Annotated in this window: 56 protein-coding genes and 4 pseudogenes; 33 read left to right on the top strand and 27 right to left on the bottom strand. The window is 61.6% G+C overall.

Translation table 11 applies throughout. From position 1 onward, the window contains the following. Nucleotides 1-645 precede the first annotated feature (645 nt). Together istB and istA are read right to left on the bottom strand one after the other, a co-directional pair. Nucleotides 646-1,430, bottom strand: a pseudogene (istB, locus tag RG2_RS30865) (IS21-like element helper ATPase IstB). Further along, nucleotides 1,430-2,665 carry an IS21 family transposase gene (gene istA, locus RG2_RS30860; RefSeq protein WP_072782884.1) on the bottom strand — a complete coding sequence of 412 codons (1,236 nt, stop codon included), beginning with the start codon at nt 2,663-2,665 and terminating at the stop codon, nt 1,430-1,432. The pseudogene istB and the gene istA overlap by 1 nt, the downstream one beginning before the upstream one ends. 92 nt (nt 2,666-2,757) lie before the next feature. Between istA and RG2_RS30855 the strand changes: the two genes are divergently transcribed. After that, nucleotides 2,758-3,603, top strand: coding sequence for an IS30 family transposase (locus RG2_RS30855; protein ID WP_167378165.1), 846 nt, complete (start codon nt 2,758-2,760; stop codon nt 3,601-3,603). Here RG2_RS30855 and RG2_RS30850 read toward each other — a convergent pair. Continuing rightward, nucleotides 3,561-4,766, bottom strand: coding sequence for an IS110 family RNA-guided transposase (locus RG2_RS30850; protein WP_033237115.1), 1,206 nt, complete (start codon nt 4,764-4,766; stop codon nt 3,561-3,563). The genes RG2_RS30855 and RG2_RS30850 overlap by 43 nt on opposite strands. A 153-nt stretch (nt 4,767-4,919) precedes the next feature. On the opposite strand from RG2_RS30850, the gene RG2_RS30845 reads away from it, so the two are divergent. Together RG2_RS30845 and RG2_RS32850 are read left to right on the top strand one after the other, a co-directional pair. Then, entirely contained in the window at nt 4,920-5,471 is a 552-nt protein-coding gene (locus tag RG2_RS30845; RefSeq protein WP_371851357.1) for an IS30 family transposase, read from the top strand. Further along, on the top strand, nt 5,464-6,024 hold the full coding sequence (locus RG2_RS32850; protein WP_503826457.1) for a DUF5677 domain-containing protein: 561 nt from the start codon (nt 5,464-5,466) through the stop codon (nt 6,022-6,024). The genes RG2_RS30845 and RG2_RS32850 overlap by 8 nt, the downstream gene beginning before the upstream one ends. Here the strand turns inward: RG2_RS32850 and RG2_RS30835 are convergent. Then, nucleotides 5,972-6,850: an IS3 family transposase gene (locus tag RG2_RS30835; protein ID WP_167378164.1), complete on the bottom strand. Its 879-nt coding sequence runs from the start codon at nt 6,848-6,850 to the stop codon at nt 5,972-5,974. The two genes, RG2_RS32850 and RG2_RS30835, sit on opposite strands and share 53 nt — an antisense overlap. A gap of 11 nt (nt 6,851-6,861) precedes the next feature. Then, nucleotides 6,862-7,167, bottom strand: coding sequence for a transposase (locus RG2_RS32575; protein WP_033237117.1), 306 nt, complete (start codon nt 7,165-7,167; stop codon nt 6,862-6,864). 146 nt (nt 7,168-7,313) lie between these two features. On the opposite strand from RG2_RS32575, the gene RG2_RS30825 reads away from it, so the two are divergent. Then, entirely contained in the window at nt 7,314-7,655 is a 342-nt protein-coding gene (locus RG2_RS30825; protein WP_033237118.1) for a hypothetical protein, read from the top strand. A 279-nt stretch (nt 7,656-7,934) separates the two neighbouring features. Here RG2_RS30825 and RG2_RS30820 read toward each other — a convergent pair whose 3' ends face one another. The 6 genes from RG2_RS30820 to RG2_RS30795 form a co-directional block, all read right to left on the bottom strand. Beyond that, on the bottom strand, nt 7,935-8,669 hold the full coding sequence (locus RG2_RS30820) for a hypothetical protein (RefSeq protein WP_033237119.1): 735 nt from the start codon (nt 8,667-8,669) through the stop codon (nt 7,935-7,937). A 681-nt stretch (nt 8,670-9,350) separates the two neighbouring features. Then, nucleotides 9,351-11,732, bottom strand: a complete 2,382-nt coding sequence (locus tag RG2_RS30815; RefSeq protein ID WP_033237120.1) for a hypothetical protein — start codon at nt 11,730-11,732, stop codon at nt 9,351-9,353. Nucleotides 11,733-11,911: 179 nt separating this feature from the next. Beyond that, complete coding sequence (locus tag RG2_RS30810; RefSeq protein WP_033237121.1) at nt 11,912-12,463, bottom strand: PIN domain-containing protein; 552 nt, start codon at nt 12,461-12,463, stop codon at nt 11,912-11,914. A 1-nt stretch (nt 12,464) separates the two neighbouring features. Next, nucleotides 12,465-12,902 (bottom strand): helix-turn-helix domain-containing protein, encoded by a 438-nt coding sequence (locus RG2_RS30805; RefSeq protein ID WP_033237122.1) that lies wholly within the window; start codon nt 12,900-12,902, stop codon nt 12,465-12,467. A 419-nt stretch (nt 12,903-13,321) separates the two neighbouring features. Beyond that, nucleotides 13,322-15,280, bottom strand: a complete 1,959-nt coding sequence (locus tag RG2_RS30800; protein ID WP_072782876.1) for a UvrD-helicase domain-containing protein — start codon at nt 15,278-15,280, stop codon at nt 13,322-13,324. Continuing rightward, nucleotides 15,277-16,620 carry an ATP-dependent nuclease gene (locus RG2_RS30795; protein WP_165826408.1) on the bottom strand — a complete coding sequence of 448 codons (1,344 nt, stop codon included), beginning with the start codon at nt 16,618-16,620 and terminating at the stop codon, nt 15,277-15,279. Before RG2_RS30795 ends, RG2_RS30800 begins: the two co-directional genes overlap by 4 nt. 635 nt (nt 16,621-17,255) lie before the next feature. Between RG2_RS30795 and RG2_RS30785 the strand changes: the two are divergent. The 3 pseudogenes from RG2_RS30785 (at nt 17,256) to RG2_RS30775 (ending at nt 20,935) form a co-directional block, all read left to right on the top strand. After that, nucleotides 17,256-18,459 (top strand): annotated as a pseudogene (locus RG2_RS30785) (IS110 family RNA-guided transposase). A gap of 284 nt (nt 18,460-18,743) precedes the next feature. Then, a pseudogene (locus tag RG2_RS30780) lies at nt 18,744-19,771 on the top strand (IS110 family transposase). 474 nt (nt 19,772-20,245) lie between these two features. After that, a pseudogene (locus RG2_RS30775) lies at nt 20,246-20,935 on the top strand (IS6 family transposase). A gap of 101 nt (nt 20,936-21,036) precedes the next feature. On the opposite strand, the gene RG2_RS30770 reads toward RG2_RS30775, so the two are convergent. The 4 genes from RG2_RS30770 to RG2_RS30755 form a co-directional block, all read right to left on the bottom strand. Beyond that, nucleotides 21,037-21,450 carry a molybdenum cofactor biosynthesis protein MoaE gene (locus RG2_RS30770; protein ID WP_033237149.1) on the bottom strand — a complete coding sequence of 138 codons (414 nt, stop codon included), beginning with the start codon at nt 21,448-21,450 and terminating at the stop codon, nt 21,037-21,039. A 73-nt stretch (nt 21,451-21,523) separates the two neighbouring features. Beyond that, the gene (locus RG2_RS30765) at nt 21,524-21,778 is read right to left on the bottom strand and encodes a MoaD/ThiS family protein (RefSeq protein WP_033237124.1); all 255 of its coding nucleotides are present in this window, start codon (nt 21,776-21,778) and stop codon (nt 21,524-21,526) included. After that, nucleotides 21,771-22,814, bottom strand: coding sequence for a GTP 3',8-cyclase MoaA (moaA, locus tag RG2_RS30760; RefSeq protein ID WP_033237150.1), 1,044 nt, complete (start codon nt 22,812-22,814; stop codon nt 21,771-21,773). The genes RG2_RS30765 and moaA overlap by 8 nt, the downstream gene beginning before the upstream one ends. A gap of 23 nt (nt 22,815-22,837) precedes the next feature. Continuing rightward, on the bottom strand, nt 22,838-23,764 hold the full coding sequence (locus RG2_RS30755) for a GntR family transcriptional regulator (RefSeq protein WP_051730787.1): 927 nt from the start codon (nt 23,762-23,764) through the stop codon (nt 22,838-22,840). Between the two features lie 355 nt (nt 23,765-24,119). On the opposite strand from RG2_RS30755, the gene RG2_RS30750 reads away from it, so the two are divergent. The 19 genes from RG2_RS30750 to RG2_RS30665 all read left to right on the top strand — a co-directional run bounded on the left by RG2_RS30750 (nt 24,120) and on the right by RG2_RS30665 (nt 40,664). Continuing rightward, nucleotides 24,120-24,656 carry a 3-phenylpropionate/cinnamic acid dioxygenase subunit beta gene (locus RG2_RS30750; protein WP_033237152.1) on the top strand — a complete coding sequence of 179 codons (537 nt, stop codon included), beginning with the start codon at nt 24,120-24,122 and terminating at the stop codon, nt 24,654-24,656. Nucleotides 24,657-24,735: 79 nt separating this feature from the next. Next, on the top strand, nt 24,736-26,166 hold the full coding sequence (locus tag RG2_RS30745) for an aromatic ring-hydroxylating oxygenase subunit alpha (protein WP_051730788.1): 1,431 nt from the start codon (nt 24,736-24,738) through the stop codon (nt 26,164-26,166). Nucleotides 26,167-26,183: 17 nt separating this feature from the next. Continuing rightward, nucleotides 26,184-26,816 carry an isochorismatase family protein gene (locus RG2_RS30740; protein ID WP_051730802.1) on the top strand — a complete coding sequence of 211 codons (633 nt, stop codon included), beginning with the start codon at nt 26,184-26,186 and terminating at the stop codon, nt 26,814-26,816. A 4-nt stretch (nt 26,817-26,820) separates the two neighbouring features. Then, a complete protein-coding gene (locus RG2_RS30735) occupies nt 26,821-28,110 on the top strand; it encodes an NADH-ubiquinone oxidoreductase-F iron-sulfur binding region domain-containing protein (protein WP_051730789.1) in 1,290 nt (429 codons plus the stop codon). Beyond that, entirely contained in the window at nt 28,094-28,288 is a 195-nt protein-coding gene (locus tag RG2_RS30730; RefSeq protein WP_033237125.1) for a ferredoxin, read from the top strand. Before RG2_RS30735 ends, RG2_RS30730 begins: the two co-directional genes overlap by 17 nt. A gap of 52 nt (nt 28,289-28,340) precedes the next feature. Beyond that, complete coding sequence (locus tag RG2_RS30725) at nt 28,341-29,114, top strand: SDR family oxidoreductase (RefSeq protein WP_033237126.1); 774 nt, start codon at nt 28,341-28,343, stop codon at nt 29,112-29,114. A 17-nt stretch (nt 29,115-29,131) separates the two neighbouring features. Continuing rightward, nucleotides 29,132-30,160 (top strand): 2,5-dihydroxypyridine 5,6-dioxygenase NicX family protein, encoded by a 1,029-nt coding sequence (locus tag RG2_RS30720; protein ID WP_033237127.1) that lies wholly within the window; start codon nt 29,132-29,134, stop codon nt 30,158-30,160. 1 nt (nt 30,161) lies between these two features. Continuing rightward, nucleotides 30,162-31,256, top strand: coding sequence for a DODA-type extradiol aromatic ring-opening family dioxygenase (locus RG2_RS30715; protein WP_051730790.1), 1,095 nt, complete (start codon nt 30,162-30,164; stop codon nt 31,254-31,256). 20 nt (nt 31,257-31,276) lie between these two features. After that, entirely contained in the window at nt 31,277-32,140 is an 864-nt protein-coding gene (locus RG2_RS30710; protein WP_033237128.1) for a nitrilase-related carbon-nitrogen hydrolase, read from the top strand. Nucleotides 32,141-32,159: 19 nt separating this feature from the next. Beyond that, nucleotides 32,160-32,459: a hypothetical protein gene (locus RG2_RS30705; protein WP_051730791.1), complete on the top strand. Its 300-nt coding sequence runs from the start codon at nt 32,160-32,162 to the stop codon at nt 32,457-32,459. Beyond that, the gene (locus RG2_RS30700; RefSeq protein ID WP_051730792.1) at nt 32,456-33,256 is read left to right on the top strand and encodes a GntR family transcriptional regulator; all 801 of its coding nucleotides are present in this window, start codon (nt 32,456-32,458) and stop codon (nt 33,254-33,256) included. The genes RG2_RS30705 and RG2_RS30700 overlap by 4 nt, the downstream gene beginning before the upstream one ends. A gap of 46 nt (nt 33,257-33,302) precedes the next feature. Next, nucleotides 33,303-34,052, top strand: a complete 750-nt coding sequence (locus tag RG2_RS30695; protein ID WP_033237129.1) for a maleate cis-trans isomerase family protein — start codon at nt 33,303-33,305, stop codon at nt 34,050-34,052. Between the two features lie 44 nt (nt 34,053-34,096). Continuing rightward, complete coding sequence (locus tag RG2_RS31995; RefSeq protein ID WP_155276704.1) at nt 34,097-34,258, top strand: hypothetical protein; 162 nt, start codon at nt 34,097-34,099, stop codon at nt 34,256-34,258. Between the two features lie 2 nt (nt 34,259-34,260). Continuing rightward, complete coding sequence (locus RG2_RS30690; protein ID WP_033237130.1) at nt 34,261-35,079, top strand: SDR family oxidoreductase; 819 nt, start codon at nt 34,261-34,263, stop codon at nt 35,077-35,079. 49 nt (nt 35,080-35,128) lie between these two features. Then, nucleotides 35,129-35,986 (top strand): FAD binding domain-containing protein, encoded by an 858-nt coding sequence (locus tag RG2_RS30685; protein ID WP_033237131.1) that lies wholly within the window; start codon nt 35,129-35,131, stop codon nt 35,984-35,986. Beyond that, nucleotides 35,983-36,459: a (2Fe-2S)-binding protein gene (locus tag RG2_RS30680; protein ID WP_033237132.1), complete on the top strand. Its 477-nt coding sequence runs from the start codon at nt 35,983-35,985 to the stop codon at nt 36,457-36,459. The genes RG2_RS30685 and RG2_RS30680 overlap by 4 nt, the downstream gene beginning before the upstream one ends. Further along, on the top strand, nt 36,456-38,816 hold the full coding sequence (locus RG2_RS30675) for a xanthine dehydrogenase family protein molybdopterin-binding subunit (RefSeq protein ID WP_072782894.1): 2,361 nt from the start codon (nt 36,456-36,458) through the stop codon (nt 38,814-38,816). The genes RG2_RS30680 and RG2_RS30675 overlap by 4 nt, the downstream gene beginning before the upstream one ends. A 37-nt stretch (nt 38,817-38,853) precedes the next feature. Then, nucleotides 38,854-39,507: an SRPBCC family protein gene (locus RG2_RS30670; RefSeq protein ID WP_033237133.1), complete on the top strand. Its 654-nt coding sequence runs from the start codon at nt 38,854-38,856 to the stop codon at nt 39,505-39,507. Between the two features lie 14 nt (nt 39,508-39,521). Beyond that, nucleotides 39,522-40,664 (top strand): XdhC family protein, encoded by a 1,143-nt coding sequence (locus tag RG2_RS30665; RefSeq protein ID WP_033237134.1) that lies wholly within the window; start codon nt 39,522-39,524, stop codon nt 40,662-40,664. A gap of 398 nt (nt 40,665-41,062) precedes the next feature. Here the strand turns inward: RG2_RS30665 and RG2_RS31655 are convergent, their stop codons facing one another. Beyond that, entirely contained in the window at nt 41,063-41,287 is a 225-nt protein-coding gene (locus tag RG2_RS31655) for a hypothetical protein (protein WP_116538822.1), read from the bottom strand. A 307-nt stretch (nt 41,288-41,594) separates the two neighbouring features. Here RG2_RS31655 and RG2_RS30655 point away from each other — a divergent pair, with 307 nt between their 5' ends. Further along, entirely contained in the window at nt 41,595-42,419 is an 825-nt protein-coding gene (locus RG2_RS30655; RefSeq protein WP_080711890.1) for a transposase family protein, read from the top strand. 37 nt (nt 42,420-42,456) lie between these two features. Beyond that, entirely contained in the window at nt 42,457-43,623 is a 1,167-nt protein-coding gene (locus tag RG2_RS30650; protein ID WP_116538823.1) for a hypothetical protein, read from the top strand. Nucleotides 43,624-43,797: 174 nt separating this feature from the next. Here the strand turns inward: RG2_RS30650 and RG2_RS30645 are convergent, their stop codons facing one another. From RG2_RS30645 to RG2_RS30630, 3 genes are all read right to left on the bottom strand, one after another. Beyond that, nucleotides 43,798-44,100, bottom strand: coding sequence for a helix-turn-helix domain-containing protein (locus RG2_RS30645; protein ID WP_033237135.1), 303 nt, complete (start codon nt 44,098-44,100; stop codon nt 43,798-43,800). Beyond that, the gene (locus RG2_RS30640) at nt 44,097-44,447 is read right to left on the bottom strand and encodes a type II toxin-antitoxin system RelE/ParE family toxin (protein ID WP_033237136.1); all 351 of its coding nucleotides are present in this window, start codon (nt 44,445-44,447) and stop codon (nt 44,097-44,099) included. The genes RG2_RS30645 and RG2_RS30640 overlap by 4 nt, the downstream gene beginning before the upstream one ends. A 664-nt stretch (nt 44,448-45,111) precedes the next feature. After that, nucleotides 45,112-46,623, bottom strand: coding sequence for a DUF6578 domain-containing protein (locus tag RG2_RS30630; protein ID WP_033237138.1), 1,512 nt, complete (start codon nt 46,621-46,623; stop codon nt 45,112-45,114). Between the two features lie 332 nt (nt 46,624-46,955). Here RG2_RS30630 and RG2_RS30625 point away from each other — a divergent pair, with 332 nt between their 5' ends. Then, a complete protein-coding gene (locus tag RG2_RS30625; RefSeq protein WP_072782865.1) occupies nt 46,956-48,275 on the top strand; it encodes a hypothetical protein in 1,320 nt (439 codons plus the stop codon). A 190-nt stretch (nt 48,276-48,465) separates the two neighbouring features. Here the strand turns inward: RG2_RS30625 and RG2_RS30620 are convergent, their stop codons facing one another. Both RG2_RS30620 and RG2_RS30615 read right to left on the bottom strand, forming a co-directional pair. Continuing rightward, nucleotides 48,466-49,626: a hypothetical protein gene (locus tag RG2_RS30620; RefSeq protein ID WP_230590451.1), complete on the bottom strand. Its 1,161-nt coding sequence runs from the start codon at nt 49,624-49,626 to the stop codon at nt 48,466-48,468. Further along, nucleotides 49,623-50,258, bottom strand: a complete 636-nt coding sequence (locus RG2_RS30615) for an SMI1/KNR4 family protein (RefSeq protein WP_051730798.1) — start codon at nt 50,256-50,258, stop codon at nt 49,623-49,625. The genes RG2_RS30620 and RG2_RS30615 overlap by 4 nt, the downstream gene beginning before the upstream one ends. A 111-nt stretch (nt 50,259-50,369) precedes the next feature. Here RG2_RS30615 and RG2_RS30610 point away from each other — a divergent pair, with 111 nt between their 5' ends. Further along, nucleotides 50,370-50,738 carry a hypothetical protein gene (locus RG2_RS30610; RefSeq protein ID WP_133637982.1) on the top strand — a complete coding sequence of 123 codons (369 nt, stop codon included), beginning with the start codon at nt 50,370-50,372 and terminating at the stop codon, nt 50,736-50,738. Continuing rightward, nucleotides 50,735-51,358, top strand: coding sequence for a DUF6461 domain-containing protein (locus RG2_RS30605; RefSeq protein WP_033237140.1), 624 nt, complete (start codon nt 50,735-50,737; stop codon nt 51,356-51,358). The genes RG2_RS30610 and RG2_RS30605 overlap by 4 nt, the downstream gene beginning before the upstream one ends. A 64-nt stretch (nt 51,359-51,422) precedes the next feature. On the opposite strand, the gene RG2_RS30600 is transcribed toward RG2_RS30605, so the two are convergent. Further along, a complete protein-coding gene (locus RG2_RS30600; protein WP_033237141.1) occupies nt 51,423-51,752 on the bottom strand; it encodes a hypothetical protein in 330 nt (109 codons plus the stop codon). A 236-nt stretch (nt 51,753-51,988) separates the two neighbouring features. Beyond that, nucleotides 51,989-52,555 carry an IS110 family transposase gene (locus RG2_RS30595; protein WP_080711891.1) on the bottom strand — a complete coding sequence of 189 codons (567 nt, stop codon included), beginning with the start codon at nt 52,553-52,555 and terminating at the stop codon, nt 51,989-51,991. A gap of 371 nt (nt 52,556-52,926) precedes the next feature. Between RG2_RS30595 and RG2_RS31990 the strand changes: the two genes are divergently transcribed. After that, nucleotides 52,927-53,067, top strand: a complete 141-nt coding sequence (locus RG2_RS31990; protein WP_155276705.1) for a hypothetical protein — start codon at nt 52,927-52,929, stop codon at nt 53,065-53,067. A gap of 134 nt (nt 53,068-53,201) precedes the next feature. Here RG2_RS31990 and RG2_RS30590 read toward each other — a convergent pair whose 3' ends face one another. Continuing rightward, nucleotides 53,202-53,798 (bottom strand): TetR/AcrR family transcriptional regulator, encoded by a 597-nt coding sequence (locus RG2_RS30590; RefSeq protein WP_033237164.1) that lies wholly within the window; start codon nt 53,796-53,798, stop codon nt 53,202-53,204. A gap of 71 nt (nt 53,799-53,869) precedes the next feature. Between RG2_RS30590 and RG2_RS30585 the strand changes: the two genes are divergently transcribed. Beyond that, nucleotides 53,870-54,286, top strand: coding sequence for a DUF1707 SHOCT-like domain-containing protein (locus tag RG2_RS30585; protein WP_033237143.1), 417 nt, complete (start codon nt 53,870-53,872; stop codon nt 54,284-54,286). 142 nt (nt 54,287-54,428) lie between these two features. On the opposite strand, the gene RG2_RS30580 is transcribed toward RG2_RS30585, so the two are convergent. The 3 genes from RG2_RS30580 to RG2_RS30570 all read right to left on the bottom strand — a co-directional run. Further along, complete coding sequence (locus RG2_RS30580) at nt 54,429-55,580, bottom strand: ISL3 family transposase (RefSeq protein ID WP_303741005.1); 1,152 nt, start codon at nt 55,578-55,580, stop codon at nt 54,429-54,431. A gap of 186 nt (nt 55,581-55,766) precedes the next feature. Next, a complete protein-coding gene (locus tag RG2_RS32120) occupies nt 55,767-56,012 on the bottom strand; it encodes a transposase family protein (RefSeq protein WP_072782860.1) in 246 nt (81 codons plus the stop codon). Nucleotides 56,013-56,126: 114 nt separating this feature from the next. Then, nucleotides 56,127-56,449 (bottom strand): integrase core domain-containing protein (locus RG2_RS30570; RefSeq protein WP_139278902.1); only part of this gene is annotated, 323 nt, incomplete at its 5' end.

The raw sequence follows: 56,449 nt of genomic DNA, 5'->3' as shown, positions 1-56,449 counted from the left end.
CCAGCCAGGCTGCCGTCCATCGACTCGCTTCGCTCCTCTAAATTCCTGAATTGCCTTTGTCACCAGAGAATTTGATCGGAACTAAAAAACCGGTACCCAAAGTACCAAACGAAGCTGGGGAGGAGCGGGGGTCGCTCGAAGCTATCCCGTCTCGCGTCTGCCAGCTCATCGTCACCATGCTTCCCACCCTACAGGACCCCACCCCAAACCGCAAAACAATACAAAATCACGAAACGTCGAAATTGTAACCACCACAACATAATTCAAGCCTCACTAAAACACATCCATGTGTAACTACCGAAACCGATTACCCGCCAACCGATAACCCAAAGTTACTGAAACAGTACAACATTCAAAAACGCCCGAAAATCGACCTTTCCACGCCCGCCGAGCACACCGCTGCACCTTTGTCTACGAACCCGCCAGCTCCCACACCACACCCACCAAGCAGGGGGCCGACACCACCCCAATGACGACGTGAGGGGCCCGCCACTCTCGGGCCGGCCCCTCATCCATCAACTACCCAACAACTCCTCAGCCCGCAGAATCACGCGCATCCAAAAACCGCACCTAGATCCCCTCTGTGAACGACGGTCGAAACCTAGTCCATTCGCGACGGACGGAAACTAGACCACGCCGATGTATTCATTGTGCCGCGTTATCCGCTCTCACGGACGGCAACGTATCGATCCCGGTGTTTCTGAGTCGGTAACTCGCCCCTTTCAAGGTCAAAACCTCTGCGTGATGGACGATTCGGTCGATCATCGCGGCAGCGACTGCCTGATCGCCGAATACGTCACCCACCGGCCGAACGGCAGATTCGATGTCAGAATCAGTGAGGCATGCTCGTAACGAGACGACACCAACTGGAAAAACAGGTTCGCAGCGTCCTGTTCGAACGGGATGTAGCCGACTTCGTCGACGAGAATCAACCCGATCTGTCGTAGTCGCGCCAACTCTGCAGGTAGCTTTCCTCCGGCGTGCGCGGCCTTGAGTCTGGCCACCCAATCGACGGCGGTAGCGAATGCAACCCGATGTCCGGACTGAGCGGCCTTGATCCCCAACCCGATCGCCAGATGCGTTTTGCCGGTGCCCGGAGGCCCCAACAGCACCACATTGCGTGCCTGCGTCAAGAAGACTCCAGTTCCCAGATATGCCACCATTTCTCGACTGAGTGACGGTTGATAGTCGAAGTTGAACTCCTCCAACGATTTTCGTGTCGGAAATCCGGCCAATCGGATCCGGTTCTGAGTGCCGGACGATTCCCTCGCCGTGACTTCTCTCGACAGCACGGCGGCAAGGTAATCCTCGTGGCTCCATCCGTCGCTGCGGGCCTGCTCGGCTAGCCGTGCTGCCGATTCCCGTATGCGCGGCGCCTTCATTACCTGGGCGTAGTGCTCGATGTCCTTGAGTGGATCCACAGCGCCCATCACTGCACCCAATCATCATTACATGATGCAGTACAAGGGAATTCGACTCCGAATGCTCGGTCGTAGTCGCCCAGGTCCCGCATCAACCGGTCCTCGCCGGCAGCAGCCGGCATCGGCTGTTGGAATTGTTCTCGCAGCCTGGCGGCTGATTTCACGTGTAGTGGATCGGTGACGGTCAGCCCCCGAGACCATCGCCGTTCGTGCTCGGCCAGTACTCGTCCTTCACGAGTGACCGCTACCTGGCACAGATCCGCAGCGACCTCGACCAGGTGTCCGATCGCCCAGGGGTCTACCGAGTAGTCGTTTCCGTGGACCCGAACGTAGTAGTCGCGAGGCAGACGGATCTGCGAGTATGCGGCGGTCTGCGGTGGAACCGGCGGCAGTGACAACATCGCCGCGGTGTCGACGGACACCAAATCTATTGGGCGACCCCCGATCCGGCGGACAACCCGAGAATTCGCGATCGGAAGCCAGTCGGCCAGTTGGGTGTTGAAGTCGTCGGGTGAACGAAATGTTCGACCGGGTATGAACGAGGTTTCCAGAAATTGGTTGGCGCGCTCGACGATTCCTTTGGACTCGGGGTCGTACGGTTTGAGCTGGATCAGTGTCGTGGCAACCGTTCCGACGAATGCGGTCACCGGCTCCGTCAGCCTGCCGCGGCGACCGATACCGGACTCGTTGTCCCACCAGAGACAGTGTGGGATCGCACCGAGATCCTGTGAGAGCAGCTGCCACATGCCCGCGACCAGGTCCGTGGTGACCCGACTGGGCAGCATCGTCGCGGTGATGAACCGGGAGAACGCGGCAACCATGACGAGCACCGGCGGGGCGCCGGACTGGTCTCCGCCGAGCGGAATCGACGCCGGCGGAAACCAGAGATCGCACTGCACAACCTGGCCCGGATCGTGCTGGAGGCGGTCTGCTGGGTCGGCGGGGGCGTATTCGGGTCGGATTGCCCGGACTCGTTCGCGTAGCCAGCTGATCGATCCGCCCCATCCGATGCGTTCGGCGATCACTGTGGCCGGCATCGTCGGGTGCTGCGTGAGCAGCGCCCTGATCTTCGGTTCCACGGCACTTATCGCGGAGTCGACTGATGGTCGCTGATATTTCGGTGGACCCTCGCTGGTCAGGGCGTTGGTGACAGTGTCACGCGCAATGCCGAGTTTGGTAGCGATGGCACGTTTCGACAGCTTTTCGCTGTGATAGAGGTGCCTGATCAATGCCCAGTCTTCCATGGAGATCACCCATTCAATCTTGGTTGGGTGGCCTAGTTTTGGACCGGGTGGTCTCAATCGATCGTTGCAACAGGCCTGAGATTCTGGGGGTTATGTTGTCATCGTCTCGTCGTGTCAAGAAGGGGCCGGGCCGGCGCCCACTCTCCGACAAGCGTCGCCGCTTCATGGAGTTGCGAGGCCGTGGATGGAGCATCCGCGCAGCCGCCCGCGAAGTCGGAGTATCCCGCTCGTCCGGAACCAACTGGGCCCGCGGCTATTCGGTCTATCGCGCCGGACAACTGGTGCGGACCGTCGCTCCGTTGGACCGACTCGCAGTCCGCGCCATCAGTCCGCGGTTCCTGTCGGAAGACGAACGTATTCAGGTAGCCGATCTACGACGTGAACGGCTGAGTATCCGGCAGATCGCTGCACAGTTGAACCGATCGCCGTCGACGATCTCGCGCGAACTTCGACGCAACGCCTCTACCTCCGGGACGTATCGCCCCCACGAAGCCCAGCGACGGGCCGTCTCTCGGCGAGCACGCCATCGTCAGCGGCGAATCGAATCCTCTGCCGAATTGTTCGGCGCCGTGTCACAGTTGCTGGGACAACGGTGGAGTCCGCAGCAGATCAGCCGCCATCTGACGACTCGATTTCCCACCGAACCAGCAATGCGACTGTGCCACGAGAGCATCTACCAGGCCCTTTACCAGCCAGGATCCGAGCTGATGCGACCCTCACCACTAGCGCCGCAGCGGCAATCACCCTTACGCACCGGCCGCCGGAATCGTCGTGCTCACGTTGCCGGCGACCGCCGCCGTCCACGATTTGAACAGCCCATGCTCACTATCCATCAGCGCCCCGAGAGCGTCGCAGATCGGAGTGAAGCCGGCCATTGGGAATCTCAATGCTGTTGTCAAGCAACGAGAGGCCGGGCGGTGGGTGCAGGTTCCTGGTAGGTGGTGTGGTCGCGGAGCATGGCCCAGATGACGTTGATGCGGCGGCGAGCGAGCGCAATGAGAGCCTGTTTGTGCGATTTCCCTTCGCGACGTTTCCGGTCGTAGAACACCCTGGACGCCGGACTGTTCTTCAGACTCGACAGTGCAGCGAGGTAGCAGGTACGGAGCAGTCTGCGATTGAAGCGGTGGGGCCGATGAAGGTTGCCGCTGATCCGTCCGGAATCACGTGGGACCGGTGCCAGGCCGGCAACGGCAGCGAGTCGGTCGACGGTGTCGAAGCCGTCCAGGTTGCCGCCGATGTTCGCGAGAAACGTCGCGGCGAGCACGACTCCGAACCCGGGCAGGCTCAGCAGCACGTCGGCACTTTCGTGGCGGGTGAATCGTTCGGTGATCTGGGCGTCGAGTTCGACCAGTTCGTGGTCGAACGCCGTGATCTCGGCGGCTAACTTGGTCACCAAAACCGATCCTGTCGCCTGGGTTGCGAGCATCGTGTTCTGCGAGTTGGCCGCGTCGATGGCTTTCTGAGCGACGGCGGCGCTGTTGCGGCAGCCACGCTTCTTGAGCCAGGTGGTGAGCCTGGAAGTTCCGATGCGGCGCAACCCATCCGGCGTCTGATAGCCCGAAAGCAGTGTCAGCGCCGCCTTGCTCTTGGAGTAGTCGAAGGCCCGCTCGAGGGCCGGGAAGTACTCCAACAAGGTGGCTCGGAGTCGGTTGATCGCGCGGACCCGGTCGCAGATCAGGTCGGTGCGGCGGGCGGTGAGCAGTCGTAGGTCGACGCTGATCTGGTCTGCTCCGCGGACGGGCTGCAGGTCGGTGCGCATGCGTGCTTGATCGGCGATGATCCGGGCGTCTTTTGCGTCGGTCTTGCCGTCGCCGCGGTACGTGGCTGCGGCGTGGTGCACGATCCGTCCGGGGATGTAGAGCAACTGCTGGCCGTGAGCCGCCAGAAGTGTGATGAGCAGTGCCGCGCCGCCGGAGTTGAGATCCGTTGCCCAGCAGACGTTGTCGCCACCTGCAATCCCTGCAACTGTTTCGATGAGATCGAGCAGCACGGTTTCGTCGTTCTCGACGCGTTTGGAGAGCAGTACTGTCCCCGTCTGGTCGATGACGACGCAATGATGCGTCCACTTGCCCGAGTCGATTCCTGCCCACACAGCCTGCATGAGTGGCCTCTCCTTCTTTCGTTGGCCCTGTCGATAACCACGCCAGCACGTCCTTACCCAACGATCGATGTCGTAAGTCTCAATCAGCGGTCGAGTTATCGGCGGGTAGCGGGCGGCCATTCCCAGTGAGCCGTCCACGCGGCAGGGCGATCTGTGCCATACCCGCTGCCCGAGGGTGATCGCGACATTACGACACACACTCTCCGAAATCACCCACCACAACAACGTAAGGAAGGCGATCTCATCGTCGGTAAAGATGCTGGCTCAGCGATCGGCACCCTCGTCGAACGAAAAACCCGCATGATTCGACTACTCCATTTGACCCGTCGTGATGGCCAGACCCTTCGGCAGGCACTGATCGAGCGAATGGGCGATCTTCCACCGGATCTGCTGCGATCGATCACCTGGGACCAGGGCACCGAGATGGCTCAGCACCGGGCGATCACCGCCGCGCTCGGCGTGCCGGTGTACTTCTGCGATTCGCGATCACCGTGGCAACGCGGGTCGAACGAGAACTCCAATGGTCTGCTGCGGGACTACTTCCCCAAGGGCACTAACCTGAGCGTGCATTCGCCGCAGCATCTCCTGACGGTCGAGAACGAACTCAATCGCCGACCCCGTCAAGTAATTCAAGACTGCACTCCCACAGAACTATTCGAGTCACTGCTAACCTCAAGCCACGTCAACTGTTGCAACGATGACTAGAACCCGCCCCGTCGTTTCTGGACTAGTTTTCAACCGTCGTCAACACCCCTCTCTCACGACACCGAGAAAACCATCATCCACACCAGTCCACCGAGCGCGGTGCAATCCTGTCGACAGCGCTTTGTACGCTCCGATGATGACAAGACCGGACGATGCCGCACTAGAGGCCTGGATCGAGCAGTGCGTCGCACACCTGCGAGATGCGGAAAACTTCGATGTCTACAGACCCCACAAAGACGAGTTCCTCCTGCTCTATGGTCTCGCAGTTCGCGTCATGCGCTATAGCGACGCCTATCTCCGCCTAATTGGGTCTGGGTTCGTCGGTGAGGCCGTAGTGCTGGCGCGCACAGCGCTCGAACACGCCGTGACTCTCCAATGGGTCTTCATCGTGGATGGTGGCATCAACCGTTTCCAGGTCGATGTCCGCCACGATCGTCGCGACCATTACCGCAACCTTGCCGAATGGCTCAATGAGGTTCACCCCGAAAAGTGGACAGTGGTCACGCGACCATCAAGGTCGCGGTCAGTGACTTTTCGTAGTTCGTGGGGCTGAGCATTCCGATCGTGGAGTGCCTACGGCGAGTGTTGTAGATGTGCATCCAGTTGTCAACTACAGCAATCAATTCAGAGGCGTATGCGAAAGTGTGTCGGTAGTAGTACTCGTGCTTGAACGTGGACCACAGACTCTCCGCGCCGGCGTTGTCCCAGCATATTCCGGTAGCTCCCATCGAACGGCGCAGCCCGTACCGTTCGCACGCCTGCTTCATGATGTCGCCCGTATATTGACTTCCTCTGTCCGAGTGCATGATTGTGCCGGCGACATCCCCGCCGCGAGCTGCTACCGCCATGTCCAGGGCTTCGATGACCAGTTCGGTCCGCATGTGATCGGCCACCGACCATCCCAGAACCTTCTTCGAGTGCTCGTCCTTGATTGCGCACAGGTAGATGTCGCCTTCACCGCAGGTCAGGTACGTGATGTCGGAAGTCCACACGGCGTCGACGCGGCCCTGATCGAACCGTCGTTGCACCAGGTCGTCCGGAAAGGAAGCAAACGGGTCGACGACGGTGGTACGGATTTTGAACGTGCGCGGGCTGATTCCGACGATGCCGAGTGACCGCATGATCTTCGCGACGGTCTTCTCGGTGATGATCTCCCCGCCGTCGTGAAGTTCGGCGGTGATCCGCGGGGACCCGTACACACCTTTCGATTCTCTGTGGATGTCGAGGATCTTCACTTCCAGGTCCGCGCGCCGTTGTTGCCGTTCACCCAATCGTGTTCGGACACTGCGTTCTTGGTGTTTGTAGAAGCCGGAGGTCGAGACATTGAGGAGTCGCACCATCCGGTGGATCGCGAAGTTCGCGCACTCCGCAGCGATCAACGTGTAGCGCTCTACTTTTGTTGATGCGCCGCGAAGTACGCGGACGCTTTTTTCAGGAACGCTATGTCTTTCTCCTGCTCGGAGACCTGCTTGCGCAGCCTGGCCAGTTCGGTACGTTCCGCGGAGGTCAACGGTTGATCTCCGGACGTTGCGGCAGCGTCGATGCGTCGTCGTTCGTCGGCGACCCACCGCCCGAGCAGGTTCTCGCTCAATCCAAGGTCGCGGGCGACCTCGGCGATGGTGCTGCCGGAATCGATCACCCGGCGGGCGGCTTCGACCTTGTACTCGGTCGTGAACGACCTGCGCTTGCGGGACATGAGGACATCCTCCCAGCGGAACGATGAGTCCCGCTATCTCGGTGTCCACCATCCGGGTTGAACCTCACAACCATCAGGAACTTTCAGAAGCGGCGGCCTCGCTCGACTCCCCACCAGGAGGCAAACGGCTACCACCATTCATGAATATGCTCCGGGAACTCGACCACGGGAAGTTTCTTGAAACGAGCTACCACATCCTCTCTCAACACGTCCACGTCACCCACGCCGCCGTAGCTCAATTCCTCGAACAGGGCACCGACGAACTGCACATCAAATACGAGCCGAAGTACAGCTACCAACACCAAGCGACCTACGTCGTGGCGATCTCGTGCATGCTCGCTCGGTGGGTAGTAGCAAAGCTCACCGACGACCCCCAACTACTCGAACTGCTCGACAAAACCTCAGACAACCTCACCCTCCCCATGACTCTCATCGACAACGTCGAGCAGAAGAAACGGCGCAAGGGACTTTCCGAGGCAGCGCAGTGAAAGGTAATCCTGCTGAGGCCGGCGATCGCGTTCTCGGTGCTATGGGAATCGGCGGTGAAAGAAAGGAAAATTCTTGCAGACCAACCACAATCGGTCGGCACGTGTGTCCGCGCCGTCTTGAGTCGCTCGATAAACCTGTGTCGCATCGTCGACGCCAAACGCCGTTACGGACTAAGGCCGCAGTCCTGAAACCCAAATATCGAAGTTGCCTCAGGCCTCGGGCTTGCTGAACTCTACGGAGCCACCCCGAGCATGTCCTCGGGTGCACCTAACGAGCTTTCAGATGCTGTCCGGGAGTTGCGTGCATTCCACTATTTCAGTGATTTCGGCCTCCGCACCGGCGTGCAGCTCGATCCACCGGTTTCGCAGTAGCTCGTTGTGGCTGGGATGCGAGACATAAGGGAGTGTGGGCACGGTTGAGCGTAGGTTTTCACGTTCGCCCGGCCTTGCTCGTAGCCACTTCGTCCCGTCGCCCCACCCCATCCGATCGAGCAACGGTTGCCGATCGTCGGTGACCATCCATGCCAACGGCGGAAAGAAGACTTCAGCGAATGGCATCACGCTCTCCGGAGTTCCGTCAGGATCACGATGCGACCACGGTCCCCATCCGAAGAACCCACTGGTCATGCCACCGATGCGGGCCGCCGTTCCCCGGGCGAGCCCGAGGCGCAGCCGCAGTTCACTCGGCACGGTGAGAATATCTTGTTGGTCAACGATCTCTGCCGCGAGGTCGGGGTACCGGTCTCGCAACGTCGGCGCTATGCCGAACGCGCCGATGATGATGGCCCGAGCAGTCGATCCAGGGTCGAACGATGAAGCCGGGAGGTTGATCTGTGTTGCGGCGTAGTCGATCCCCAGCCCTTTCTTGCGGAGTGGCCTCAATATCTCGGTCAGTTCTTTGTAGGCGTCCTCGTAGCGAGACCCGAGGTTGTTGCACGACTCGCAGAGGCCGTAGACGTACAGGCCCCCTTCGACTGCGCGTCCCATCCGGGCTTTGCTGTTGTGGGTTCGCATGTAAGACCGTCCAACTAGGTGGTCGTTCCCCACGCACTGCGGTGGGACGTGAGCCTTGGTCATCTTGCTATGGATCCCGCACAATCCGCAGGCCCGCATTTGCCCCCTCCGCCGTTGCATCGTGAGATTCCTGGGGCCACGCGCTTCGTTGGCTGTCGGGGCGATCTCGGGCTTCTCGTCCACAATGAACCGCGCTTTCTAATCAGGGAGCATTCACCGACAGGATCGGAACCAGATGACACCTCAAAAGCGTCTTCCCGGTCCCGATCCCTGCCGCTTTGACTCGACATACTTTATTCGGTACGTGCAACATCTATCTTGATCGTCGTGTCGATTTAGTCCCTACGCTGGACCTGATTCTTGTGCGCTTTGCGCAGGCGACCAGCGCCTCGACGCTGAACTCAGCGCCCATTTGCATCAACCCGGATGTGGTGCGTAGGACAAAGCAAGATCGGATTGTCGTAACCGTCGGAGACGAACCACACCCGGTGAGCCAACCCGATCCGGTACCCGTGGACTCGAACGGACAACCTCTGAAGGTAGTGCGATTAGGTCGCCACCCAGACAACGATAAACTTGCTGCATTACAACAACTTTCACTGATCCGAAGATATACAGCAGGATCGGTGCGCACCCAAGAAATGGTCACGTCCCGGTTCCAAATGGCGGGATACCCCGATTCTAGTCGGAACTAGCTGTCCATGGCGCCCGCCGCCATCGATGGGGATCGCCTCCAATTCGGAGGAGGTACTCGGCAAATTGACTCCGAACAGAGTCCTCAGTACCAGCGTTTTCCACCCACTGCGGAACGGAGTACTTATCGCGCCAGGCAAACCATTCCTCGCCCAGAGCCGGACCCGAGGGAAACAGTTCGTAGAGATGCTCAGCCGTTAACGCGAAATGAGGCCGGCCCTTGGCATCTTCGGTAATTTTCCAAACGTCACCGCACTCCGTGGCCGGCTGCATGGTTGCAGCAAAAGTTGCAGTGGCACCAACTCGATCCGCAGCTTCCCAGAGCTTAGCCAGTTCACCATCAGTGAGCCCGCGCGCATTCACCTTGCACTCCCCGAAAATGAAATTGCCGTTGCTTAGTACTACTACGACATCTATCTCGGCGAAAACGGTGGCATCACCGAGTTCCCTGAGTTCAATTCCCGGATAGATTCCGAAGACGTGACCCCGGTCCGGACCGAAGACACTGCTGATATGGCGTGCCGAGAGAATACATGGCAGCACATCGTCATTTACCGCCCGAAGAAGGGTCTCTGCAGCGCGATATTTGTACTCAATAGCTCTGTTGCCATGCGGGTTTGGGATCTCTTGCCCGCAACCGTGACACACAAGGGCTGGGACCGTATCGGCGAACGGGCGCCATTGTTTGTGCGTGCATTGCGAGCAACTTGCCTCAACACCCCGAAGCAACAGCCCTTGACGGACTGCCCACTCGACCCACCTCTGTGTTTCAAGACCTTTCAACTTCATCAGTTGCTGAAGCTGAGTCAGTGATTTGTATCCGATCTCCCCGCTGTCAGGAGTACCGAGAGCAGCGTCGAGGCGGTCGGCCAAGATCTGGTACCGATCGCCTTTCTGTTCCTCTTTGTCAGCCTGCAGGAACTGGCCGAGTCGCCGTTTGATCACCGAACTGCTGCGCCCTCGGGTGAGCTGCTGGAAGGCGTCGGTTACCGCGGGTGAGGCGATCATATCGAGGTCACCGCCGACGGCACGCATAAGCTGCTCTGCCGCGCGCCCAGGCACACTCGGGCGCGCATCGAGTCCGTGATCCAGAAAGAGCGCTTGGAGAACTTCTAGTCCGGAGGGATGGAAAACTGTGGCGAACTCGCCACGCCGACCCCCTCCGGTCAGATAGCCGCCGAGGTAGCCTCCGTTAGCGAATCGATCTCGACGCATCGTCCTACTAAAGGGCAACCGCCGATCGGTCACCGTCACAGACAATTTCGTCCATGAATGAGTAACACCGAGAATGTGCTGGCCCAGCGCATCGATCTCGGTCGAGGAAACTGAAGGAACCGTCGACTTCCCTCCGATGAAGTGAACCATCTCCGTAGACGGCACTGAGCATCCCGGAATAGGCCGCAGCACATCCTCGGGAGAAACAACACTGAATCCCCTCCCCGTGGCAAGTTCGTTGAGCGCATCTGTATCAACCGAGATAGATGTCAGTCCGACATTGTGGTCCATTCCGAAGTAGTGGGCCGCATGTTCGTCGGTCCAATGGTCGAGCGCGGCGCCTGCAGAGTCGATGTAGGGGACGGCGAGCGGAAATCCATCTGGATGGCCGAATCGTGCACGCAGGGTCCACAACAGTGCCAAGTCGTCGACACTGCCGGGTCGATACACCACGACAAGGTTGGGACCGAACTTGCCTGCGGCGACCAGGTCACCCCATTTGAATCGTGAGGTGCTGGGGAACCCCTTGTTGAAGCTGGCTTGGGACTGTGCCAGTTTGACGAACGTGAGCTCTACTGCTGTCACGCTTTTCATATCGCGCAGAGCTGTCAAAATGCTTTCGGCACCAGGCTCACCCTCGGCCTCCTTGACGGTCAGCACCTCATCGTAGGTGAGCGTATCGACGAGTCTGTGACGGCGATTGGCATCAGAATCCGCGTGGGCTGGAAGATCCCCGAAAACTCCGAGATAGGCCACGTACCACGGGTCATCCGGTGAGATACCCCGTGAGGTGACGACGGAGTTGAGATCATTGATCCCCGTGAGGATCGGCAAGAGGCCCTGACGGTACCCGCCGTGAGTGTCTGAGTATTTGTCGATTTCAGTCTGGGGCAAGGGGCCACTGATGCCGTTGATCGGACTTTCCAAAAGGATCCGCGCCCAGGACGGCGCTATCACGGCATCGCCGGCAGTCACAGGAATAATCGGCATGCTCCCACCACCCCAAGAGCTGCACAGCTTCACGACAGCAGCGGTTGCCGCCGAAAGGTCGGACCTATCGACTGCCAGAGCTGCCGACGGCGGATGCAGCTGACGTTCAACTGCCTTCACACCTTCCAGCTGATCCTCTACCAACAGCGGCCACAGGTCATCCACGTTTCTTTCCCTTCCATTCCCTGAATACAGAGCCTTATCACTGAAAGATTGATCAGCTCAATCCATTACACGTAGATCACGGGATCTACTTCAGTAGCTTCGCGGAACGCAGCAGGACATCTCCGGTGTTGTTTTCTGGCCATATTCAGATCGACTGGAAAAGCAAGAAGAGGCACTGTTCAGCGGCGAAGCGCTGCCGCTGAAATCGGAAGCCCCGCCGCCACCAGACGGTCGCACACATCCGCCGGTGTCCGCGGAGGATTACGCCACCCCGCTGCGGTTGCACTGACCGCCTGATGAACCCGCACCCCGTCGAGGTTGAACAGATCCATCACGAACTCGTCCGGATGCTTCGCCTCGACACCGAATTGCGCGAGCTCGGAATCGGGGAAGTCCCGCAGATTCGCAGTCACGATGACCTGGGCTCCGGACCGGATCGCGGCGGCAAGCACATGCCGATCATCCACATCAGGCAATGTCAGTGAGGGGATGAGTTTCTCGTAACCGGTGATCAGACAATCCGGAACCGCGGCGTTCATCAACTTCCGCAACTTGTCCAGCTTCACGGTCGGGATGTCCGGGCGGTCCTGCGCCAAGTTTCGGAAGGTCTCGTCGAGGATGCGGTCCGTCCATCGTGCGTGGACAAGGCCGGTCTGCGCGAGCCGGATCAACACATCTCGTAGGACATTGGGGTACAGCACATTTGCGTCGTACAGCACAGTGAAGGTCACGTCAGTACAGCCCGAGATCTTCCGTCAGAGCAGCTAATTCGTCGGCGGCACTACGCGCGCCGCCGAGCTGAGACCGTTGATAGGCAATCAGCGACGATGCGAGGATCCGGCGATGTCGGCCGACCAACCGATACTCGATATGTCCTTCGTCGAGCAGTTTGATGACATGTGGGCGAGAGACATTGAGCATCTGCGCGGCCTGCTGCGTGGTCAACTCCGCATGCGCCGGGACGACGGTGACACCTTGCCCGGCAGCCATGTTCGCCAACACATCGCGGATCAACTCGAATGCCGCACTGGGTAGATGCACCGACTCTGCAGTCCCGGCGACCGTAACGTCCAGGGTCTGCCCGACTTCGGGTTCGACACCGCGCAGCACCTGCAACGCCTGACGTGCCTGTTCCTGCTCGATGACACTGGGCTGTTCGCCAGCAGACATGGCATTACCTCCTACACACACAAGTATCTTATAACCGAAATATACGCAACAGTCGAAATAAACGCAACAGGTTGGATCGGCGATCGATTGGCGTCACCTCCTGCCAGACACAGGCACTACGATCAGTCCGCACCGCCGAACCCCCAACTAGCCGCGCGAGAGTAGCCCCTGGCCGCGCCTTACAACGCCGACGCATCCGTCGTCGGTCAAACCCGATGCCTCACCGATATCGACCTTGCCGAGCAGGGCCACCCTCACGCGTTGACGAACGCAGCGCTAGGCCTGCTTTACCTCGACACAACCGAGATCGGCGAGCCACCGATTCTGCACGTCTACTTTGCCGATTCAGATACGCACAGCCCACCGGAGTGACACTCACACCCAAGCCGGTAGGCAACCCCTCATGTTCTGGGCGTCAGCTATGCATCCGACTGTGGATGCACTCGGCCTTCATTCATACTCGGGGACTTGATAATTGAACATGAGGTCAAGTCACGGACGATCCATCCGCGCACGGACACAGCGTCGATGTAGGTTTCAGCTCTCGTTTTGTGGACCGCGAAGGCAAGCAGGTGAGTGGGGCGAGATGCACCCACAAAAATCAATTCAGCCATGCGTTGACGTGTTTTGTCGGTGGCAGGAAAGCCTCCACCATCGAGGAAGCATCTCAACACCTCGTGGACATCGTGTCTATTACCCGATCGATCGAGGCATTCGAGGATCAGCGTCGCTGCGTGTGTCTCACCTTTGGCGCCCTGAATAGTTCCCACTACGCCGGTGACAGCACCGTCGTCCGGAACGACAGAGGAAACTCGTTGCTGTAGTGAACCGATCGCTGGCGGTACGTACGCGAACGCCTCCTTGTTCAGTCCGATCTTCTGATCATCTGTGAGCTCAACCAACAACAGGAAAAGCTGATTGATTATTGCTTCCCAACGCTTCTCGTCATCGAGCGGGTCAGTCAAGATGTCCAACAGCAGTGTCCGTGCACGGCCACCGGGCAAGTCATGATCGCGCGCTAAACGCCGCAAGCTCGGCAATGGTGTTGCCGACCGAACTCCACCGCGAATCGTGTTCCACAACTGCTCTACCGCAAAGTTGGCTTCGCCGGACAACCACCGGACACGAGCCGAACGAGCAACCCTGACCAGGGATCCCTCCCCCGTAATCGTTTTCACTGCAGCATATTCCGGAACATAGCAGCTGATAGATTTTGGGAATTTCTTCGAGGTTCCAGGATCTTTGCGTGAACCGAGTACTCGTGGAGGGCTGTTCAGGAGCAGCCCACGTGGCACGATTTCTGAGGCCATCTGTTCAAACGCACGAACTACTTCAGTGATGCAGTCGTCGTCGTAGAGCAAGACGGCGATCGTTCCCGGCGGCCCGACCCCTTCGATCGCTTGCGCCCGGTGAACTGTCAATCCACTGACCATCTCCGCGATGGCTGGACCGAATCTGGGGCTGACACGAAGTTCTAACGCGTCGCGCTGTGGAAAAGCAGACGGCCGATTGACCGACTTTCCTGTTTTCTCGGTAAAGATGCCCTGGTTGACGTCACCCACTCGTTGCACCACCGCCTCAGTGCCGGTGAAGACCTGATCGAGCAGCTGTTGTTGAGCGTCGTCGGTGTCCTGCATTTCGTCGAGCAGAACGAACGGAAAACGGTGTGCTGCCGCTGTCGCCAAACCTGTGTTCCGGGTGAGGTTGCGTTCGGCAATTGCGAACATGTCCGCGTAACGAAAGACCCCTTGCCAGGCGAGACGTCGTTTGAGTTTCGCAAATAATGCGCCACTCTCTGTGGTCGAACCGAAGGGGAGATCGCGAGACGTTCTGACCGCTAGTTCTCCTGCTTCCCAGACAAAATGCGCGCCTTCGACAAGATCTTCACCCTCCCGGAACTTGTTTTTCAGCGCCAAACGCAAGGTTCGAAACTCTGGGCTTCTGAACAGGCGTATCGCCGCGTCTGCGTACGCTGCATCGTCGATCGCCTGCACCTCTATCCCGAGAGAACGGAGTGCCGGCAGAGCAAAGAACATGTTCGTGAAGGACTGGATCGTGCCGATGAAATGGGGGTAGCGCAACAGTTTCGCACCGGCCGGAGATGCCATGAGTCGCGCGGTGATCTCGTCCTTGGCTGTGTTGGTGTGAGAGAGCACGCATACGCCGCGGGTCGTGCTGGTCCAGACCTGAGCGAGGAGAGCAAGTTTGAGGCCGATCAGGCTGGTCTTGCCGGATCCGGGCACTGCCTGCACGTCCAGGGAGCTGACACTCTGGATGAAGTCCCACTGTTCCTGTTGAGACAGGTCGATACCGAGGATTGCGGCTGCCGCGTCGACACGATCTTTGCTGAAGGCGTCGGGACTATACGGTGCGCTCATCGTGCGCTCGTGTCGCATAAATGGGCGAACGCGTCTTTAAGATAGTCGGGAAGATCGGCCTCCGCGATGGGCGTGGTTTCGAGTAGTCGTGCAGCGTGCTGGGCTGCAATCGCCTTGCTGGCGGTATTCATGCGGAGCGGCTTGTAAATGTCCAGCGCTGCGGCCGACAAGGTTTTTTCCGCTTTCTTCCAGTCGTCAATCTCTTGTTGGGCCGCAGACTCTATTTTTGCAAGCTTGGCTGTGTCGGGCCAGCTTTTTTTGGAAGCAACTGCTGAACGTGCTGCCTTGTGCATGAGAGCGGCCATTTTCCAGGAGGCCGCCGCCAGGTCGTATTCCAACGTCCAGTCGTCGGAGACGAAGGTTTTCACGTGCTCGCTGTCTCTGGCCGTCAGCTTGTCCACGTGGGCTGTAACCTGTGCCTGAGCCATCCCAGCAGAGCACTCGAGTTCCCCACGCATAGCGTCCGAGGTGCCCTCGGGAACCAGATCACGGTCACGGATGCAGGCGACTGCTACAGGTATCTGCTCACCGTCCCGCTGGAAAATTCTGCTGTAGCGGAACAGGCCGACTCCACCGACATTCACGACACTGACACCGGCTGCGTTGAAGGACTTTCCGACCGCGGCAGCAAGCGCGGGCACCAGGATGACCTCGGCGTCACCCTCGACGATCGCCACGGCGCGGGCGAAGAACAAGTTCGCCTTGGTGACGTCGAGGAAACGGGTCAAGAACGCATAATCGCCCGCTTCCAAGCGCGTCAGCCCTTGCGCGAGCCGGAACGTGCGCCCCCTTGCAACCAAGGTCAGATGTTCCACGGGCATCGATGACGCCACGTTCGGGCTGTGCGTGGTCACAATGACCTGCACCGGCGGTTTCGTACTCTCTCCGCCACGGCTTGCCCGCTCCTGAAGCAGATCCATCACACGAGTCTGGAGTTGAGGATGAAGATGCGCTTCAGGCTCCTCGATGAGCAGCAGAGGTGCGATGTCGCTGCCGCCGAGCAGGAGAAGTTCAGCGGCCATGAACAGAGCGTTGTTGTAGCCGAGTCCTCGCCGGGTCCGTCCTCCATCACCTGAGGTGAGCGTCAACTCCAAACGCTCCAGCGCACGTATCAGCGTTGCATCCCCTGACACTGATATCTCACCGTGCAGACTGTCCGAACCAATTGCGAACTTGTTCAGATAGTTGGCGTTGATGTCGTTTCGCGCAGCGGCCACGGCAGGGTTCTGGGCAAGGCGATGCTCAGCGCGACGCAAAATCCCGACCAACGTCTCGGCAGTATCGGACATTTCGTCGAAGTCGTCCTCACCCTGCTCCTTGATCGCCGGGTAGCCGACCATGATCTGCGACAGGCGCGATCCTCGCCCAGAGCGGAGTTCCGCCTCAGCATCACGGAGCGGGCGCAAGTACGTTGCCTTCAGCAATTCTCGCGCTGCCCCGTCCAATGCCGGACCACTGCCGTCAGGCCCGGTACGCGTTGTCACTGAAACACGTTGAGGGAGAAGTGGGTCCATGATCTGCGCCCTTACGGTGATGTGCAATGTCGCCGTACCAGAATCAGTGGTCAACAATTCCAGGAATGTTCTGGGAGGCACATGATTTGGTTACGGATGACGTCGATCACGGTGGCCGAGTCGCGGACGCCGGGTAGGCGTTCTACCAACGCGAAGCGCGTGTTCCGCTCGACGAGCGTGACGATCCCGGGGCTTGCGGGACCGACAACGAGATCGCCTTCCTTACGTTGTTGTATTGTCTGATTTCGGACCGTCTTAACGTTCGAATCACCCTTGGGCAGCGGGTATGGCACAGGCCTCCTTGCCGCGTTGGACGACTCATTGGGAATGGCCGCCCGCTACCCGCAGATAACTCGACCGCTGATTGAGACTTACGACATCATCGTTGGGTAAGGACGTGCCGGCGTGGTAACGACAGGGCCAACGAAAGAAGGAACGGGAGCGAAGGGACGGAGACACTCATGCCGGAAGTGTGGGCGGGAATCGACTCGGGCAAGTGGTCGCATCATTGCGTCGTCATCGACCGGACGGGGACAGTGCTGCCCTCCAAACGCGTGGAGAACGACGAAACCGTGCTGCTCGATCTCATCGAAACAGTTGTAGGGATCGCAGACGGCGACAACATCTGCTGGGCAACGGATCTTGGGCTCCGGTGGTGCGGCGCTACTGATCGCCTTGCTCGCCGCCCACTCTCAGCAACTGCTCTATATCCCGGGACGGATCGTGCACCACGCTGCAGCCACCTACCGCGGCGACGGCAAAACCGACGCGAAAGATGCTCGGATCATCGCCGATCAAGCACGGATGCGTACCGATCTGCAGCCCATCCGCGGGGCGGACCAGATCAGTGTCGGCCTCCGACTGCTCACCGCCCGCCGCACCGACGTGATCTGTGATCGGATCCGCGCGATCAACCGACTCCGTGCAACGCTGTTGGAGCACTTCCCGGCGCTCGAGCAGCCCTTCGACTACTCCAAGAGCAAGGCAGCCCTGACGTTGCTCTCCGGCTATCCGACGCCGGATGGGTTGCGCCGCATCGGAACTTCCCGGCTCACCGTTTGGCTGAAGAAACGAGGCTGCCGCAACAGTGCCGCCGTCGCGCAGACGCCCGTCGATGCTGCAGGCGCGCAGCGCACGGTGCTGGCGACCCAGGCGACGGGATCCGTGTTGGTCACGAAACTAGCGGCTGAGATCACGGTGATCGACCACGAACTGGCCGACCTCAATGCTCAGATCACCGAACGATTCACCAGCCACGAGAGCGCCGAGGTGCTGTTGAGCCTGCCGGGGTTCGGGGTCGTTCTTGCCGCGACGTTTCTCGCGAACATCGGCGGCAACCTGGACGGATTCGACACCGTCGATCGGCTCGCTGCCGTCGCCGGATTGGCACCGGTCCCAAGGGATTCCGGTCGGATCAGCGGCAACCTTCATCGGCCCCGCCGCTTCAATCGCAGACTGCTCCGCACCTGCTATCTCGCTGCGTTCTCCAGCCTGAAGAACAGTCCGGCATCCAGAGCGTTCTACGACCGGAAACGACACGAAGAGAAGTCTCATAAACAGGCTCTCGTTGCGCTCGCTCGCCGCCGCATCAATGTCATCTGGGCCATGCTCGATCACACCACCTACCAGGAACCCGGCCCCGCCAAACTGCCTCTCGTTGCTTGACTTGCTTGACAACAGCATTGAGATTCCGACTTCAATGATCGTCAGCGGGACGTCTGTTCGGGTTCGCTACCCGTAACGTTCCGTAGCAGGTCACATGGACTGACTCCTGAGATTCTTGTCGCCCAGGCAACGAGGTTGACTCAGATTGGGCGTGTTACCCGTGCGGTCTGTGTTCGCGGCGTGACTGAAGAGAGGCATGAACCCCGAATCGTCTTGTGCGGTACTGGAAGTCGGAGTGTCCGCCGCGGATCCCCACATCTCGTCGATCGGAAGTGACCCGTTCAGTGATCATTATCGGCATCGACCCACGCAAGTCCACCCACACGGCAACCGCCCTCGAACCCGCCACCAACACCGACCTCGGGTCACTACGCATCGAAGCGACACTCGCGGAGTACACACGCCGCTGACATGGTCGAAAACGTGGCCGCAGCAGACGTGGGCGATCGAAAACGCAGAAGGTCTCGGCCACCACCTAGCGCAATGGCTTCTGGCGGCGGGGGAATCGGTCCTCGACATTCCCACCACCGCAACAGCCCGTGTCCGGCAACTCTCGAAAAGTTCCCGACGCAAGAACGACCGCATCGGCGCAGCTGCAGCGGCATCCGTCGCGGCCATGCAAGGCGATGCCCGGCCGGTGCACCCTGAATCCATTACCGACATGCTCGCCCTGCTGGACGAACGTCGAAACAACCTGACCGCTGCCCGGACACGGACGGCGAATCAACTTCATGCCCTGCTGCGGCAACTCCTCGCGGGCGGCGTTCCCACCCAGCTCACCGCGAGCCGAGCTACAACCGCAATCCGCCGGATGAAACCACGAACAACGATCGATAGCATGCGAATGCGGTTGTGCCGCGACCTGATCGCCGATCTCAAACGCTACGACATCCAACTCGCCGATAACCACCGCGAGCTCGCATCATTGCTCGACCAACTCGGCACTACGCTCCGAGACGTACCAGGAGTCGGGACAATCCTGGCCGGCCGGCTGATCGGACGAACCGGCATAGCTCACCGATTCCCCACCGCAGCCGCATTCGCAACCTACACCGTCCAGATCGCCAGCGCTCAAAGCAATCGTCACCGGCTATCTCACTACGGTGATCGTCAACTCAACTCGGCGATCCATACCGTTGCGATGGTCCAGATACGGATGCCGGGTAGTGCCGGCCGCGCCTACTACGACAAGAAAAGAGCTGCTATGCGCTGCCTCAAACGTCATTTATCGAATCACCTGTGGCGCATCATGATCGCGGACGGACAGTGCCAGCACACCCACCGTACGTCACCCAACACAATGGCCGCCTGACCTCCGGAAACTCCTCGTTTCCCCAAGGGGTTGACATATAAAGAGGCGCCCAATTCCCAGGGACAGCACGATCGGCTGCGGAAGCGGTCCGGTCCGTGATCCGGCCCCCACTAACCACGGTCGGACATCGCGGGATGGCAATCGTGAGGCAGGTGTTCTGCGAGAACGACCTGAACGCAACGCCTTTGCGACGGTCAATTCGTGCCGTAACGATCCCGGCCTTGGACATAGAGTCTTGGTAGATTGTTTCGTGGGACACCCACAACTGCGGCTGGTTGGGGAACATCATCCGTTGTCTCCCTGCGATCTGCTGCGGAGAGTGCTTCTCGTTCAAGACTGTGACGACGAGTGGCCGCAGCTAATGGCAATCAAGTTTGCTTGCCCTTGTTCTCACGCGCGAGCGGCATCGTGTTGTGATGGGCACCTTCAAGTTGTTGAGATCGCCTGATTTGGGATGATGTGTTGGTGTCGTCGATGTACAAGGGGCGCCGGTTTCCACGGGACATAATCTCTCACTGCGTATGGCTGTATCACCGGTTCACCCTCTCGTTCCGAGAAATCGAGTTACTCATGGCCGCGTGGAATAGCGGTGTCGTACGAGACGATCCGCGCCTGGTGTGCCCAGTTCGGGCCCGAATTCGCCCGCCGGCTGCGCCGCCGTCAGCTGCAGGCCGAAGACAAGGGGCATCTCGACGAAGTCTTCGTCAAGGTCGGCGAAGTCCGCACATACCTGTGGCGGGCAGTCGATCAGCACGGCAACGTCCTCGACATATTGATCCAGGACAAGCGGGACGGCAAGGCTGCGACCAGGTTCTTCAGGAAACTACTGAAGAAACACGGCCACCCACTGCGGGTACTGATCACCGACAAAATCCCCAGCTACCAGGTCGCGCACCGGAAGACGATGTCGACAACTGAGCACCGGCAGAACAAGTACTTGAATAATCGGTGCGAGAACTCCCATCAACCGACCCGGCAACGCGAACGCGCCATGAAAGGGTTCCGCTCCGTCGGCTCAGCGCACAGGTTTCTGGCCTCGTTCAGTTGCATCTCCCGCACTTCCGCCCACCGAGGCACCGTATGACTGCCACCGATCATCGCACCGAAATTGCCGCTCGATTTCAGGTGTGGGATCAGGTCACGAAACAGGCCCTCGCTGCCTGAACACCGATCGGTGTGATGACGTGCTGCGCCCAAAAACAGTTGCACACCAAACAACTTGACAAGACCTCCCCGAGGCTGCGCGGGTTCGCCGTGGCCTCGCATTAGATGCCCACCCACTCCGCAACACCGTCGGCGAAATGCTGCCGCTTCCAGATCGGCACCTCCGCCTTGATGCTCTCGACGAGCGCTGCACACGCGGCAAAGGCCTCCAAGCGATGTGGTGCAGCTACCGCGGCGACGAGCGCCAGGTCGCCGATCACCAGCGCGCCAACCCGGTGGACTGCGGCCACCGGCAGCCCTGTCGCGGCGGACACCCGTTCACAGCAGCGCCTGAGGAACTGTTCCGCGTCCGGGTGGGCCTGATACTCCAGCGCTGAAACCGACTGCCCGCCATCGTGGTTGCGGACGACACCACTGAACAGCACGACGGCCCCGTGTTCGGGTGCGGCCACGGCGGAGTCCACCACGGCCGGGTCGAGGGGTTCTGAGGAGATCAGCGCGAGCAGTCCAGACAACGGAGTCTGGACGTCGTTCGGTGCCAGCGGCGCGGCAAGGTGTGGTGGTCTGCTCATGGTTTCCTTCGCTTCCTCAGCCGCCGGCGAACGGGGGCAGCACGTCTACGCGCGGCGCCGCCGCCCGCCCGGGGTCGCGGGTCAGCTCGTCGTCCTGCAGAAATGCCGCGACCGTCAGCACCCGCTCCATCTTCGGGCCGTGCCGCTCGACGAGCACCGACCTGAGCGCCCCGAGGTCGGCGCCGACGCCGATCTCGACGGATTCCTCTGTACACCCGGCCGCTTCCGCTGCCGCCGCGAAATACCGCACCCGAATCGCCTGGTCAGCCACCGATCGCCCCCATGCTCCGTCGCGGCGGTTCGAAGCCGTCCGCGTTGATCCCGTGACCGGCCCACTTGTTCCACATCGCGCCGCGCCACAGTCCCGCAAGTTCCTCGTCACTGGCACCCGAGCGCAGTCCCGCCCGCAGGTCGATCTCGTCGTCGCTGAACAGGCAGGACCGGACGGTGCCCTCCGCAGTGAGCCGGGTCCGGTCGCAGTCGCCGCAGAAGTTCCTGGTCACCGACGCGATGACCCCGACCGTCGCCGGTCCGCCATCCACCAGCCATTCCTCGGCCGGGGCGGAGGGGTCCTCGCGTCCGGTTTCGGTCAGCTCGAAGCGTTCGCCCAGCACCGCGAGCAGCCGCTGCGCAGAGACCATCGAGGACCGGTCCCAGGCGCGGTCCGCGTCGAGTGGCATCTCCTCGATGAACCGCAGATTCACCCCCTCTTCGAGGCACCATTCGAGTAGATTGCTTGCGCCGCTGAGCGTTTCGGGCATCAGTACCGCATTCACCTTCAGCGGCCTCAGCCCGGCACACGCTGCCGCACGGATTCCGGCCAGCACCGACGGCAGCCGGTCGCGGCGGGTGAGTTCGGCGAAGTGTGCGCGGTCGATCGAGTCGAGGGAGACATTCACCCGGGTCAGGCCGGCGGCGGCCAGCGCCTCGGCACGGTGCTCGAGCCCGACCGCGTTGGTGGTCATCGACAGTGGGGTGCCCGGCACCGCCGCGGCACAGCCGGCGATCATCTCCTCGAGGTCGGGGCGCATCAGCGGCTCGCCACCGGTGAACCGGACCTCCCGGACGCCGAGCTCCTCGACCGCGATCCGAGCCAGCCGGACGATCTCGGCCGCGGTCAACAACCGCCCACGCGGGATCTCCGGAAGGCCTTCGGCGGGCATGCAGTAGGTACAGCGCAGCGAGCACTTCTCGGTGATCGACACCCGCAGATCCCTGGCCACCCGGCCGAACCGGTCGACCAACTCGGGGGCGTCGGGACGATCGGCGATCGGCGGGTGATTGCTGCGGACGCGCGGCAGACCCATCACGACCGAGCCGGAAATCGACGTCACTGTGTTCCGCATTCGGACTCAACTGCTGCGCGCTGAGATTGCCCATGTGACCGTTCCCGGCCGCGCCCGGCGATGGTCATTGACGGGCCGCGGCGGTCATCGAAGGGGCCGGTGGTGGCGGATGAAGCGGCGCGCAGATTTGTGGTTGCCATCCCATCGAGAACCCGCGAGTGCGCCGAGGAGGCTGTTATGTGAAGCTGTCCGGTGCAGCGTGCGCCGTCCATGCCGGAGACGGCGAATCCCGCTCCCTCCGTTGCGACGATGAGAGGACCGAACTGATGCTCCGGATCGCCCGCACATACCACACCGAGCGCTGCGTCAATCAAATGAAACTGCAGCAGCGCGCGCGCACCGACGCTGTCGCGACGGCGGACCGCGTCCAGGAAAAGGCGGTCGACCTCGGTGAAGTCCTCGAGCACGAGCGGTCGAGAGAAGTACACACGCTGATACCTGTCGATGTGGGTGATCACCGACTTGGTCAGCTCCGTGAATACGGGAGAATACTTCTCGAGGAGCACGTCGTGGTACTTGCGATGCCAGTACTGAAAGTCCTTGGTGCTCGGACTCTCTCGCGTCATCTTCCATAACGCATTCTCCATCTGACCGAGTTCGTCCTCGCTGACATCGGGGACTATTGCCGCCAGTGCGTGCGGCTCTACGAGCAATCTGATGGCATAGGAGTTCTCCACGTCGGCCAGATTCGCGGGGGCTACGATGAAACCACGGTTGGCAGTAGAACAGACCAGGCGTTCACGTTCCAGTCGCTGTAATGCCTCACGCAGTGGCGTGCGGGACACACGAAGGTCACCGGCGATCTCGAGTTGCGACAGCCGAACACCCGGCCCGTATGTACCATCCACGATCCTTTCCCTGAGACTCTGGTAGACGAATTCCACTGTCTGACCGCTGCGCTGTCCCGCCATGTGTTCTACCCCTTCGACTGCACGGATGCCGCTGTGTACATAGGTCCGCCCTCAGCTCTGACATCGAAGACCGCGAGTTCGCGCTTGCGCTGCTTCCCGTGCCTTCAAGAGCGCCGTAAGTCGAACGACTAGTTCTGGATTCAGTACTGCATACACTTCAACTGTCGCAGGCCGTGAAGATTTTCTCAAGACCCACGCCGCGATTTCCCGGACATAACGCTGACCAACACTGAACCCGGACAATGCATTCCACCGCTTGCGGCTCGAAATTATTTTCCACTCCCCCTTGCGCTTCCTTATGCGATGGGTCACACTCAAACTGTATTCAGTTGTGAATCCAGAAAAGGAGACGCCTGTGACGGCACCCGAGAAGACCCGGCTCTCGATCGCAGACTCGCGATACGTCGAGGTCGCTGACTTCCTGTACAAGGAGGCGGATCTACTCGACGACCTGCAAGAACGGGAATGGCTCGACGAGATGGTGAGCGATGAAATTGTGTACCAGGTGCCCATCCGACAGACCGTCGAGCGAGCCCGCGGGTCCGGATTCGAGACATCCACCTTCCACCTCAATGAAGACCACGTGTCGTTGAACGCCCGCGTCGCCCGCGGCGCGACCAAGTACGCCTGGGCCGAGGATCCGCCGTCCCGAGTACGTCACTTCATCACCAACATTCAAGTGTTCGCGGACATCGAAGAATCCGACGAGTTCGCCGCAAAGAGCAACATCCTGCTGTTCCGCACCCGCCAGGACCAAACCACGCCCCAACTGCTCTCCGGCCTGCGGAAAGACATCGTTGCCCGCGAGAACGGGGAACTGAGACTCCGCAGACGGATCGTCCTGCTCGATCACACGGTAATCGCGACGCACAACCTCTCGATGTTCTTCTAGCCCCACAGCGCTTCTCACACCGCGTGGTACACCGCGAGCCCGCACCCCGCATCACGACCATTCATGCAAGGAGTGGACCATGGCCGATCCGGCCGGCAACACATCACAGGAAGACACCGTCGAGCGCCTGATGCGCGAACTCGGCGAAGGACTGCCCTCGGGTCAGATCCCGGCGCCGATCTTCGGCAACAAGGAGGTCTACGATACCGAACTGCGCAAGATCTTCGCCCGTAGCTGGGTCTTCCTCGCCCACGAGTCCGAGATCGAGGCCAACGGGGACTACGTCGTCCGCAAGATCGGCGAAGACAACTTCATCGTTGCGCGCGACGAGTCCGGAGCGATCAACGTCATGTTCGATGCGTGTCGACACCGGGGAGTCGCCGTCTGTCGCTCCGACTCCGGAAACACCTCACACTTCCGGTGCCCGTACCACGGGTGGACGTATTCGACCGACGGCAAACTCGTCGGCGCCCCGCTGTGGAAAAACGCGTTCGGCGGCATGAACAAGGAGGACAACGGACTCATCAAAGCCGCAAAGTCGGATAGTTACCACGGGTTCATTTTCGCAACCCTGGACCAGTCCGCACCCGAACTTCGCGAGTATCTCGGCGGTATGGCCTACTACCTCGACCTCCTTTTCGGACTCGACGACGAGGGAGTGGAAGTCCTCGGCCCGCCGCAGCGATTCGTCGTCGACGCCAACTGGAAGTCCGGCATGGAGAACTTTTCCGGCGACGACTATCACCTCGGAACCCTGCACCGTTCTGTCTGGGAGATCGGCGCATTTCCCGTCCCCTTCCGCGAGAACATGATGGGCTACCACATTCAGGCTTCCCCAGGTCACTCGCTGTCATTCTCTATGGCTGAGGATGCGGACGAGCCAGGACCCAAGTTCTTCGGATTCCCCGAGGATCTGGCCGCGAAGTTCGACACCTCGCGGATCGACGCGGACCAACTGGAGGTAGCTCGCCGCTCACGCGTGATGGTCGGCAACGTCTTTCCGAACTTCTCACTTCTCGCGCTCCCGATGAGCGAGGACGGCACCAAACATGAGCCGACCGGAATCATCACGGTCCGCACCTGGCAGCCCAAGGGCCCCAACCAGATCGAGATCTGGAACTGGTTCGTCGGCTACAAGCAGATGACGGCCGCACAAAAGGAACGCTCCTACCGCGCGGGTCTGGCCACGTTCTCCGTCGGCGGGTCCTTCGAGATGGACGACACCGAACCGTGGATCACAATCGCCCGGACCGGCAAGTCCGTGGCGGCCGAGGCACTCGGCTTCAATCTCAACTACCAGATGGGTATGCCCGGCACCGGGATCGCACATGAGGTCGACGACTGGCCCGGACCCGGCATCGTCTACTGGTCCCGCTACGAAGAAGGCGTGCAGCGCAACGCCTATGACTTCTATCAGAAGTTGATGGAGGCCGAGAGCGGACAGTGGCCGGAGACGAAATTCGCCCCCGGGGTCGAATCCCGCTCGCGGCGCGAGCCGACGGCCGGCTGACCCGAGATGGAGCACTGATGAGCGAGATGCACGCTGTGCGGGCGCGATACGCAGCCGGAGGTTTGATGGGCCAGCTGTCTCGAGGTACGAGGTTCGGCCTGCTGGTGGTCGACTTCCAGACCGGGTTCACCGATTCAACGTGTGGGCCCGGGTTCGATCTCGACGCCGAGGTCCACGTGAGTGCGGAGTTGCTCCGGATCGCTCGAAGCAACGGGATTCCGGTGTATTTCACCGTCATCGGGTTCTCACCCGCCGAGCTCGAGCGTGGCAGCGTGTGGCTGGACAAGATGCCCGCCCTGCGCGAGCTGGAACTCGACTCGACCTGGGTTGACGTAGACCGGCGGCTGGCCCCGCGCAACGGCGACCGGATCTACGTCAAGACCACCGCCTCGGCGTTCAACGGCACGCAACTGCAGCGGGACCTGACTGCTGGTGGCGTCGATGCGCTGATCGTCGTCGGCGCCACTACCTCGGGCTGTGTGCGGGCCTCCGCAGTGGACGCCTGCGCGGCAAATATCGCTGCCTACGTTGTCCGCGAAGCCGTCGGCGACAGGGAAGCCGCACCCGCAGAGGCAGCTTTCCTCGACATTGATGCGAAGTATGGCCAGGTCATCAACCGCTCATTCGCAGTTGCCCTGATGGAGGAATGAGCTCATGACTCAGAAATACCTGGACACACTGACGGATGTACTTCCACCTACCAACCTTCCCGCGGTCGACGCGACGCCCGGTGGCGGAAGGCTGATTACGGCCGAATCGATGATCGGCCCGGTCTGCCTCGCGGACGAGATCTCGTCCGGATTCTTCAGCGACGCGGCGGACGGGGTGGATCTGCTCACCGAACTGGAGTCCGCCGGGCTCCGCGGACGCGGCGGCGCAGGATTCCCCGCCTACATCAAGTGGCGTGCGGTCGCTGCCGCGGCTGGCCAGAAGGTCGTCGTCGCCAACGGGCACGAGGGCGAGCCGGCATCGGAGAAGGACAAGTGGCTGCTCCTGCATCGCCCCTTCCTGGTACTCGCCGGGCTTATACGGGCGGCGGCAACGATCGGCGCCGCCCGGGCAATCGTCTATGTGTCCGACGCGCAAGCACTGCGCACCGTACGGGCATCGATCGACGCGGTCTACGCCTATGGCCTTGTCCCCCCGCAGCTTTCGCTCACCTACCATCAGGCCGAGCACACATACGTCGCGGGAGACGAGACAGCGGTCTGCCGATCCATCAACGGCGGCCTCGCCTTGCCGACCGCACGGCCACCGAGGCCGTGCGAGGCCGGCGTCGACGGTTTGCCGACACTGATCTCCAACGTCGAGACCCTCGCGGACGCCGAGTGGATCGCGGTCCACGGGAGCGGTGCTTTCCGCGCAACGGGCAGCGAGTCCTCCCCCGGAACCGCGTTGTTCACATTGCTCGGCGACATCGACCGACCAGGGATCTACGAAGCACCCCTTGGCATCTCACTACGGGACCTCATCGAGGCGGCCGGTGGTTCCACCGGCAATATCGGAACTCTCGTGATGGGCGGCTGGTTCGGCGGAATCATGATTGCCGAGCCAACCCTGAACTGCGACTACGACCGGGTCCGGGCCGCTGGAAGCGGGCTCGGATGTGCGTCGATCACGGTACTGAACGTCGAACGCAACACGATCGATATCGCGGCCAGGATCTCGCAGTGGTTCGAGGGGCAGTCCGCGCTGCAGTGCGGTGTCTGCAAGAACGGAACCAAGTCGATAGCCAAGACCCTCGCCGAGATCGCGGGGGGAAATCAATCACCCGAACTCACCGACAACCTCGAGCGGTGGGGCACGACCCTAATAGGTCGGGGCGCCTGCGCCTTCCTTGACGGCGCAGCCAGATTAGGCCGCACCGCAGCCCGACTCTCCCACACCACGCTGGACCTACCGACTCAGTCTGATTGGAGTACCGCAAATGAAGATGCAGGTTGATGCAACCAAATGTGAGGCGTTCGGCGCCTGCGCGGATCTGTGCCCGAGCCTGTTCATCCTCGACGAGTGGGGTTACGCGAGCGTGATTGGCGACGGCACCGTCCCCGACGGGGACGAGCAGGCCGCCGAGAACGCCCTCGCTGCCTGCCCAGAGATGGCGATCACCAAGGTCCACTGAATTCAGCGGCACGCAAAACCGACCATCACTAATCGAAACATAAGGGTATGCAATGGATTTGGGTCTGACAGGAAAGACCGCACTGGTGACGGCCGCATCGAGAGGCATTGGTCGGGCCGTCGCCGAGCGGCTCGCCGCCGAGGGCATGACAGTAGTCGCCACTTCGCGATCAGGGGACGGCACGGTCGAAACGGTCGCCGACGGCCGGATCGTCGCACAGTCGGTCGACCTCGGCGACCCGGACCGGACCGGCGCCCTGATCGACGATGTGGTGGCACAGTTTGGCGCCCTCGACACGCTGGTGATGAATACGCCGGGTCCGCCCATCAAGCCGGTGCTCGCAACTACCTGGGAGGACTGGGAAACCGCCCATGACACTTTGCTCCGCCCCGTGGTTCAGCTCGTCACCCGGGCAGCCGATGTCATGGCGGCGGGCAACGGCGGCACGATCATCCTGCTCACCTCGACCTGGGTCAAACAACCCAAGGAGGGAGGCGCACTGTCCGCAGCCTATCGCGCCGCGGCGGGCGCGATGCTCAAGACCCTTTCAAATGAGCTGGCGGCCAAGGGTGTTCGCATGCTGCAGGTGATGCCCGGCGCGACCGGAACCGACCGGATGACCAAAATCGTCGAAGCCAAGGCCAGTGCCAACGGCTCCACCGTTGCCGACGAGATCTCCAAGGTCGTCGCCGAGATCCCGCTCGGGCGCTGGGCCGAAGCCGACGAGATTGCGGACGTCGTCGCGTTTGCGGCCTCCGCGCGGTCCTCCTTCATGACCGGCTCCGCCATCACCGTCGACGGCGGCGCCGTCCGCACTGTCTTCTGAGAAAAGGAACCATACACATGAGCAAATCACTGATTGAAAACTTCGTCGACCAGTACCGACTGTGCGCGGTCAAGGAGAACGAGCTCGTCGGAGTCATCGCCGAACTGGGCCAGAAGGACGAATACGTCGAGGCCGCAGTGGCCGCGGCCCGTCAGCTGGGCGCAAGCGCCCTCGTGCTACACGCGTCCAGCCTGTCCAGCCCGATGTTGCCGCCGTACGCTCCGGACGGCCGTGAGGTGTCCGCACTTCTCGCCGCTGCGGGCGAATGCGATTTCGTAGTCGACGTCACCGTCGGCGGACTGATCCACTCCGACGTCCGCACCAGGATCACCGGCAACGGCAAACGAATGCTATTCGTCGCCGAGCCGGCCGATGTCCTCGAGCGCCTGATCGGCGACGGTGAACTTCGGGCCAGGGTAGAGGCCGGCGGACAATCCTTGCGCAAGGGCTCGACGCTGCGGGTGATCAGTTCCGCTGGAACAGATCTGACGGCCGACATCTCCGGCGAGGACCTGCCGATCACCCATCAATGGGGATATGTCGACGAACCTGGCCGCTGGGATCACTGGCCGAGCGGATTCGTAGCCTGCTTCCCTCGCGACCGAACCGCCGAGGGCACCATCGTGCTGCAGCCCGGCGACGCATTGATCCCGTGGCAACGTTACGTCCGCGACGAGGTCCGCATCGAGGTCGAGGCCGGGTATATCGTCAGCATCAAGGGTGGCGCGGATGCGGCCCTGCTCAATGACTACTTCCGGAGCTGGCAAGACCCCGAAGTATGGGCACTGAGCCACATGGGTTGGGGTCTGCTCGACCGTGCACGCTGGTCCGCGTTCGACGTCTACGATCCGCGCACCCTGTACGGCCAGGAGTTGCGATCCACAGCCGGAAACTTCATGTGGTCGACCGGCTCGAACCGCTTCGCGGACCGCGAGACACCCGCTCACCTCGACATTCCGATGCGCGGATGCACTGTCACCGTCGACGGCATCGAAGTCGTCTCCCACGGAACCCTCGTCTCCCACGGAACCCTCAAGGACAACTGACATGGACGGAACCACTCTCGAAACGGCGATCCTCACGCTCGCTCGCGACGACGCCCTGATGACCGAGGCCAAGCAAACTCCCGCGTCGGCCGCCGACAAACTCGGTCTGACCCCCGAATGGCTCAACATCATCCTCACCGGCCAGCGCGACCGGCTGCGATCGGCGGGAGTCAACGACGGTGTCACCATTCTGGTGAGCCGCTGGTTCAACGACAACGTCAACGATTCCGAGAGCAGCGGCGCGCTCCGGATCGACGAATCCGTCCCGCTGCCGGATCCCTCGATTCCGACCGGGCTCGTTTTTGCAGGCGGCTGCTCGCACGTGCCGGATCTCCTCGCCCGTCCGGAGATCGACCCGGTAGACGGCATCGGCCGCCTGTTGTCCGGGTACAGCGATCTCAAGGAGATCCTCACTGCCGCAAATCCCGACATCATCCTCGTCACCACCGACTGTCATTTCCAGAGCTTCGACACCTCGCACTTCGTGGTCGGCACCGCAGCCCAGCACGTCGGCTCCATGGAGTTCTTCAAGCGACCAGAACTGGACCTGGATCTGAAGGGTGCCCCGGAGTTCGCGGCCCTGATGGTCGAAGAGGTCCGAGCCGCCGGACTCGAAGTCGAACCGTCGCCGCGGGTGGATCTCGATCACGGTCTCGTCGTCCCCCTGCGACTGACCCTCCCGCACGGCGGGGTGCCGGTGATCCCGATCGTGACCCAGCCGCACCGCGCCTTCTCCCCGTATTCCGCACTACGATTCGGCCAGGCGTTGCGCGGCGCCATCGAGAAGTCCGGCAAGAGGATCGCGGTTCTCGCGACCGGCGGACTGTCGCATTGGTTAGATCCCGGCAAGTTCGGCGGCGTCGACGTCGAATTCGACACCTACATCCTCGATCTGCTCAAGGCGGGCCGAGGCCAGGATCTGGCGAACCTCGAGCCCTATCCACTGCTCGATCACGGCCAGTACGAGATCCAGAACTGGATAATCATGCTCGGTGTAGTAGGTCCGGCTGTACCCGCGGACGTCCTCGCATACGAGCCCATGGAGGCCTCCGGGGGCGGCTGGACCGTTGTGAATCTTCCCCTCACTCCACACTGAGAACAAGGAGCCGAATCGTTATGGCTGGAAACCGGGTACTGCGCATCGGGCTGACCCAATGGGATGCCTCGACACACATCGAACGCAACGTCAAATATGCCTGCAGTGCGATCACGTCGTGCGCCGAGGACGGTGCGGACGTTGTCCTGTTGCCCGAGAACGGATTGATGCTGGGCACCAACGCCGAGATGCGCGAGGCCGCGTTCACCCCCGACAGTGAATTGCTGCACAAGCTCGAGGAACACATCGCGAAATGTGGAGTTGTCACTGTGGTCGGCGGGTTGAAGTACCGGATCGGCGAGCACACCACCAACAGTGCGCTCGTGTATGGCGCGGACGGCACGCTGCGTGGCCGATACGACAAACTTCATCTGTTCGATGCGAACATCGGCGGCCAGTCGTTCGAGGCATCGACGGTTGAGGCACCCGGGGAACGCCTCACGATCCTCGAAGTCGCGGGGATCAAAATCGGCCTGCTCATCTGCTACGACATCCGCTTCCCCGAAGCATCGCGCAAACTTGCGGCAGCCGGTGCCGAGGTCCTGCTCTACCCAGCCGCCTTCCTGGAAAAGACCGGTTCTGCACACTGGCAGACCCTTCTGCAGTCACGCGCCATCGAGAACCTTGCATACGTGGTCGCGTCCACAACAGTTGCCTCGGACGACCCCTCCGTCGACCGCGGTTTCCGGACGTGGGGGCACGCGATGGCGGTAGGCCCGTGGGGTGAGGTCCTCGCGGACCTCGGCAGCGCACCGTATGCGACGCGGGTACTCGAACTGGACATGGCCGAAGTGGAGCGCACCCGAACGATCCTTCCCGTTCTCCACGGTGTCCGGCCCGCTCGCATCTACGACGCGACTCCCCTCTCGATCGCGGTCAGCTGAAAAGGAAAGGCGCACACTCATGCAATCCACACCTCCCCTTAACCGCGAAGAGGCCGACCACGTCCACGACGTCGATCCGGGCATCATCGAGACAGACCAATGGATCGGCATCGGCAACGAATTCGCCGGCGTGACGGTCCGCAAGGTCTGGACCCGCAACGGCGAGCGGCTCGAAGTCCGCATTCCCTTAAACGGGAAGCACATCCTCCTCGATCCGATGCAGCTCGAGGTAATCGCTGAGCAGAAGCCGCAGCTGTTCACCGACCTGATCAGGATCCGACTTGGATCCGAAGACGATGAGAGAACCGAGCCGCAATGACCAGCACGCGCAACGGGCAAACCGTCGATGTCGTCTATCAGATACTCAAGGACCGCATCGCGGACGGCACCTACGGACCGGGTATCCGGCTGCCGCAGATCCAGGTGGCGACGGACCTCAACGTCTCCCGCACGCCGCTTCGGGAAGCATTCCAACGGCTCGAACGGGAAGGGTTCGTCGTCTCGGAGGCCAATCGGAGTGTCGTGGTTGCGCCGTTGAGCGTCTCCGACGTCGAGGATTCCTACGCGGTGCGAATCCTCGTCGAACCCCACGCGTTGGCCTCGACGATCCCGCTGGTCACCGATGACGACATCGCCCGGATGGAGCGGGCGTTGTGGGAGATGAGCCGGGACAGTTTGAGCACCAAGGACTTCCAGTTCTGGCACAAGAAGTATCACAACGTGCTGCTCGAGAAGTATCCGCAGCCGTTCGGCGACCTCACGCGATCCCTGATCACGCACATCGACCGGCATCAGGCGGTGTATTTCACCCGGCCGCTGGCGTTGGAGGACGTGACCGAGGTCGACCGTATGTTCCTCGACGCCGTTCGACGTCACGACGTGGATTCTGCGCGGGCCCTGCTGCAGTTCCACCTGATCGACGCGGCACTCGGCATAGTGCGCACCTCCGCTCCTGAGCACACGTTCGTGCCCCTGCTCGCCGCGATCGAGGGCACCGGTTTCGAGTTCGCCGGCATCACGGACGGTCGTTGCCTGGACCGTCTGCATCTGCCCGTGTCGGATTCGCTTCCGCCCCTGCTCCATGGGCTGAGCACCACCAATGTCTTCGCCGGGTAGCCCTCGGCCTCCAGCAGATTCACCACCTCAAATGAAAGGCCCTCACATGAACGCAATTCGAGTCGGACTGGTCGTACCGAGTTCCAACACGACGATGGAGACCGAGATCCCGGCCATGCTGCACGCCCGGGAATCTGTGCTGCCGGAAAGGTTCACCTTCCATTCCTCCCGGATGCGGATGAAGCACGTCACTCCGGAAGAGCTCAAGGCGATGGACGACGACTCGTTGCGGTGTGCGGCCGAGCTCGCCGATGCACGGGTGAAAGTCCTCGCCTACGCCTGCCTGGTGGCGATCATGGCGCAGGGCAATGGATACCACTGCGTGTCGCAGGAGCGTTTGTCGAAGACCGTCGCGGCCGAGGGCGGTGGCGACGCCCCCGTGGTCACCTCGGCCGGCGCCCTGGTCAGCGCCCTTCATCACGTGGGCGCGAAGAAGATCGTGCTCGTCGCCCCGTATATGCGGGAACTGACCGACACCGTGATCTCGTACATCGAGAACGAAGGCATCAAAGTCATCGACTCAGTGGCGCTGGAGGAGCCCGACAACCTTAAGGTCGGCCTCCTCGACCCCGCAAACCTGCCCGGATACGTCAAGAACCTCAACACCGACGACGCGGACGCGATTGTCCTGAGCGCATGCGTGCAGATGCCCTCGCTGCCTGCCCTCGCCGAGGTGCAGCAGCAGTACGACATCCCGGTCCTGACGGCGGCGTCGGCCACGGTGTGGGAGATTCTCCGCAATCTGGGGCTCGACACCGTCGTCCCCGGCGCCGGAAAGCTCCTCAGCGGGGAGTAGTTGCCGTAAGCAGCCAGTCCAGCCCCGACACTGAAAGGACCCGTGTGTATTCCCATCTTGGTAGGCCAGGCCGCATCGCGCGCCGGCTCACCCGCAACCGGATCGTCAAGTCCCCTCAGATCAACTCCCCAGCCAACGCTGACGGCACGGTCACCGAGCGCACGGCCAACCACTACCGACGCCTCGGCGAAGCCAGGGTGATGTAGCGATGGGATCACTGGATGGACAGACCTGCATCATTGTCGGCGCTGCCGGCGGCATCGGTTCCGCGGTCGTCGCAAGGTTCCTGGCTGACGGCGCATCGGTGTTCGCCGTCGACATCGACCAGTGCCGCCTGGACCGTCTCGAGACCGCGTGCGGATCGGACAACCTGCAGGTCCACCGGTCCGACTGCCGCGACTGGCGGGCAGCGGTGGATACCGTATCGGTGGCCGCCGATCGCTTCGGACCTGTCGACGTGGTGGTGTCCTGCGCCGGCGTCTTCGACCAGGCCGTACCCATGATCGACATTCCCGGCGAGCTCCTCCATCAGGCTCTCACCGAGAGCGTTCGATCAAACGTCCTCGCCGAACTGCACCTGATCCGTGCGGCGCTACCGATGCTGGCCACCCGCGGCGGCCGAGTGGTCCTGACCGCATCGTTCGCGTCGAGCTCGCCCAGCGGCGGCGGGATCTTCTACACATGCGCCAAACATGCGCTGGCCGGCCTGGTCAAGCAGTTGGCGTACGAATTGGCGCCGCAGGTGCGGGTCAACGCCGTGGCTCCGGGAGTCGCCAACACCGTGATGACCGGCCTGTCCACCCTGGAACAGGGCCAGAAGGCAGCCGTCCTCGACGGAACGGAGACCGCGCTGCCTCTGGCAGTGATGCCGGATGCAGCGGATTACGGAGCCGTGTACTCGCTGCTGGCCAGCCCATCCGACTCCGCCGCCATCACCGGCTCGACCTTCGTCGTCGACTCCGGTCTTTCCATTCGTGGGCTCGGTCAGCCCGCAGGGAACACATTGTTCGAGAGATACCCAGAGTGACAACGATATTCGCCCGATCCGATCCCCAACACTGAGCTAGGGGCCCACAATGAAACCACCCGCGTTCGACTACGAAGCGCCCAGTTCGCTCGACCAAGTTCTCGATCTCCTCGCCGAAGCGCAGGACGGCGCCACACTGCTGGCCGGCGGCCAGAGCCTGATACCTCTGCTCAACATGCGGTTCGCACGGCCCGAACTGGTGATCGACATCAATCGGGTCGAGGGCCTCGACACCATCGCGATCTCGGATTCGGCGGTGTCCGTGGGCGCCACCGTCCGTCTGGCAACTCTCGAACACGATGACGGTGTCCGGGCGGCGCTCCCGGTGCTCGGTTCCGCGGCTTCGTATGTGGCGCATCCCCAAATTCGGGCTCGCACGACCGTGGGTGGCACCGTGAGCCACGCGGACCCCTCCGCCGAAATTCCCACCGTTGCGGTCGCGCTCGGCGCGACGATCCACCTGCGTTCGAAGGCTGGTTCGCGCGCCGTGCCGGCCGAGGACTTCTTCGAGTCTGTTTTCACCACCTCGAAGGAACCCGATGAAATCGTTGTGTCCGTCGACTTCCCCCTGCACCCCGGACTGACCTTCGTCTACGACGAGATCTCCCGCCGCCAGGGGGATTTCCCCTTCGCGGGTCTTTGCCTCGGCATCTCGGTCAAGGACGGCGTCGTTACCGCCGCGAGGGCTGCTGCCGCGGGCGTCTCGGAAGTGCCCCAACGTCTGTTCGGGTTGGAGAATGCCCTGACCGGGAGGGCGATTGCGGATGCAGTAGAACACGCCGCCGACGCGGCGTCGGCGGAGGTGAATCCGCCCACCGACATCCACGGAACCGCCGGCTTCCGCCGGGGACTCCTACGTTCACTCGTGCGACGAGTGCTGATCAAGCTCAACGAGGAGCAGTCATGACTGGACAAACGAAATCGATCACGTTGACGCTCAACGGCTCCGAATGCAGCGAGACCGTCCCGGTGCGGACGCTGCTCAGCGATTTCCTCCGGCACGATCAGGAGCTGACCGGCACCCACGTCGGGTGTGAGCAGGGTGTCTGCGGCGCCTGCACCATCCTGGTCGACGGCACTCCGGTGCGGTCGTGCCTGATGCTCGCCGTCCAGGCCGACGGTGCGACCGTCGAAACGGTCGAATCCCTCGCCACCGGTGACGAGCTGTCCTGTTTCCAAAAGGCGATGAAGTCAGAGCACGGCCTGCAGTGCGGGTTCTGCACGCCCGGGGTCCTGATGAGCGTCACCGCAGCGCAACGAGATGGCCGCACGGTCGAAGACACCGAGACCGAGGTCCTCGGCGGTCACATTTGCCGGTGCACCGGCTACGCGAGCATCCGCGCCGCGATCCGCAAGACATGGACGGAGGCCTCCGAATGACCACCACCGAAGCCGACAACAGCGCGGCCCTGATCGGCTCCCCCGTTCCCCGCGTCCAGGACGACCGCATGCTTCGCGGCCACGGCTGGTATGTCGACGACATCAAGGACGCCGGCACGTTGCATGCCGCGGTCCTCCGCAGCCCCATCGCAGCGGGGCGCCTGACGGAGTTCGACGCCGCCGAGGCTCAGAAGGATCCCGCAGTGATGCTGGTGCTCGGGCCGGACGATTTTGAGGCCGGCCTGCAGACGATTCCGGCGCCCTGGCTGATTCCCGGCCAGCAAGAGATCGACTTCGCCCTGTTCAGCCGCGTCATCCGGTACGTCGGCCAGCCGATCGCGGTGGTCGTCGCGCAGAGTCGGGCGGCGGCGGAAGATGCGATCGAATTGATCGACGTCACCTTCGACGAGTCGCTTGCGGTGGTCTCTATCGCTAACTCACGCGCGGAGGGCGCGCCCCTCGTCCACCCGGAACTCGGCTCCAACAGAGTCGGCCAGATCCATTTCGGCGACACCCTCGAAACGCTCGAAGGTGTGTTCGCTTCGGCGCACACCGTCATCGACCGCGAGTACACGGTGCCGCGGATCAGCCACAACTCGATGGAACCCCGCGGCATCGTCGCCGAGTGGACCCCGGCGGTCGGCCAGCTGACCGTCCACTCGAGCACCCAGGTCCCGCACCTGGTGCGCCAGGAAGTCGCGCGGGCGCTCAGCCTGCGCGCCGACCAGGTTCGCGTCGTCGCACCCGACGTCGGCGGCGCCTTCGGCCTCAAGACGCTCCTGTTCCCGGATGAGGCGATGGTCTGCCTGGCAGCCAAGACCATCGGCGCCCGCGTCAAGTGGATCGAAGACCGTGCCGAGGCGCTGGTGTCGAGCTACCAGGGCCGTGGCCAACTCGACCGTGCCCGCCTCGCGCTCGACGCCGACGGCACCTTCCTCGCGCTGCACGTTGATCTCCATGGTGACGTCGGCGCCTATTCCTGCACCGGCACCGGCGGCACCGGACCGTTCCAGGTATCCGGTCTGATGGTCGAGGGCCCGTACCGATACACCTCCGCCGCGGCTGCCACCGTCACCGCCTGGTACACCAATGCAGTGCCCACCGGCGCGTTCCGCGGCTACGGTATGCAGGAAGCCACCTACGTGCGCGAGCGGCTGATCGACGAGGCGGCCCGCGTGCTGGCCGTCGACCCCGTCGAACTGCGCCAGCGGAACATGATCACCTCGGCCGAACTGCCGGTCGTGACCCGGCTGCAGATGCCCTACGACACCGGCGACTACCCGCAGGCACTCCAGCGGGCGGCGGACATGTCCGCCGGCAAGAACCGCACCTCGACCGAACGCGTGCGCCGCGGCATCGGGTACTCCTCGATGACCGAGATCACCGGGTTCGCACCGACCGCCCTGTCCGAGATGTACGGAATCCATTGGAGCACCTGGGACTCGACCCGAGTCCGCGTCAACGAAGACGGTTCGGTCACCGTGTTCTCCGGCGTCACCTCGGTGGGGCAGGGCATCGAGACCGCTCTCGCCCAGATCGCGGCCGACACGCTTGGCGTCCCCATGCCTCTGATCTCCGTCCAGCTCGGCGACACGGCGGTCTCGCCGTACTCGAACATGGCATCTCAGGCGAGTCGGGCCGTCGCGGTCGGTGGCGCGGCGCTCCTCGGTGCGGCCGAACGCCTGAGCTGTCGCATGCAGACTCTCGCGGCGGCGGCGCTGAAGACCGAACCCGACCAGGTCACCTTCGACGGTCTGGTTTACACCACCGCCGATGGCGCACAGTCGATCTCGTGGGCGCAGGTCGCCCACCGCGGATGGATGGGCTGGGGACGAGGACCGACCGATCCGATCGCCCTCGAGGAAATTGGCGAATACGACCCCGCGAGCATCACCTACGGCTACGCCACCCATGCCGCGCAGGTCGCTGTCCACCTGGACACCGGAAAGGTCACCGTCGAGGCGTACTGGCTCGTTCACGATGCCGGAGTGCTGGTGAACCCCTTGATCGTCGAGGGCCAGATCGTCGGCGGGGTCGCGATGGGGTTTGGCGGCGCACTCCTCGAGGAGGTCGTCTACTCCGATACCGGCCAGCCTCTGACCACCACGTATCTCGACTACATTCTCCCTATGTCCGAGGACGTTCCGGACATCGAGATGGACCACATGGTTCACCCGAGTTCGTTCACACCGGGCGGGTTCAAGGGGGCAGGCGAGAGCGGCACCATTCCGACTCCCGCGGCCATCGCCAACGCGGTCGCTGCCGCGGTCCCAGAGATCGCCGAGGACCTCGTATTCCTGCCCATGTCCCCCACCCGGATCTGGACGCTCCTCGACAAGGCCGGACTCACCCGATGACCGGTTGCCCCATCCCGAAGCAACAAGGCGGAAAGCAATGATTTTCGAAAACAACTTCAATGTCCCCACCGAGATCGACGAGGCGTGGGCACTGCTGCTCGACGTCGAGCGCGTCGCGCCCTGCATGCCGGGGGCAACGCTCGATACCGTCGAGGGTGACGAGTTCACCGGCCGGATCCGCGTCAAGGTCGGTGCCATCCAGATGACCTACAAGATGAAGGGCCGCTTCGTCGAGCGCGACGAGGACAAGCGGCGGGTCGTCATCGAAGGCTCCGGCAAGGAAAACCGCGGGGCCGGGACCGTCAGCGCCACCATCACCCTGACCTTGACGCCGAACGGCGCGACCACGGACGCCCATGTAGCGACGGACCTCGCGATCACCGGGCGCCCCGCGCAGTTCGGTCGCGGTGTCATGGAGGACATCGGTACCAAGATCATCGGTCAGTTCGCCAAGAACCTGGCAGCTGAATTGGACAACACTCGGACCGAGCCGACCGCAGCCGAGGCCACAGCAACCACAACCACCTCTGCTGCCCCGACCACCGCCACCAAACTGGTCGAGAACGAGCCGCTGGACCTGGTGGGCGTCCTTGCCCCCAGCAAAGGCCGGATCATCGCGGTCGCTGCCGCGGCGGGGCTTTTGGCGGTGTTTGCAGCCATCTGGCTTCGCCGAGAGTCCAAGCGCAGCTAGGAAAGGACAGGCGGATGCGTGAGATTCTGCAGAAGGTCGCCGCATGGCACACGGCCGGAATGGACTGTGCCATCGCGACGATCATCAGCTCGACCGGGTCCATCCCGCGGCCCGTTGGCACCGTGATGGCGATCGCACGCGGCGGTGCGGTCGCCGGGAGCATCTCGGGCGGCTGCGTCGAAAGCGACATCGTCCACATCGCAGCGGAGGTGATGGATACCGGGGGAGCAACAATCCGCCGGTACTCCATCAGCGACGACGAAGCCGGGTCGATCGGGCTGATGTGCGGCGGGTCCATGGAGGTCCTCGTGCAACCGGCAGGTCCAGAGCATCTCCCCGGCATCGCCATGGTGCCGGGCGCGGTCGCGGCCGACCAGCCGTTGGCGACTGCGACGATCATCACCGATGGCGCCCATTTCAGCCGTTCGATGGTGGTGACCGGCAACTCGTGGGCCGGGTCCTGCGGTAATCCGCTCCTGGACGCGGCGGTCGTCGCGCAGGCCAGGCTTCACCTCGACGCTGGTGCCGTCACAACCGTGCGCATGGGCGAGACCGGCGATTGCGCGGAAGCCGATCTGTCGGTGATGATCTCCTCGATCGCCCGACCGCCGCGGATGCTCGTGTTCGGCGCGATCGACTTCGCACATGCACTCATCCGCGCCGCGAAGGTGCTCGGGTACTCGGTGACCCTGTGCGACGCGCGACCGGTGTTCACGACCAAGGAACGGTTCCCCGAGGCGGATGACGTGGTAGTGATGTGGCCGCACGACTATCTGAAGCAGACAACGATCACCGAATCCACCATGATCTGCGTGCTGACGCACGATCCCAAGTTCGACGTTCCCGTGCTCGAGGTCGCACTCCGATCGGATGCGGGCTACGTCGGGGCGATGGGCAGCAGACGCACCCACCTCGATCGACTGGAACGGCTCCGCTCCGCGGGCGTCACCGATTCCGAACTGGCCGGTCTGTCCTCACCTATCGGTCTGGATCTGGGGGCGGAAACCCCGCAAGAGACCGCGATTTCCATCCTTGCGGAGATCATCGCCCTGCGACGCAACGGCACGGGACGACGACTCGCCGAACTGGAGGGACCGATCCACCGGTCGGCGCCGGCGCCGTCTGATGATCACTCCCGGTTTCAGCGCGCCAGTTGAGCGATCCTGAGTCTGCCGTCCTCCGACAATGCAGGGTGGGTACCGCCTGGTCGCGAATTGAATCAATTGCATCGGTACGTTGCCGAGGTTGCTATACCGACACTGTTGACCGGACTCGCGCTACCCGGCCTGCTACCCCAACGCGACCTCAATGCTGTGCCACACGGGAGTCAACGGGGCATAGGCCGTGAGTATGCATTCGATCGGACGATGCCCGCTATCGAAGCGCGACTTGCCGAAGTTGCTCATGAAGTCAGCTTTGCAAGTCAACCTGCAGCGAATGAAACTGCTCCGGAATGACGTGATCAGTTACCTCAGTTGTGTATGACTACTGGCTGGCTGGCCAGTACAACCAACGCTGTTGCTCGCCAGACGAAATCGCCAACGGTGAACACCTTCTACTGCCTGGTCTGTGCTCGCTCGGCCGCAGCTTTCATTCGACGGAATCGATCTGCCAGAAGATAGTCGCCGACCAACTGTCCCGCCGCCGCAGGATGCAGCAGTCGATCACTGCGGAAGATGTCCGAGTGATTGAGATCAGAAAGGTCACGCTGCCACAGGTGGATCTTCGACTCATGAGTGAATGCGCCCCTGACCGACGGCAGTGCGTTGTCCCTCGTCACCCGCTGGTAGGGAGATTCCTTGATGATCTGGTACTCGAATCGCTCTTGTTACGCATGCGGCGATCCAGTCGGAGAACTGAATGTTCGAACTCAGGACACTGTCTATGTGCATTGGCGGCTCGATAATCCGCTTCATCTCAGGAAATCCGCTCGCTCGACCCAAGATGTGTTCGTACATGGCCAGCAGCCGAGCTGCACGCGTCTTCTCGTTGATCTGATCGATCATTGTCAACGGCATCTGAATTTTGGTTCTGGCCCACTTTCCGTGACGGTTCCAGCTTCGCGCCGCGTGTCGTTCCGGTAGGACGTGGACCGTGCGGGAGATGATCGTTGTAGTGTTCTGAGAACTGTTGTGATCTGCGTGTACTTCTTCCGCATCTGTCGGGGTCGACATCGATTCGGTCGATGCACCGCAGGTGGAGTCCGTATTCGTGCGGCGCCGTTGTCGACTTCGGCGAGCTGTCCTACCTGTGATGTTTCCTCGAAACGCGTGCACAGTCGGTACGAACGAATGCTCGCCGATACGGCCATCGCTGGACGATCGAGTTACGTCGTCTTGCAGGTACGTCGATTTCTGTGCTCGAACACCGGCTGTGACCGACGCACATTTGTCGAGCAGATCGACGGACTAACCAAGGCTTACACACGGACCACTCCGCTGCTGCGCGAAATCCTCGAGAAGATCGCACTCGCGTTGGCGCGACGAGCCGGATCGAGGTTGGCATCTACGCTAGGAGTTTCCGTCGGACGCTCTACCTTGTTGCGGCTGGTCCGAGCGTTACCGGATCCGCCCACGACCACTGTCGAAGTGCTTGGCATCGACGATTTCGCTCTCCGTCGGCGGCATCGTTACGGCACAGTTCTGATCGATATGGGCACTCACCGACCCGTCGATGTTCTCGCCGATCGGAAAGCCGAAACAGTTACCGAATGGCTGCGAGCACATCCCGGTACCGAGGTGATCTGCCGCGACCGCGCCGGCGCGTACGGAAGAAGCCGCACGCACCGGAGCACCCGAAGCGATCGAAGTCGCAGACCGCTGGCACCTGTGGCACAACCTTGCCGAGGCAGTGGAGAAAACCGTTGCAGCCCATCATCATTGCCTGAGGAAGGAGCCCGAGTCAGAGCCTGAACGTTCGATGGATCGCACCGCGTTGGAGCAACTGAGGATGGCCGCCGAACAGGTGCACGTAGCTCGTCAGGAGAGTTCGATACTTACCGTCCGCACGAAACGGCGATTCGAGGCGGTCACAACTCTCAAGAACGAAGGCATGGGAATCAGAACAATCGCACGGCAACTCGGACTGGCACGGGAGACCGTTCGTCGTTTCTACTACGCGAACAGTGTCGAGGAATTGCTGGGGGCGCCGTGGGCCGGCCGGCCCACGGTGTTGGACAGGTTCGCAGTCCACTTGCGGCCGGACCACTCCCACCACAGCGACTGGGAAGTCATCGCAGAATCCGCCATCGAATCGCGCGAGAATCTACTGCTCACCACCGCCGCCGGCTCCGTCATTTCAACCCTGGAACCAATCCCCTCCGGCCGCTACCACATTCGTGCCTACGCCCGCGGACGCGATATCAACGCAGGACTCGAAGTCCACGAACCCTCCGAGCACTACCTCTTCCACCTCTGGCCCCACGAACCCGACAGCATGATCGATCTCGAAGTGCGCCAGATCCTCGAAACCGACACCGCATGGTCCACCGAACCTTCCGCATCGAACCAACCCACCGAAGACGACATCGACAGTCGCATCGTGACCATCATCGGCCCCGACGGCGATCCGGTCCGGGTCGGGGTCTACAGCCCCGAAGCCGAAGCCGATCGCGCACAACGTGCACATTTCGGTGACCGCCCCTTGTCGGCGGAACTCGAATCGCTCTACTCAGCTCAATACATGGCAGGATTCGACCGCGAACTCGTCGAACGTATCGAACAACTCGACGAGACCGATCAACGCGCATTCGCACGCTGGTGCGTGCACCGCGCCTTCGACCGCGCCGGAATCTCCCACATCGACTGGATCGCCGAAGGATTGGACGCCGTGGACAAAGGCCGCAGCCGACCAGAAGCCTTCGAAAACGGTATGGTCTCCGCCGCCCGCCTCACCGCCGACCCACGAATCATCCGCACAATCAACACCGGAATCCCCGGCAGCGCCGACGTCATCCCGCAATACCAAGCGCTCGCCGCCTTCGAAAACGACACCGCTGAAGAACTTCCACCCTTGGAGGCCGCGATCAATGCACTTCAACATGCCGCCTGGACATACGGAATGGACTACCACGAGCTACTTCAATCCGCTCGCACCAACTTCCTCGACCGACTGTGAACGACGGTCGAAACCCGGTTCTGGCCCACTTTCCGTGATCAATTCTGAATACGTCAGCCGTTGAGGAGCATTCGTTTGCGAAACAGGTCGAACCCCGCACAGAAGGGCCGGATCAACGATCCGGTTACGGCGTGCACGCCCGGATCACAGCGCCGGCCAAGCTCAGCAGGGGCGTCAACGGTTGCTGAGCGTGCCGGTGTCCACATGCACTCCGACATGGACACCGACCTTGCTACCAAGATTGACCAGAGCATCGAGAGAGAACTTACTCAACTTTCCCCTATAGAGATCCGACAAACGCGGCTGAGTGACACCGAGATTCTGGGCAGCAACAACCTGCGACCAACCGAAACGGTCGATCTGCCCACGGATCGCAGTCATCAGATCCGCGCGGAGTCGACGGTTGTACGCCTCACCCGAGGTGTCACTCACCGCCTCCCATACCGACGCGGTCTCGACAATATCGTTCTCACTCATCGCTTCTCCTTCGCATGCGCCGACGCCGCCCTGTACCGCTGTCGACCCAACTCGATGTCAGACTTCGAAGTCTTCTGCGTCTTCTTCTGAAAACAGTGCAACACGTAAATCACCCCAGCGAAGCTCGCGAGGTAGAACGTGCGGAACGCTCCATCCGACGTCCGGACTCGGATTTCGCGGCAACCAGCCCCGACGTCCTTCATCGGCTTCCAGTCATCCGGCTCCAACCCCTGCTGCACTCGCCCGATCTGATATCCGAGATCGTCCTGCACATCGGCCGGAAGGTCACGCAAGTCGTCGAGCGCACTGCCCACCCACCGGATCGGTTTCTCGTCGCCTCGCTCCACCCCACCATCATATATCAATACCGATATATACCGCAGTCATCCACATAACCACGATCGGGCACGGCATGCCGTCCGCTGGTCAGAACCACGGACCCGCCCCAGATGTGGACGACTCCACCGCACCTAAGGCCTCGGGTGATTGCACGATCGTCGGCGTGATCGTTGCCGTCTTTTTGATTGTCGGCGAGGTACTCGCTCTGCGCCAACACGCCGAGACCTCGGTAACCAGCACTTCCGAGGCAGCGATGCCGATTTTGAGCACGGCCACCTGCTCTCGCCTGAGCACGCGCAGCCGAAGACCGTGGCCGCCAACGCCATGTCGATGATCTTCTCTTGGCAGCCCGGCCGCGACGATCAGGTTGGGAGGCGCTCAACCGCGCAACTCAGACCGATTTGTTGACCGGTGTCCTCGCGAAAGCTGCGGCTACCGAACCGAACCCACTGCCGCGTCCGGTCAGTAATTGGGCAACGTGGGAGCGCACCGGGGACACCGTCACAGCGGCCGGGGCCGCACAAGGCGCACCTGTTGTCACCTGCGAGAGCGCTACCGTCGAGGCACAGGTCCGACAGATCGTCATCCACTCTCAACCCTGCACTGATGCTGTTACCGGGATCGAGGACCATATCCCGCGTAGTCCTCGATTCCTGGTGATGTCGACGGGGATTACTGCGGGCGAGATTCATCGAGCAGGGCGGCTACGTCCAAGTCATTCGGCCACTGCATCGACTCCGCCGGAATCGACTGCACACCATCACCTCTCACCCAGACGGTTCCCTTGTGGTCGATCGTCACAGCGGGGGCGGGGGCGAAAATCGGTGTGCTCTTCACCGGTTCGAGAGTGCCCGCATCCAACAAGGTGAAAAGCCAGAACTGGCGGGTGCGGTCATACTCGGCAGGACCAGGTAGCGGCCACCACCGCGTTCGCGACGTCCCGTCCGGTGGGTGACCGATGATCCACACGAAGTCGCCGACCTGACCACCCCGGAAGACATCACCTCCGAGTTTCTCCACCGTCCCGTACGTCAGATCGGGACGCACCACCACCGCTATCTTGCCGCGGAAAACTCGAAGTGGTGAGCCTACGAGAAATGGCCTGGGAAAACCTTGCATCGGCGGCAAGTCCGGACCGACGGTCACATCACCGGAGACGTTCACTCGAATCAGCCGGTAGGTCGATGCCGCATCGGTATGTCGCTGCTCTGCCAGAACGACAAAGGACTCACCGTCGACGGCTATCGAACTGACGTAGCCGTCCGGCACGTCTACCGCGATAGGTTCGTGGTCCTGGGTGTGCAGCGACCACTTCGTGCCGGATGGGCAGGCCAGGAAGTGCTCGCCGATCACTGCACCGGCATGGACCGGGTGGTCCGAGATTTTGCGAGGGTCCTCCCCGATCACGCACCGGTACAGGCCGTCGTTGCCGCCCACCCAACATCCCGTCGGGGTGGCCCACAGGCGCCGCGAGTGTCCGATCTGACCGGGCAGAACATACTCGCGGGCAACATGATCGGGATCAACGCTCACCACGATCGGCAATAGCTGGTCCACGACCCACAACATCTCGCCCGACGCGGACACGTCACCCGGAACGATCGACGGGCGGGCCGGCACTGGAGGTACGTCGTCGAGATCGAGGTCCACGAGCACCCCGACACCGCGATCCACCTCGAAGAGATCGTCGCGCATGAACATGTCGTTGCCGAAGAAACGTGGTGCCGCCTCGATGTCGCGGAACGTACGGTGGCCCGGCACGATGCTCCACCCGTGACTCTCAGGCGGGCGCCGGTAGCGCGCGCTGACCAGCTGCACGCGGGTCACCCGCCCACGCACCCTGGTCGGGGTGTCATACCCCATCACTCCGTAGAAACGGCCGCTCAGCTCCACCTGTCCGGTGAGTGGCCGGAAGTCGCGCCATGACGCCGTCCAGCCGTCACCGCGCAACAATCCGTTCCATTCCCACCGGCGAGGCGAATCATGGCCGGTGTACTGGAAAATCGGATCCAGGGCACTTGCTTCCAGGAGCGCGCGAATCGTCACCGTGTTGGCATCGGCCGCGGGGTGTTCGACGAAGCGAAGCGGAAATTCGATCACGTCACCGAGACTCGGCGGCACGATTTGGCCATCCTCGATCGCGATGCTCTCGATCTGCACGACAAGCGTGCGTTGGCGCGTCATGCGCCTTTCAGTGGAGTCATACCGACGACCGTACCAATTCGTGTCGCCTTCACACCTGCCTCTGGATATGTATGGACAACGGCACCATTCGAACCAGCTGCCCTCTAGCGTCAGGCTTCTGCGTTGCTCAGGTTCGGATCCAGCTCCGTCGCAACGTGATTCACAAGGCCGTCGCGCCATCTACACGAAAAAACACATCACACGGGAAGCATCGGGATCGAGCCTTGTTCGAAACGGATCCGACGTCGTTGAACGATGGTTGTATCGTCAGGAGCGGTGACCTGACGCCCGAACGCTTCGCCGTTCGGACCCCCTAGTGCGTCGGGAACAACATGAACGACCAAGTGCGCGAGGTAATTCAACATCCTCGAACATTGCGCGTATTCGTCCCCGGATGGGTCATCGGCGATGGATCATTTCCCCACGCTGCAATCGGCGACGTCGTCGACGTGTCATTGGTACTTTATTCAGCTGGCGATACGCCGTCGGTGTGTGATGAAACGCGAACAGCAATCGCCTGCCCGGCATACGGCCGCGCCCCGGTGACCGGCCCTGATGGCGCTCTGCGGTGGCTGCACCTCGTCTACGGCGACGGGTGGAGCAGTCAATGGTGGACCGACCGTGCCATCCGCGAACCGGTCACCCTCACCGGGGTTTTCAGCGCAGACCTCGAGGACGACCGAGGCCAAGACAGACCAGGCCGGGTCTACGGCCGCGCGCGTCGAATCCAGCTCGTCGAGCGACGCGTAAGCCGCCTCGACAACGGCTGGGGCCAGATCCCCGGTTCGGATCGATTGTCGGAAGTCGGCGCAGTCCCAACCGACGTCAGCTGGTGGCCGACCGAAACAACACGAGACGGCGACTTCGTAGCAGTAGGCGTCCTGGTCGAACTCGACCTGAACACCCGATCGGACAGCACACCACCCTTCAAGGCCGGCGCTGTCGCTGCCTACGACAACATCGTGTGGGTCATGCACGCGTCGGATCCGATACTTCTTCGGGTGGACGCATCACGTGGCGGTCCGCCGAACATCGTTCGATATACCTTGCCTCTGCCTATCGAAGTCCTGGATGAACTGTGGACGCGCCGAGTCCACGCCGACGGCAACGACGGCTGCGGGATCACCTCCCCACACGACGTCCACCGCTGCACGCTCACCGGCGACGGCGAGTTGAACCTCGATCGCTACACCACTACAGGTGGCAGGGTCACTACCGTCCACCAGCACAAGCTCTACGTCGTAGGTCAGTCAAGAGCCAGGCTGTCCAACAATCGACGACACGGAACCGTGCGCACAGAACCGGACCTTCATCGCCTCCACGTCCTCGACGAGACGACCCGCCGCCTGATACCCGTTACCGATCCAGAATCGGAGCGCACCGTTGCGAAAGCGGCGACCCGAGCAGATGTAGCAGTCGATACATACGGAACCAAATGGAGCATTGCCGGCAGGGAGAAGTTACGAAGTATCAACCACCAGACAAGCGATACCTCGACAATCGCCCTGTCTGGACCGAGCAGAACCGGCGTTGTCCGCGTCACGACGCCGGATCCCTACGGCGACCCGATCAACGCCGCCCTCCTCGCAGCCATCACCGTCGAACCCACACGACTGAAGACCGCGCACCCACCAACCGAGACCAAGGACTAGAGCAGCCACAGCCACTCACCGAGGCCGCGCCGGTATCAATCACTAACGCACGTTCGAACACGGAGCCGCACCCGTCGTCCTCGTAGACCGGGTCGCCCATCTCTACCCGCACGCCTCTACCCGCACTCCGCGATGTTCGACACGATGCCCGTCGGATGGGCGTTGCAGCAGCAAACACTATTGGCGGCCCTCATAGTTGAGTTTCTTCGACCCACTCGGGATCTTCTCCGCTGGCATCGAACACCCAGGTACGAGATTCGTCGCCGATACGGTCGGGGTCGGCAAGCCAGCATGTTGCGTCGGGCGCCCATCCAGCGATGACGCTCGCCGTCTCGTCGTCGACGTCGATCGCGGTCCCCGCTGCGGCCAGGTATCCCATAACGGTGAGATGCACGCCCGCATAGTCTTTGGCGACGAGCTGCCAGTTGGGGATGACCCACCGCCCTGATGATCGCCCGGTAGTCCGGTACCAATCGTGCCGCTTCTCCGCGGTGACCTCGAGGGGGAACCGCCTGCAGAGTTCCGCCCACGCCGGCGCGCCGTCGATCTCGTAGATGCGAGCACCGGCGGGTGTACCGACAGCTCGTGTGACGATGCGTTCCCAGCCCATGCTGTCTTCGACGAACCACAATTCGGCCGGGGTTCCGTCGAACAGTGTCCGTGTCGAACACCGAACAGACGGATTTGACCACCAGCGACCGGACACGTTCGCTGTCGGATCGGTTGGGCGGTCAGCGCCTCGCGCTTCCGCTGCGAGGTTGCGCTCGTACCAGGGGCTCAGTAGTTCTGCAGCCGCCGGCTCGAAGGTATCGGGGCTGTCGTCGCCGCGGCTCACTATCACCCATTGCTCGGTCTCGGCGAGCGCGGTCGTCCACCACTGCGCGTGCGGGGATCGTGCGATGTGCTCAGCAATCCGTCGAAGCTCACGCCGCACCGGCTCGGTTGCGGCGAGGACGTCCTCACCGTCGGGATCCTGCCAGTAGCGCGCTGAGTCCGTCGCGGCAGAGAGCGCCGAACGGAGTGCCACCTCGGTGACCTCGGGAAGCAGCACCTGGGACAGGCGGTGCGCTACATCGTCGGCAGTGACAACGGCACGTAGAGGCTCAGGAGGCTCTCCAGCGCCGGACTCGTACGCCACGCGTGAATACGTCACGCTCGAGTCTCGCTCCGGGTCGAGATGATGCGACGCCCGGACAATCGCGGAACGGAACGAGTCGTCATGCGGCTCGGGTCGCCGGATCTGTTCGGCATCCATCACGTAGTCGAGCAGCATCCGGCGCCCGCGTGGGCCGGCCAACAACGCAGCCGCTGTAGTGGTTGTGCTCGATTTTTCCTCGAACTCCCCGGTCAAGGCGTGTACTTCCAGTCGAGTTGGTCATCGACCACAGTAGGTTTCCAGTATTTGTCGAATGTTGATCCGGTTTCGAGGCTCTCTGCCAGATCGGTCAGCATCGCGCTGAGCGAGACCCACCGTGGTCCGGCATCGTCTGCATCGACCTTGTCGAACTCCGTCACACACCCGTACAGATCCCCCGGGCGCGTATCGACGAACAACAGGTAACCGTCGAGTCCTGCGAATGGAATGAACTCCGGCATATAGGTGAATACCGCCGTGCCAGCCGTTGTTCCCTCCGGCGGCTCGTACTCCTCGATCTCATTCGTTTCGGCATAGACGTCGAGTTCCATCTCCCGCTCCTGGACGACCCGCTCGAGATCGAACAGGTCACGGCCCGGGAGAAGCCGAACCAACTCCTCAGGCGGAATCCCGTTGATCTGTTCGTAGAACTCGATCAACTCTGGTGGCCACGTCGTTCCGGTGGATTCGGCGGCATCTGCGATCTGGGCATCGGTTGCGCCGGCGATCGTGACGGGAGAGTGATGCGAGTCCAACCACGCCGTGATCCGTGCCCATTGCTCTGTTACCGATCCTGCGGGTGTCGAGGATCGGGTGATCGATTCGGACAGTTGATCATCTGGCTGCATGGTGACCTCTCGTCTGCTGTGTTCGACATATACGTGCACGAGCAAACAACTGCCCTTTTCGGGGATCGTATTGTCGGTGTCGATGACGAACCTATCCAAGGAGCAGCCCGCATGAGCAAAGTGACAGGTTCGGTAAGGGTTTGGTATATCGAGCAAGGGTGGGGTGTATTCGACTCCGCGGAGACTCCCGGCGGATGTTGGGCCGACGCCAAAGACGTGATGCCGATGGAGCAACCCCTCGATCTGCACCCAGGATCGCTAGTCAGGTTCGACTGGACGGACATCAGCCCGATACTTGTCGAAGGGTTCCGTTACCGCGCGCACTCCTTCTATCCGATCGACGAATCGCTGGATCTCGACGACGAGGATTACGAACTACTCGATCTCGAAGACGCGGTCATCCTCGATGACGATGACGAAACACCGAGGTCCGCGGCAGACTTCGTTCGGGACTCGGAGATCGGGGTCCAACCGAGATGAACGGTGCATCGAGCGGACCCGGGTCAGGCCGGACGACCTACCGAGACTTCGAATGGGTGACCCGCGACTACCCGTGGATCGCGAACGGACTTTTCGTGACGTATGTCAAGGATTCGGATCCCGCCACCGTGATCGAAGCAATGACAGTGGAAGGTCTGGGGACAGAGAGCGGCCTGGCCGGTGTCAACGAGCGCGGCTGGGAGGAGCCCACCATCATCGGGGCCGCATCCATGGAGGACTGGACGATCGCAATCGCACCTGCGGCGACCGCAGGCGCATCCGAGGAGTTGATGCGACCACTCTCCCTCGGGCGCGAGGTGCTGACCCACTTCCGCGACGTCAACGCACATGCCGGGTTCTATGTATGGGAGGACGGGGAACGCACGGTGCACTTCGATCCGCTGCAGCGTTGCGGCTTCGGACCCGGCCCGATGCCCGCGCAGTGGGTGCCCCGACTCGAAGAAGTCGGGGTCAATCCCGATGGCGACGAGTCCATGACGGAAGACGGAGACTTCCCCGTGATCGAGGCATCGCTGGCACTGGCGGCGAGCTACACCAGCGTGCGGATCACGCCCGAGTTCTTGTCGAGCGCAACCTTCATCGTGGGCAGCGCCGACTGATACCGCCGTGAGATACCGCAGTCGCAGCGCAGCGCAAGGGAGGGCTGAGAACCCCATGTCGTCGCTAGTGTGCGGGCAGATGAAGGTGCCGGTTGTGGACGACGGTGACGACCAGGGTGGGGACCACCATCACTAGTACGGCGAGTCCTGCACAAAGAAACGGCCCGAGCAGTGGCCGCTCAGACCAAAACTCCTGAGCCAGCACCAAAGCGCCGTACACCGAAAGACCCGCACAGACTGCTCGAAGCGCAGCCACACGCGCCGGCGGCCTGACGGGATACTGCCCAGTGACAATCGGCAGTCGACGCCCGGCATTGAGAGACGACAACCGCACCGCGTACAACCAGTTCACACCTGTCGCGATAACCAGTAAGCCAACACCGAGCACCACCATCCCCGGACCATACCGAAGGCGCGCCGACTAAAGTACGGTGCAACGGATCTGCACGGATAATTTCCTGCCGGCACGCATTTCCTCATTAAGTAGCAGCGAGCGAAAACTGCGACGACCAAGCAGAATTGAAGGAAAAATCGATCACTGTCAACGTGAATGCGTACGAGGCCCTTGGGCTTGTGGAAGGGCGCCTCTCTATATGTCAACCCCTTGGGAAAACGAGAAGTTTCCGGAGGTCAGCCGGCCATTGTGTTGGATGATATGCGGTGGGTGTGCTGGCGTTGTTCGTCGGCGATCATGATGCGCCACAGGTGATTCGACAAATGATGTTTGAGGCAGCGCATAGCAGATTTCGGTGGCATTCCTGCCGTTCTTTTCTTGTCGTAGTAGGCGCGGCCGGCGCTGCCCGGCATCCGCATCTGGACCATCGCAACGGTGTGGATCGCGGAGTTGAGTTGACGATCACCGTAGCGAGATAGTCGGTGACGATTGCTTTGCGCGCTCGCTGCGTCGATGCGGTCGTTCTTGCGTCGGGAACCTTTCGAGAGTTGCCGGACGCGGGCTGTTGCGGTGGTGGCAATGTCGAGGACCGATTCCCCCGCCGCCAGAAGCCATTGGCCGAGACCTTCTGCGTTTTCGATCGCCCAGGTCCGCTGCGGCCACGTTTTCGACCATGTCAGAAGGCGTGTGTACTCCGCGAGTGTCGCTTCGATGCGTAGTGATCCGAGGTCGGTATTGGTGGCGGGTTCGAGGGCGGTTGCCGTGTGGGTGGACTTGTGTCGGTCGATGCCGATGATGATCACTGAACGGGTCCCTTCCGATCGACGAGATGTGGGATCCGCGGCGGACACTCCGACTTCCAGTACCACACAAGAGGATCGGGGTTCATGCCTCTCTTCAGTCACGCCGCGAACGCAGACCGCACGAGTAACACGCCCAATCTAAGTCAACCTCGTTGCCGGGGCGACAAGAATCTCAGGAGTCAGTCCATACGACCTGCTACAGAACGTTACGGGTAGCGAACCCGAACAGACGTACCGCTGACGATCATTGAAGTCAGAATCTCAATAGGTTTTGTCAAGCGCGGCCGTAGGCCGTTCCCCTCGGACGGAACCGAAGGCTACGCAGGTCCGAAGAACTCGACCACGCCCGCGTCGAGCCAAGTCCGTCAGAGATGGCCGTCATATCGGGCACACTCCCTACGCGCGACGAACTGTTCGTAGCGAAACTGGTTCACAGCAGCATCCGCCAGATCGGCGTTCTCGCTGAAGGCAACAGATTCGTGGCAGTCGAACTCCTCATCGCACTCGAATAGATACCCGTTACCCCGAAGTCATTCGAACGAAAGATCGCACTATCGGGAGCACCTCGAGTTGAGTTTGGAGCATCTGCTGCAACGAAATTCGGACGTCCGCCGCAACTTGATCGTCATACTCGTGTGGCCAGGCATCAGGCTCCAGGACATGGAAGGAGTCGTTTGACTGCAACATCCAACGCGGCCACCGCCTCCAGCTCCCTGTCCCGGTCGTACAGCATCGTCAGCGCGAGACCGTCGCTCAGTGCAATCAGTGCATCGGCCACAGCAGAAGTTTCGACGTCTGCAGAAAGAGAACCTTCTCGCCGGCCCTGAGCGAGATACCCGGTGAGTGCTGCACGAATTTCCGTGTCGACTGCGATGGCGGCTTCGGAATAGGGTCGGTGCCCGATTGCTCGGACTGAAAATTCCGCCCAAATTCGGGCTTCGGCTCTTCGTTCGGCGTCGAGTGGAAGCGTGGCGAGCAACCAGCTCCGCACTACATCGACCAGGGCTCCGGTGCGATCGACTGAAAGGATCCTCGCTTGCACCCGCTCACCCACGAGTTGCAGTGCGAATTCAAGCATTTCGTCCTTGGTGCGGAAGTACTTCTGGATTGCACCGACGGAACAGCCGGCACGTTCAGCGACTGCTCGGATGTTTGCTCCTGCGAGGCCTTCGTCGGCGATCAATTCCAGCAGCATGTTTCCGACGTGTCGCCGACGCTCGGTTGGGTCGTATGTCTGGGGCACAGCATTCAGCATAGAATACAAATGTATTCTATGCTGAATGCTGTCAGTTGCGAACGAACGGAGTACGAAAAATGTCCGACTACAGGCCAATTCGTCGAGCTACCGATACGGAGCGCCTCGATGCAACGCTTCACCTGACGGATGCCTTGACCAGGGGCGCCTTGGACGGCGAGGAGTACAAGGATCGGATCGAACTCGTAAACAGCGCTCGGTCGATCGACCAGGTCACAGCCACGCTGGTCGACTTGCCTCCCTTACTGCCTGCCTCCACCGCGAGCGAGGAACGTAAGAGAGACGATCTACGAGAGTGGCTCAATGAGTGGCAGTACTGGCTTGGCGGTTCGGTGCTGATGGTTGGCATCTGGGGAGTGCAGAGTTTTATGGGCGGATCTGCGATCAGGTTCTGGCCGGGAGTTCCTATTGGAATATGGGCTGTCGTGCTAATCGCGTGCGTGTTCTGGCCGAGCGACGACCACGAAAGTAGTTGACCAGGCCGAGGTATCGGCGTTATTCGGTCATCGCCCACTTGCGGCCGCTGCCACAAGGGCCGATCCCGGTTGGTAGACCGCGTTTGTGAACGACGGTCGAAACCTGGTTCTGGCCCACTTTCCGTGATCGATTTTGAAAGTATCAGTCACTGAGGAGTATTCGTTTGCGGAGCAAACCGAATCCAACACGGCCGTACATTTGCCGTTTCAGCATCTTGATCCGGTTTACGTGCCCTTCGACAGCGCCGGAACTGTAGGGCAGGGTCAACCCGTTTCGGACGGCTGCGTGGTCGCTGTCTAGTCCTCGAACGAAGCGATGCAAGTGCGGAAGATCATCTGCCGAGACGGCAGACATCCACGAGTTCAATTGTTTCCCAAGGCGTTCGGTGAGCATCTCCGCGAACGAAGTGACATGTCCCGCAGTTGCTTCGATGTGTGGGCAGCTGGCGAGGATCTGTTTGAGTCCGATCTGCTCGTCGTCGATGAGGCTGTCGGGGTGTCGTAACATCCAGGAGGTGATCTGCCGGACCTTCGGGACCTGTTTTCTGGCTGGCGCAGCGCCGATGGTGCGCAACGGTCTCAAGTAGTCGCGGACGGAGCTGTAGCTGCCGCGATATCCCAATGTTCGAAGTTCTTCGTAAAGTGCAGCAGCGGAGGTGCATCCGTCGTTGAAACGCTCGTGCAGGTGGACGGCGAACCTGTCCAACATCGTGGGCCGGCCTGCTCGCGGCGCTCCCAACAACTCGTCGACACTGCTTGCGTAGTAGAAACGGCGGACGGTCTCCCGTGCCAGCCCGAGCTGGCGGGCGATCGTTCTGATTCCTATGCCTTCGTTCTTGAGATTTGTGACCGCCTCGAAGCGATTCTTCGTGCGAGCGGCGAGTATCGAACTCTCCTGACGGGTGGCGTGTACCTGTTCGGCGACAATCCTCAGTTGCTCCGACGCGGTGCGTTCGATCGAAGGTTTAGGCTCCAACTCAGGTCCCTTCTTCAGACAATGATGATGGGTTGCAACGGTTTTCTCCACTGCTTCGGCCAGGTTGTGCCACAGATGCCAGCGGTCGGCGACCTCGATCGCATCCGATGCTCCGGCACGGGCGGCTTCGGCATACGCGCCAGCGCGGTCGCGGCAGATCACCTCGGTTCCTGGGTGCGCCCGCAGCCATTCGGCGACGGTGCCGGCTTTCCTGTCGGCGAGAACATCGACCGGGCGATGCGTGTCCATGTCTATCAGGACAGTCCCATACCGATGTCGCCTTCGCAGCGCGAAGTCATCGATACCGAGCACCGTCACCACACCGGTTGGAGGGTCGGGCAACGCTCAGACCAGCCGTAACAAGGTGGAGCGTCCGACGGAAACTCCCAGCGTAGACGCCAACCTCGGTCCGGCTCGTCCGGCCAACGCCAGCGCGATCTTCTCGAGGATTCGGCGTAGCAGCGGAGTGGTCCGTGCGTAAGCCTTGGTCAGTCCGTCGATCTGCTAGACAAATGTGCGTCGGTCACAGCCGCTGTTCGAGCACAGAAATCGACGCACCTGCAAAACAAGGTAACTCGGTCGTCCAGCTATCGCCGTATCGGCGAGCATGCGTTCATACCGACTGTTGACCCGTTTCGAGGAAACACCACACGCCGGACAGCTCGCCGAAGTCGACAACGGCGACGCACGAATACGGACCCCACCTGCGGCCGCATCGATGTCGACACCCGCCAGATGCGGAAGAAGCACGCGCAGGTCACAACAGTTCTCAGAACACCAGAACGATCATCTCCCGCACGATCCAAGTCCTACCGGAACGACACGCGGCGCGAAGGTTGAACCGTGCCGGGTTTCTTGCCGCTCCTATGCTGGCGACATCTCCGGCTGGAGAATCGATAGTTGAGAGTAATAGGTGGCCTCGAACTCGTCGGGAGTGACGTAGTCCAAGGTGCTGTGCAGGCGGCGGGTATTGAACCAATCCACCCATTCCATCGTCGCGAATTCGATGTCGTCGATCGTCTTGATCGCCCCTTGCAGAAACGGACTGCTCTTGGAAACTGCTTCTGTCTTGAACAGTCCGATTGTCGACTCCGCAAGGGCGTTGTCGTAGGCGTCGCCGACGCTTCCAATTGAAGCTGCAATCCCTTCCAGCGCAAGCGTTTCTGCGAACGAAATTGATGTGTATT

The sequence above is a fragment of the Rhodococcus globerulus NBRC 14531 genome, assembly GCF_001894805.1.
Taxonomy (GTDB): domain Bacteria; phylum Actinomycetota; class Actinomycetes; order Mycobacteriales; family Mycobacteriaceae; genus Rhodococcus_F; species Rhodococcus_F globerula.
This window is presented reverse-complemented; position numbering and strand designations above follow the sequence as displayed.

Bases quoted from the DNA above. Each gene is read 5' to 3' on its own strand.
- RG2_RS30740 (WP_051730802.1), top strand. From the start codon at position 26,184: ATGAGCGAGATGCACGCTGTGCGGGCGCGATACGCAGCCGGAGGTTTG.
- RG2_RS30710 (WP_033237128.1), top strand. From the start codon at position 31,277: ATGGCTGGAAACCGGGTACTGCGCATCGGGCTGACCCAATGGGATGCC.
- RG2_RS30715 (WP_051730790.1), top strand. From the start codon at position 30,162: ATGGACGGAACCACTCTCGAAACGGCGATCCTCACGCTCGCTCGCGAC.
- RG2_RS30615 (WP_051730798.1), bottom strand. From the start codon at position 50,258: ATGCAGCCAGATGATCAACTGTCCGAATCGATCACCCGATCCTCGACA.
- RG2_RS30670 (WP_033237133.1), top strand. From the start codon at position 38,854: ATGATTTTCGAAAACAACTTCAATGTCCCCACCGAGATCGACGAGGCG.
- RG2_RS31990 (WP_155276705.1), top strand. From the start codon at position 52,927: ATGGCCGTCATATCGGGCACACTCCCTACGCGCGACGAACTGTTCGTA.
- RG2_RS30700 (WP_051730792.1), top strand. From the start codon at position 32,456: ATGACCAGCACGCGCAACGGGCAAACCGTCGATGTCGTCTATCAGATA.
- RG2_RS30680 (WP_033237132.1), top strand. From the start codon at position 35,983: ATGACTGGACAAACGAAATCGATCACGTTGACGCTCAACGGCTCCGAA.
- RG2_RS30675 (WP_072782894.1), top strand. From the start codon at position 36,456: ATGACCACCACCGAAGCCGACAACAGCGCGGCCCTGATCGGCTCCCCC.
- moaA (WP_033237150.1), bottom strand. From the start codon at position 22,814: ATGGGTCTGCCGCGCGTCCGCAGCAATCACCCGCCGATCGCCGATCGT.
- RG2_RS30800 (WP_072782876.1), bottom strand. From the start codon at position 15,280: ATGAGCGCACCGTATAGTCCCGACGCCTTCAGCAAAGATCGTGTCGAC.
- RG2_RS30720 (WP_033237127.1), top strand. From the start codon at position 29,132: ATGAGCAAATCACTGATTGAAAACTTCGTCGACCAGTACCGACTGTGC.
- RG2_RS30725 (WP_033237126.1), top strand. From the start codon at position 28,341: ATGGATTTGGGTCTGACAGGAAAGACCGCACTGGTGACGGCCGCATCG.
- RG2_RS30610 (WP_133637982.1), top strand. From the start codon at position 50,370: ATGAGCAAAGTGACAGGTTCGGTAAGGGTTTGGTATATCGAGCAAGGG.
- RG2_RS30850 (WP_033237115.1), bottom strand. From the start codon at position 4,766: ATGCAGGCTGTGTGGGCAGGAATCGACTCGGGCAAGTGGACGCATCAT.
- RG2_RS30605 (WP_033237140.1), top strand. From the start codon at position 50,735: ATGAACGGTGCATCGAGCGGACCCGGGTCAGGCCGGACGACCTACCGA.
- istA (WP_072782884.1), bottom strand. From the start codon at position 2,665: ATGGAAGACTGGGCATTGATCAGGCACCTCTATCACAGCGAAAAGCTG.
- RG2_RS30820 (WP_033237119.1), bottom strand. From the start codon at position 8,669: ATGCGAACCCACAACAGCAAAGCCCGGATGGGACGCGCAGTCGAAGGG.
- RG2_RS30730 (WP_033237125.1), top strand. From the start codon at position 28,094: ATGAAGATGCAGGTTGATGCAACCAAATGTGAGGCGTTCGGCGCCTGC.
- RG2_RS30645 (WP_033237135.1), bottom strand. From the start codon at position 44,100: ATGAGTGAGAACGATATTGTCGAGACCGCGTCGGTATGGGAGGCGGTG.
- RG2_RS30825 (WP_033237118.1), top strand. From the start codon at position 7,314: ATGCTCCGGGAACTCGACCACGGGAAGTTTCTTGAAACGAGCTACCAC.
- RG2_RS32850 (WP_503826457.1), top strand. From the start codon at position 5,464: ATGACTAGAACCCGCCCCGTCGTTTCTGGACTAGTTTTCAACCGTCGT.
- RG2_RS30690 (WP_033237130.1), top strand. From the start codon at position 34,261: ATGGGATCACTGGATGGACAGACCTGCATCATTGTCGGCGCTGCCGGC.
- RG2_RS30795 (WP_165826408.1), bottom strand. From the start codon at position 16,620: ATGGTCGGCTACCCGGCGATCAAGGAGCAGGGTGAGGACGACTTCGAC.
- RG2_RS30630 (WP_033237138.1), bottom strand. From the start codon at position 46,623: ATGACGCGCCAACGCACGCTTGTCGTGCAGATCGAGAGCATCGCGATC.
- RG2_RS30855 (WP_167378165.1), top strand. From the start codon at position 2,758: ATGTTGTCATCGTCTCGTCGTGTCAAGAAGGGGCCGGGCCGGCGCCCA.
- RG2_RS30625 (WP_072782865.1), top strand. From the start codon at position 46,956: ATGAACGACCAAGTGCGCGAGGTAATTCAACATCCTCGAACATTGCGC.
- RG2_RS30685 (WP_033237131.1), top strand. From the start codon at position 35,129: ATGAAACCACCCGCGTTCGACTACGAAGCGCCCAGTTCGCTCGACCAA.
- RG2_RS30695 (WP_033237129.1), top strand. From the start codon at position 33,303: ATGAACGCAATTCGAGTCGGACTGGTCGTACCGAGTTCCAACACGACG.
- RG2_RS30665 (WP_033237134.1), top strand. From the start codon at position 39,522: ATGCGTGAGATTCTGCAGAAGGTCGCCGCATGGCACACGGCCGGAATG.
- RG2_RS30585 (WP_033237143.1), top strand. From the start codon at position 53,870: ATGTCCGACTACAGGCCAATTCGTCGAGCTACCGATACGGAGCGCCTC.
- RG2_RS30805 (WP_033237122.1), bottom strand. From the start codon at position 12,902: ATGTCTGCTGGCGAACAGCCCAGTGTCATCGAGCAGGAACAGGCACGT.
- RG2_RS30755 (WP_051730787.1), bottom strand. From the start codon at position 23,764: ATGGCGGGACAGCGCAGCGGTCAGACAGTGGAATTCGTCTACCAGAGT.
- RG2_RS30650 (WP_116538823.1), top strand. From the start codon at position 42,457: ATGGCCGCCGAACAGGTGCACGTAGCTCGTCAGGAGAGTTCGATACTT.
- RG2_RS30705 (WP_051730791.1), top strand. From the start codon at position 32,160: ATGCAATCCACACCTCCCCTTAACCGCGAAGAGGCCGACCACGTCCAC.
- RG2_RS30745 (WP_051730788.1), top strand. From the start codon at position 24,736: ATGGCCGATCCGGCCGGCAACACATCACAGGAAGACACCGTCGAGCGC.
- RG2_RS30735 (WP_051730789.1), top strand. From the start codon at position 26,821: ATGACTCAGAAATACCTGGACACACTGACGGATGTACTTCCACCTACC.
- RG2_RS30600 (WP_033237141.1), bottom strand. From the start codon at position 51,752: ATGGTGGTGCTCGGTGTTGGCTTACTGGTTATCGCGACAGGTGTGAAC.
- RG2_RS32575 (WP_033237117.1), bottom strand. From the start codon at position 7,167: ATGTCCCGCAAGCGCAGGTCGTTCACGACCGAGTACAAGGTCGAAGCC.